The organism is Bradyrhizobium sp. USDA 4454 (genome assembly GCF_054822705.1).
In genome coordinates this window covers 3231193-3284790 of sequence record NZ_JBTRCN010000001.1, presented here as the reverse complement: position 1 = coordinate 3284790, position 53598 = coordinate 3231193, and the positions used below count along the sequence as shown (strand labels likewise).

The 53598-nt window shown below is 65.7% G+C and carries 59 protein-coding genes, 1 tRNA gene and 1 pseudogene (2 of these 61 cut by a window edge); 26 read left to right on the top strand and 35 right to left on the bottom strand.

Annotated elements, in window-relative coordinates:
- Positions 1 to 302, bottom strand: the beginning of a protein-coding gene (locus ACVIW0_RS15185; protein WP_461353068.1) for a HoxN/HupN/NixA family nickel/cobalt transporter. The gene continues 394 nt to the left of window position 1, outside the view; 302 of the gene's 696 nt are visible here — the first part of the coding sequence; its start codon is at positions 300 to 302; its stop codon lies beyond the left edge, outside the window.
- Between the two features lie 70 nt (positions 303 to 372).
- A complete protein-coding gene (locus ACVIW0_RS15180; protein WP_461353067.1) occupies positions 373 to 1089 on the bottom strand; it encodes a dienelactone hydrolase family protein in 717 nt (238 codons plus the stop codon).
- Positions 1090 to 1296: 207 nt separating this feature from the next.
- On the opposite strand from ACVIW0_RS15180, the gene ACVIW0_RS15175 reads away from it, so the two are divergent.
- The 4 genes from ACVIW0_RS15175 (at position 1297) to ACVIW0_RS15160 (ending at position 2739) form a co-directional block, all read left to right on the top strand.
- Positions 1297 to 1719: a hypothetical protein gene (locus ACVIW0_RS15175; RefSeq protein ID WP_461353066.1), complete on the top strand. Its 423-nt coding sequence runs from the start codon at positions 1297 to 1299 to the stop codon at positions 1717 to 1719.
- Positions 1720 to 1883: 164 nt separating this feature from the next.
- Positions 1884 to 1958, top strand: a tRNA-Thr gene (locus tag ACVIW0_RS15170).
- A 117-nt stretch (positions 1959 to 2075) separates the two neighbouring features.
- Positions 2076 to 2390, top strand: a complete 315-nt coding sequence (locus ACVIW0_RS15165) for a DUF5658 family protein (protein WP_461353065.1) — start codon at positions 2076 to 2078, stop codon at positions 2388 to 2390.
- A 166-nt stretch (positions 2391 to 2556) separates the two neighbouring features.
- Complete coding sequence (locus ACVIW0_RS15160; RefSeq protein WP_461353064.1) at positions 2557 to 2739, top strand: hypothetical protein; 183 nt, start codon at positions 2557 to 2559, stop codon at positions 2737 to 2739.
- 17 nt (positions 2740 to 2756) lie between these two features.
- Here the strand turns inward: ACVIW0_RS15160 and ACVIW0_RS15155 are convergent, their stop codons facing one another.
- On the bottom strand, positions 2757 to 3008 hold the full coding sequence (locus ACVIW0_RS15155; RefSeq protein WP_461353063.1) for a hypothetical protein: 252 nt from the start codon (positions 3006 to 3008) through the stop codon (positions 2757 to 2759).
- A 356-nt stretch (positions 3009 to 3364) separates the two neighbouring features.
- On the opposite strand from ACVIW0_RS15155, the gene ACVIW0_RS15150 reads away from it, so the two are divergent.
- The 5 genes from ACVIW0_RS15150 (at position 3365) to ACVIW0_RS15130 (ending at position 5084) form a co-directional block, all read left to right on the top strand.
- Positions 3365 to 3550, top strand: coding sequence for a hypothetical protein (locus ACVIW0_RS15150; RefSeq protein ID WP_456754109.1), 186 nt, complete (start codon positions 3365 to 3367; stop codon positions 3548 to 3550).
- Between the two features lie 60 nt (positions 3551 to 3610).
- Positions 3611 to 3793: a hypothetical protein gene (locus tag ACVIW0_RS15145; protein WP_461353062.1), complete on the top strand. Its 183-nt coding sequence runs from the start codon at positions 3611 to 3613 to the stop codon at positions 3791 to 3793.
- Positions 3794 to 3846: 53 nt separating this feature from the next.
- Entirely contained in the window at positions 3847 to 4044 is a 198-nt protein-coding gene (locus ACVIW0_RS15140; protein ID WP_461353061.1) for a hypothetical protein, read from the top strand.
- Positions 4045 to 4174: 130 nt separating this feature from the next.
- On the top strand, positions 4175 to 4393 hold the full coding sequence (locus ACVIW0_RS15135) for a hypothetical protein (protein WP_461353060.1): 219 nt from the start codon (positions 4175 to 4177) through the stop codon (positions 4391 to 4393).
- Between the two features lie 136 nt (positions 4394 to 4529).
- Positions 4530 to 5084, top strand: a complete 555-nt coding sequence (locus tag ACVIW0_RS15130; RefSeq protein ID WP_461353059.1) for a hypothetical protein — start codon at positions 4530 to 4532, stop codon at positions 5082 to 5084.
- 22 nt (positions 5085 to 5106) lie between these two features.
- On the opposite strand, the gene ACVIW0_RS15125 is transcribed toward ACVIW0_RS15130, so the two are convergent.
- The 3 genes from ACVIW0_RS15125 to ACVIW0_RS15115 form a co-directional block, all read right to left on the bottom strand.
- The gene (locus ACVIW0_RS15125) at positions 5107 to 6264 is read right to left on the bottom strand and encodes a DUF2652 domain-containing protein (RefSeq protein WP_461353058.1); all 1158 of its coding nucleotides are present in this window, start codon (positions 6262 to 6264) and stop codon (positions 5107 to 5109) included.
- A gap of 73 nt (positions 6265 to 6337) precedes the next feature.
- Entirely contained in the window at positions 6338 to 7186 is an 849-nt protein-coding gene (locus ACVIW0_RS15120) for an alpha/beta fold hydrolase (RefSeq protein WP_461353057.1), read from the bottom strand.
- The gene (locus ACVIW0_RS15115) at positions 7183 to 7551 is read right to left on the bottom strand and encodes a hypothetical protein (RefSeq protein WP_461353056.1); all 369 of its coding nucleotides are present in this window, start codon (positions 7549 to 7551) and stop codon (positions 7183 to 7185) included. The genes ACVIW0_RS15120 and ACVIW0_RS15115 overlap by 4 nt, the downstream gene beginning before the upstream one ends.
- A gap of 495 nt (positions 7552 to 8046) precedes the next feature.
- Here ACVIW0_RS15115 and ACVIW0_RS15110 point away from each other — a divergent pair, with 495 nt between their 5' ends.
- On the top strand, positions 8047 to 8298 hold the full coding sequence (locus ACVIW0_RS15110; RefSeq protein ID WP_461353055.1) for a hypothetical protein: 252 nt from the start codon (positions 8047 to 8049) through the stop codon (positions 8296 to 8298).
- 65 nt (positions 8299 to 8363) lie between these two features.
- Here ACVIW0_RS15110 and ACVIW0_RS15105 read toward each other — a convergent pair whose 3' ends face one another.
- The 3 genes from ACVIW0_RS15105 to ACVIW0_RS15095 all read right to left on the bottom strand — a co-directional run bounded on the left by ACVIW0_RS15105 (position 8364) and on the right by ACVIW0_RS15095 (position 10204).
- Entirely contained in the window at positions 8364 to 8603 is a 240-nt protein-coding gene (locus ACVIW0_RS15105) for a hypothetical protein (protein ID WP_461353054.1), read from the bottom strand.
- 206 nt (positions 8604 to 8809) lie between these two features.
- Entirely contained in the window at positions 8810 to 9526 is a 717-nt protein-coding gene (locus tag ACVIW0_RS15100) for an outer membrane protein (RefSeq protein ID WP_461353053.1), read from the bottom strand.
- A 279-nt stretch (positions 9527 to 9805) separates the two neighbouring features.
- Positions 9806 to 10204, bottom strand: a complete 399-nt coding sequence (locus ACVIW0_RS15095) for a hypothetical protein (RefSeq protein ID WP_461357338.1) — start codon at positions 10202 to 10204, stop codon at positions 9806 to 9808.
- A 248-nt stretch (positions 10205 to 10452) separates the two neighbouring features.
- Between ACVIW0_RS15095 and ACVIW0_RS15090 the strand changes: the two genes are divergently transcribed.
- The 5 genes from ACVIW0_RS15090 (at position 10453) to ACVIW0_RS15070 (ending at position 14689) form a co-directional block, all read left to right on the top strand.
- Positions 10453 to 11019, top strand: coding sequence for a TetR/AcrR family transcriptional regulator (locus tag ACVIW0_RS15090; RefSeq protein WP_461353052.1), 567 nt, complete (start codon positions 10453 to 10455; stop codon positions 11017 to 11019).
- A 66-nt stretch (positions 11020 to 11085) separates the two neighbouring features.
- Positions 11086 to 12204, top strand: a complete 1119-nt coding sequence (locus tag ACVIW0_RS15085) for an alkene reductase (protein WP_461353051.1) — start codon at positions 11086 to 11088, stop codon at positions 12202 to 12204.
- Between the two features lie 29 nt (positions 12205 to 12233).
- Positions 12234 to 13208 (top strand): zinc-dependent alcohol dehydrogenase family protein, encoded by a 975-nt coding sequence (locus ACVIW0_RS15080; RefSeq protein ID WP_461353050.1) that lies wholly within the window; start codon positions 12234 to 12236, stop codon positions 13206 to 13208.
- A gap of 15 nt (positions 13209 to 13223) precedes the next feature.
- Positions 13224 to 14243, top strand: a complete 1020-nt coding sequence (locus tag ACVIW0_RS15075) for an NADP-dependent oxidoreductase (protein ID WP_461353049.1) — start codon at positions 13224 to 13226, stop codon at positions 14241 to 14243.
- Positions 14240 to 14689: a DUF3237 domain-containing protein gene (locus tag ACVIW0_RS15070; protein ID WP_461353048.1), complete on the top strand. Its 450-nt coding sequence runs from the start codon at positions 14240 to 14242 to the stop codon at positions 14687 to 14689. Before ACVIW0_RS15075 ends, ACVIW0_RS15070 begins: the two co-directional genes overlap by 4 nt.
- A 221-nt stretch (positions 14690 to 14910) precedes the next feature.
- Here ACVIW0_RS15070 and ACVIW0_RS15065 read toward each other — a convergent pair whose 3' ends face one another.
- The gene (locus ACVIW0_RS15065) at positions 14911 to 15246 is read right to left on the bottom strand and encodes a His-rich protein BRANT (RefSeq protein ID WP_461353047.1); all 336 of its coding nucleotides are present in this window, start codon (positions 15244 to 15246) and stop codon (positions 14911 to 14913) included.
- A 282-nt stretch (positions 15247 to 15528) separates the two neighbouring features.
- On the opposite strand from ACVIW0_RS15065, the gene ACVIW0_RS15060 reads away from it, so the two are divergent.
- On the top strand, positions 15529 to 16074 hold the full coding sequence (locus ACVIW0_RS15060) for a tetratricopeptide repeat protein (RefSeq protein WP_461353046.1): 546 nt from the start codon (positions 15529 to 15531) through the stop codon (positions 16072 to 16074).
- Positions 16075 to 16277: 203 nt separating this feature from the next.
- On the opposite strand, the gene ACVIW0_RS15055 is transcribed toward ACVIW0_RS15060, so the two are convergent.
- From ACVIW0_RS15055 to ACVIW0_RS14985, 15 genes are all read right to left on the bottom strand, one after another.
- A complete protein-coding gene (locus tag ACVIW0_RS15055; RefSeq protein WP_461353045.1) occupies positions 16278 to 17192 on the bottom strand; it encodes an NAD(P)-dependent oxidoreductase in 915 nt (304 codons plus the stop codon).
- Positions 17193 to 17343: 151 nt separating this feature from the next.
- Positions 17344 to 18537, bottom strand: coding sequence for an MFS transporter (locus ACVIW0_RS15050; protein ID WP_461353044.1), 1194 nt, complete (start codon positions 18535 to 18537; stop codon positions 17344 to 17346).
- A gap of 195 nt (positions 18538 to 18732) precedes the next feature.
- Positions 18733 to 19002, bottom strand: coding sequence for a hypothetical protein (locus ACVIW0_RS15045; RefSeq protein ID WP_461353043.1), 270 nt, complete (start codon positions 19000 to 19002; stop codon positions 18733 to 18735).
- Positions 19003 to 19145: 143 nt separating this feature from the next.
- Positions 19146 to 19448 (bottom strand): copper-binding protein, encoded by a 303-nt coding sequence (locus ACVIW0_RS15040; protein ID WP_461353042.1) that lies wholly within the window; start codon positions 19446 to 19448, stop codon positions 19146 to 19148.
- A gap of 26 nt (positions 19449 to 19474) precedes the next feature.
- Positions 19475 to 19951, bottom strand: a complete 477-nt coding sequence (locus tag ACVIW0_RS15035; protein ID WP_461353041.1) for a cupredoxin domain-containing protein — start codon at positions 19949 to 19951, stop codon at positions 19475 to 19477.
- 73 nt (positions 19952 to 20024) lie between these two features.
- The gene (locus ACVIW0_RS15030) at positions 20025 to 21362 is read right to left on the bottom strand and encodes a multicopper oxidase family protein (RefSeq protein ID WP_461353040.1); all 1338 of its coding nucleotides are present in this window, start codon (positions 21360 to 21362) and stop codon (positions 20025 to 20027) included.
- A gap of 14 nt (positions 21363 to 21376) precedes the next feature.
- Positions 21377 to 22795: a TolC family protein gene (locus ACVIW0_RS15025; RefSeq protein ID WP_461353039.1), complete on the bottom strand. Its 1419-nt coding sequence runs from the start codon at positions 22793 to 22795 to the stop codon at positions 21377 to 21379.
- Positions 22796 to 22801: 6 nt separating this feature from the next.
- Positions 22802 to 23113 carry a hypothetical protein gene (locus tag ACVIW0_RS15020; protein WP_461353038.1) on the bottom strand — a complete coding sequence of 104 codons (312 nt, stop codon included), beginning with the start codon at positions 23111 to 23113 and terminating at the stop codon, positions 22802 to 22804.
- Positions 23114 to 23190: 77 nt separating this feature from the next.
- Complete coding sequence (locus ACVIW0_RS15015; RefSeq protein ID WP_461353037.1) at positions 23191 to 23664, bottom strand: hypothetical protein; 474 nt, start codon at positions 23662 to 23664, stop codon at positions 23191 to 23193.
- 92 nt (positions 23665 to 23756) lie between these two features.
- Entirely contained in the window at positions 23757 to 26924 is a 3168-nt protein-coding gene (locus ACVIW0_RS15010; protein ID WP_461353036.1) for an efflux RND transporter permease subunit, read from the bottom strand.
- Positions 26921 to 28369 carry an efflux RND transporter periplasmic adaptor subunit gene (locus ACVIW0_RS15005; RefSeq protein WP_461353035.1) on the bottom strand — a complete coding sequence of 483 codons (1449 nt, stop codon included), beginning with the start codon at positions 28367 to 28369 and terminating at the stop codon, positions 26921 to 26923. The genes ACVIW0_RS15010 and ACVIW0_RS15005 overlap by 4 nt, the downstream gene beginning before the upstream one ends.
- The gene (locus ACVIW0_RS15000) at positions 28366 to 28767 is read right to left on the bottom strand and encodes a FixH family protein (RefSeq protein WP_461353034.1); all 402 of its coding nucleotides are present in this window, start codon (positions 28765 to 28767) and stop codon (positions 28366 to 28368) included. The genes ACVIW0_RS15005 and ACVIW0_RS15000 overlap by 4 nt, the downstream gene beginning before the upstream one ends.
- Before the next feature lie 100 nt (positions 28768 to 28867).
- Entirely contained in the window at positions 28868 to 29260 is a 393-nt protein-coding gene (locus ACVIW0_RS14995) for a hypothetical protein (RefSeq protein ID WP_461353033.1), read from the bottom strand.
- Positions 29261 to 29330: 70 nt separating this feature from the next.
- Entirely contained in the window at positions 29331 to 31508 is a 2178-nt protein-coding gene (locus tag ACVIW0_RS14990) for a xanthine dehydrogenase family protein molybdopterin-binding subunit (RefSeq protein WP_461353032.1), read from the bottom strand.
- A gap of 3 nt (positions 31509 to 31511) precedes the next feature.
- Entirely contained in the window at positions 31512 to 31973 is a 462-nt protein-coding gene (locus ACVIW0_RS14985; RefSeq protein ID WP_461353031.1) for a (2Fe-2S)-binding protein, read from the bottom strand.
- 184 nt (positions 31974 to 32157) lie between these two features.
- Here ACVIW0_RS14985 and ACVIW0_RS14980 point away from each other — a divergent pair, with 184 nt between their 5' ends.
- On the top strand, positions 32158 to 33039 hold the full coding sequence (locus tag ACVIW0_RS14980) for a LysR substrate-binding domain-containing protein (protein ID WP_461353030.1): 882 nt from the start codon (positions 32158 to 32160) through the stop codon (positions 33037 to 33039).
- 200 nt (positions 33040 to 33239) lie between these two features.
- On the opposite strand, the gene ACVIW0_RS14975 is transcribed toward ACVIW0_RS14980, so the two are convergent.
- Positions 33240 to 34844: a S10 family peptidase gene (locus ACVIW0_RS14975; protein ID WP_461353029.1), complete on the bottom strand. Its 1605-nt coding sequence runs from the start codon at positions 34842 to 34844 to the stop codon at positions 33240 to 33242.
- Between the two features lie 161 nt (positions 34845 to 35005).
- Between ACVIW0_RS14975 and ACVIW0_RS14970 the strand changes: the two genes are divergently transcribed.
- The 3 genes from ACVIW0_RS14970 to ACVIW0_RS14960 all read left to right on the top strand — a co-directional run bounded on the left by ACVIW0_RS14970 (position 35006) and on the right by ACVIW0_RS14960 (position 37035).
- A complete protein-coding gene (locus ACVIW0_RS14970; RefSeq protein WP_461348615.1) occupies positions 35006 to 35785 on the top strand; it encodes an NAD kinase in 780 nt (259 codons plus the stop codon).
- Between the two features lie 116 nt (positions 35786 to 35901).
- Complete coding sequence (locus ACVIW0_RS14965) at positions 35902 to 36447, top strand: response regulator (protein WP_279709728.1); 546 nt, start codon at positions 35902 to 35904, stop codon at positions 36445 to 36447.
- A 9-nt stretch (positions 36448 to 36456) separates the two neighbouring features.
- Complete coding sequence (locus tag ACVIW0_RS14960) at positions 36457 to 37035, top strand: Hpt domain-containing protein (protein WP_461353028.1); 579 nt, start codon at positions 36457 to 36459, stop codon at positions 37033 to 37035.
- 69 nt (positions 37036 to 37104) lie between these two features.
- Here ACVIW0_RS14960 and ACVIW0_RS14955 read toward each other — a convergent pair whose 3' ends face one another.
- The 4 genes from ACVIW0_RS14955 to folE all read right to left on the bottom strand — a co-directional run bounded on the left by ACVIW0_RS14955 (position 37105) and on the right by folE (position 40842).
- On the bottom strand, positions 37105 to 38286 hold the full coding sequence (locus tag ACVIW0_RS14955; RefSeq protein ID WP_461353027.1) for a DUF2336 domain-containing protein: 1182 nt from the start codon (positions 38284 to 38286) through the stop codon (positions 37105 to 37107).
- Between the two features lie 315 nt (positions 38287 to 38601).
- Positions 38602 to 39606, bottom strand: coding sequence for a transglycosylase SLT domain-containing protein (locus tag ACVIW0_RS14950; protein WP_461353026.1), 1005 nt, complete (start codon positions 39604 to 39606; stop codon positions 38602 to 38604).
- Positions 39607 to 39695: 89 nt separating this feature from the next.
- Positions 39696 to 40133 (bottom strand): phosphoribosyl-AMP cyclohydrolase, encoded by a 438-nt coding sequence (hisI, locus tag ACVIW0_RS14945; RefSeq protein ID WP_461353025.1) that lies wholly within the window; start codon positions 40131 to 40133, stop codon positions 39696 to 39698.
- 28 nt (positions 40134 to 40161) lie between these two features.
- A complete protein-coding gene (gene folE / locus ACVIW0_RS14940; RefSeq protein WP_461353024.1) occupies positions 40162 to 40842 on the bottom strand; it encodes a GTP cyclohydrolase I FolE in 681 nt (226 codons plus the stop codon).
- Between the two features lie 241 nt (positions 40843 to 41083).
- Here folE and ACVIW0_RS14935 point away from each other — a divergent pair, with 241 nt between their 5' ends.
- On the top strand, positions 41084 to 41530 hold the full coding sequence (locus tag ACVIW0_RS14935; RefSeq protein ID WP_212015155.1) for an iron-sulfur cluster assembly scaffold protein: 447 nt from the start codon (positions 41084 to 41086) through the stop codon (positions 41528 to 41530).
- Positions 41531 to 41542: 12 nt separating this feature from the next.
- Here the strand turns inward: ACVIW0_RS14935 and ACVIW0_RS14930 are convergent, their stop codons facing one another.
- The gene (locus tag ACVIW0_RS14930) at positions 41543 to 42466 is read right to left on the bottom strand and encodes a COG3904 family protein (protein WP_461353023.1); all 924 of its coding nucleotides are present in this window, start codon (positions 42464 to 42466) and stop codon (positions 41543 to 41545) included.
- Between the two features lie 240 nt (positions 42467 to 42706).
- Here ACVIW0_RS14930 and yidD point away from each other — a divergent pair, with 240 nt between their 5' ends.
- Both yidD and ACVIW0_RS14920 read left to right on the top strand, forming a co-directional pair.
- Positions 42707 to 43060 (top strand): membrane protein insertion efficiency factor YidD, encoded by a 354-nt coding sequence (yidD, locus tag ACVIW0_RS14925; RefSeq protein WP_461353022.1) that lies wholly within the window; start codon positions 42707 to 42709, stop codon positions 43058 to 43060.
- Positions 43061 to 43185: 125 nt separating this feature from the next.
- Positions 43186 to 43353 (top strand): hypothetical protein, encoded by a 168-nt coding sequence (locus ACVIW0_RS14920; RefSeq protein WP_461353021.1) that lies wholly within the window; start codon positions 43186 to 43188, stop codon positions 43351 to 43353.
- 9 nt (positions 43354 to 43362) lie between these two features.
- Here ACVIW0_RS14920 and ACVIW0_RS14915 read toward each other — a convergent pair whose 3' ends face one another.
- A complete protein-coding gene (locus tag ACVIW0_RS14915; protein ID WP_461357337.1) occupies positions 43363 to 44490 on the bottom strand; it encodes an MFS transporter in 1128 nt (375 codons plus the stop codon).
- Positions 44491 to 44596: 106 nt separating this feature from the next.
- Positions 44597 to 45889 (bottom strand): COG3904 family protein, encoded by a 1293-nt coding sequence (locus ACVIW0_RS14910; RefSeq protein ID WP_461353020.1) that lies wholly within the window; start codon positions 45887 to 45889, stop codon positions 44597 to 44599.
- Positions 45890 to 46116: 227 nt separating this feature from the next.
- Between ACVIW0_RS14910 and thrS the strand changes: the two genes are divergently transcribed.
- On the top strand, positions 46117 to 48165 hold the full coding sequence (thrS, locus tag ACVIW0_RS14905) for a threonine--tRNA ligase (protein ID WP_461353019.1): 2049 nt from the start codon (positions 46117 to 46119) through the stop codon (positions 48163 to 48165).
- 84 nt (positions 48166 to 48249) lie between these two features.
- The gene (locus tag ACVIW0_RS14900) at positions 48250 to 48813 is read left to right on the top strand and encodes a nitroreductase family protein (protein ID WP_461353018.1); all 564 of its coding nucleotides are present in this window, start codon (positions 48250 to 48252) and stop codon (positions 48811 to 48813) included.
- Between the two features lie 67 nt (positions 48814 to 48880).
- On the opposite strand, the gene ACVIW0_RS14895 is transcribed toward ACVIW0_RS14900, so the two are convergent.
- Together ACVIW0_RS14895 and ACVIW0_RS14890 are read right to left on the bottom strand one after the other, a co-directional pair.
- Positions 48881 to 51361, bottom strand: coding sequence for a putative bifunctional diguanylate cyclase/phosphodiesterase (locus ACVIW0_RS14895; protein ID WP_461353017.1), 2481 nt, complete (start codon positions 51359 to 51361; stop codon positions 48881 to 48883).
- A 266-nt stretch (positions 51362 to 51627) separates the two neighbouring features.
- Entirely contained in the window at positions 51628 to 52698 is a 1071-nt protein-coding gene (locus ACVIW0_RS14890) for a hypothetical protein (RefSeq protein ID WP_461353016.1), read from the bottom strand.
- 286 nt (positions 52699 to 52984) lie between these two features.
- Here ACVIW0_RS14890 and ACVIW0_RS14885 point away from each other — a divergent pair.
- Positions 52985 to 53598 (top strand): annotated as a pseudogene (locus ACVIW0_RS14885) (patatin-like phospholipase family protein); it runs 429 nt beyond the window's last position.

The following is a 53598-nucleotide window of genomic DNA, read 5'->3' as shown; positions in this document are numbered from 1 at the left end:
AAGTGCACGCGGTCGCGCCACAGCCGCCACCAGACATGGGCGCCGAGGCCGACCAGCATGATACCGACGGCGGTCTCAATCGGCGCCGAGACCGTCTCCGGGATCGCGCGCCCGAGCAGGATCGCCGCACCGGCAAAGATGAACAGCGTGAGCGTGTGCCCGAGGCCCCAGGTCAGGCCGTGCTTGACGATGTCGCCGACCTGGGTGCGACGCGCCGCGATGCTCGAAACGGCTGCGATGTGATCCGGCTCCAGCGCATGCTGCATGCCGAGCAGAAAACCAAGACTCAAGATTGCGAACATCAACCCTCCGCCCCGGCGCGTGACGACAGATCAAACACCAGATCGCTGATCTTGTCAGGCCAGCGCATCCTCAGACAAGCACCTCGTCAAACAAACCTCGCATCGCCGCCCAGGAGCGGCGGTCGGCCCGCGCGTCGTAAAGCGCCGACTTCATGATCGAGCCGTCGGCGGTCGGATTGGTGAAGCCATGCAGCGTGTTGCCGTAGCTGATCACCTGCCAGTCGGCAACCTTGCCGGCGCGCATCTCGTCCTCGAACGCCGTAACCTGATCGGGCGGCGCCAGCGGATCGTCGGCGCCGGTCAACACCAGCACGCTCGCCTTCACCGCACCTTCCGCCGCAGGCTGCGTGGTCGACAGCACGCCGTGGAAGCTGGCGACGGCCTTCAGCTCAGCGCCGTCGCGCGCCAGCTCGAGCGCAACCGTGCCGCCGAAGCAGAAGCCGATCGCCGCGCATCGCGTGGCATCGACCTCCGGCAGCGCGGCGAGTGTCGCAAGCGCGGCGCGCGCCCGGGCGCGGAGTTTCGCCGAATCGGTGCGCAGCTCGCCGATCAGCGCCATCGCCTGCGGCAGATCGGCAGCCTGCCGCCGATCGCCGAACATGTCGGCCGCGAACGCGACGTAGCCGTGCTCGGCAAGCCTGCGCGCCCGCTCCATCGCGAAATCGCCGAGCCCGAGTCCCTCGTGGAACACCAGCACGCCTGGCCGTCTTGCACCGCGGTCCTTGACTGCGAGATAGCCGCGCAGATTGGCGTCGCCGCCGGTGTAGTCGATGTCAGCTGTGTGCATGCAATTCTCGTCAAAGGCAGCATGATCCGGAAAAGTGGGCCGGTTTTCCGATACGGATCATGATCAAACAAAAATCGACGGTGATCCGGAACGCATCATGCGCGCGCGACCGGAACTTCACACTGGTTTGAACGCAGGGCAAGGCTGCGCCGGAACAGGCGTGGCACAGCGAGATTAGCTCACCTCTACGACGAGAGGAGACCTTGCATGACACAACTCAAAATACTTGGTGCGGCGGCCCTGCTCGCGACAGCCATGGGCGGCCCCGCGATGGCGCAACAGACCATCGGCACCGCCGTGCGCTGCTCCAATGCCACGCCGGACGCCCGATGCCAGACGATGGCGCCGGGCACCACCGCGACCGCCTATCATCACCGCGCCGACCGGCGCGATCGCGACTGGCAGGGCAGCTACAATCGTTATGATCCCGGCCCGGCCGGCGTCGCCGCCGGCGTGGTCGGCGGCGTGGTCGGCACGGCGGCTGCGATCGCCACCGCCCCGTTCGGCGGCCCCGACTATTATCGCCCCGCCCCGATGGGCGGCGAGGAATATGCGCGGCAGAACGGCCTTGTCTGCACCCCCGGCACCTGGTTCCGCGGGAGCGACGGCCTCCGGCACCCCTGCCAGTAGCTCAGGCGAAACGTTCAGCGACGCAAAAGGCGGCCTTCAGGCCGCCTTTTTGCTTGCCCGGCCAGGCCAGGCGAAACGCCCTGGCCGCGCCCAGCGGGGTCCCGCCTTGGTTCTGGCTCTGCCGCACCAAGTCTGCTATGCGAGCGCGCAAATCACGCCATTTCGCCGGCTTAGCTCAGCGGTAGAGCAGCAGTTTTGTAAACTGAAGGTCGGGGGTTCAATCCCCTCAGCCGGCACCAGCTTTCAACGCTGCCCGCCATCGCGTTCGATCCCCAAGGTTTGAGGCTTGCACTCACCGAAAAGGTTCCGCAAGATTGCGGAACCGGGAGCGACAAACAGATTCGGGCGAACACCTGATGACCGAACAGCAGCTGCGGGCAGGGACGTCTTCGCTGAAGGCAATGCTGTTGGTCTGCGCCCTGCTGATGGGCTACTCGGATCTCATCACCACCAATGCGATATTGCAGCGCGGAATGGGTGAGCTCAATCCGTTCATGCGGTTCACCCAGGAATGGATGGGCGAATGGTGGCTGATCGCCAAGCTGGGCTTGACCTATCTCGTGATGTGGATGCTGTGGCGCGGCAAGAGCGAACGCCAGATGGCCTATGTGGTCGCCTTCATCGCGGCGCCGGTCTACAACAACCTGATCATCCTCGCGGGCGCCCATTGAGCTGATCCCTGCGCTGACCAGCGCCGCATTGTTGTCACATCCCATTGATGTTTCGAAACAATGTTCGGCGGGCGTGGCCGAGGATGGTGTTGGACAAGGCGCCGCAAGCCGCCCTAAGCTTGCTTGATCCCGGCAACGAGGCCGCCAAGGCACGGTTCTGACGACGATGGACTGGTCCTACTATCTCGTGGGTGGTGCTGTTGCCCTGCTCCTGCTCGCCTATCGCCTGCATGGCGGGCTGTTCAGGAAGGATACGCTGCACGACGAGCGGCTGAATCGATTGATCGACGAACGCGTCGCGCGCATGGACTTCAAGCGCGAGAAGAAGCACGAGCCGTCCCAGCCATAAGACCGGCGGATTTTCAGTCAGCCGAGATCGACCGCCGGCCGCGGCAGCCGCGCCAGCTCGCAGGCGAATACGGCAACTCCGGATCCGTCGAAGCGTGCTTTGACGCCGGCGCGACGGCCGGCGCCCGATTCTTCGATGCCGCCGCCGACGCAGTCCGCTGCTGCAAATCCCCTGATAATCCCGTGAACGCCGACCGCCCTGCGGCCGATGTTGCCTTCAAACCGAAGTGCCTGGGCATCGAGTCCTCCATTCAGATTCTTTTTGCGCACGTCGTGTGTCGTCCCCCAGGTTCAATCCGAACACGTCGTTGCGATTCAATCAAAGCGCTTCGCTTGATTGCCCACAAGGACAGAGTGAGCCGTATTATTCCGGTCTTCAGCAGACGCTTCACATCATCGATCGCGCGGCCGCACTGCATGCTGTGCCATGTCGAGCGCGCCATCGATCGCGGTCTGCGCCATGGTGAATTGTTCCATTGCGCATCCTCTGGTCCAGGGTCGCGCCCCGCCGCCCTCCCTTGGCAGAAATCGTGGGATCCTTCCCGTAGCATCACCCATGGCGCGCCTTGCTACTGTTCTTGCGGCCCGAAACGGGGTATGCAGAATGTCGGATGGGACATCAGCCAATGACCTATTTGATCCTTGCCCGGGACGGCACCAGCCAGATCGTGCTGAAGCGCGACAGCGAAGACGCGGCCGAGAAGAAGGCACGCGAGCTGAAAGAGATGGGGTGGTTCGAAGTCGAGGTCCGCGAGGACCGGGCGGGCGCGGTAGGCGCCACGCCGACCGATCGGTCCCAGACCCTGCAATGAACCGTTTCCCCTGGTGAACCTTTTGCCGGACGGCCCTTACACATGTGTGAGGAGCCCACGATGTCCGACACAGCTCATTACCGCTTCCAGTCCGACCAGGCGCGACGGCTGGCCCGTCAGGTCACCGACGCCGCGGTGCGCGAGAAGCTTTTGGAAATGGCCGAGGAGTATGGCCGCTACGCCGACTTGATCGAGGCGCGCAGCGCCCCGCCGGTCCCTGCGCAGGCGGCGGCAGCTCACTAAGGCAGCCCGCTCCGCTCCCGCCGCGCGCGGGTGCTCAGTCGCAAGGAATGCCCTTGGAAGCTCTCGACGGCCTCCTTTTCCTGTTCGGATCGATCCTGGGCTTGCCGTTGCGTTGGATCGGCCGATGGCTGGATCGGCAGCCGCACCGTGACCCGTCGCAGATTTCAACACTTCATAAGATCGGCCGCCTCGCGCTTGGCTGCGCCATCACCGTCGCGATCCTGGTCCCGCTGAGCTGGCTCGTCTTCTGATCAGCACACGCCCTCTGATCAGCACCCGCCTGGGGCTCCCCCGACTACTCCTGATGCACTGCCTTAGGCGCCGCGAAAACGGCTGAGGATTTGTTCGGAACATTATGCCCCCTCACGCGATTTTCTCCGCATGAGGGTACGCGAGACCAACCGCAATCTGCTGCTTCTGGGCAGCTTCACGCTGCTCAGCGTGGCCGCGGCCGGGATCGTCGCCCGGCTCGATCCGGCGCCCGCGCCGGCAAACGCAGCATTACGGCCGGCAGCGAATCAGGCATCAGCCAGCGGTCAGACAGCGGTCCGGATCGTCGGTACCCCGTTCGTCCCGAACACCAATCCCCGCCAGCGCTGACGGCCCGACGCTCCCCCGTGATTGTTACAATTATGTCACCGCACCTGTAAAACAGGCGTCTTCGTCAACCATCATGATGCCGAGTGCTTGATTCCGCGCGGTTGCTTTGCTGGAATCCGCGCGCTCAGGGTGCGCCATGAAGTGGATGAAGGAACGCGATCTCCTGATCGCGCAGACAATGGCTTTCGTACAGTCGGTGAAGGGCAAGCTGCCCGACGCCGAGCTGCCGACGCCTGCCCCACGGACGGCCGCGCCAATGACGCCTGCCCCGCTGCCCGTCGCCCCGGCGGCAACGGCCGAGGCCAAGCCCAGCTTGGATAGCAAGCCGGCCCTGGACGAAACGCCCCTCCTGGAGACGACGGCCGCCCTGGAGATTAAGCCGGTGGCCGAGTCGCGGATCGTGATGCCGCCCCCGCTTTCGGTGCCGACCGTGCCCGAGGGCCTGCCCGCGGCGCCGCCACCTTTGGCGGTGACGGTCGTCGAGGTCCCGCCGCCCCCGGCGCAGCCGCCGCAATTCGCAAAGCTCGACATCAACGGCGACTTCGGATCCGAGGTGCGGGAGCGGGTTGCGAATTTCCGCGCCCAGCAGCAGCGTTTCCTCAGGGAGCGCGAGGAATATTGCACCGCGACCATGGCCAAGGTCCGCGCCGCAATCCGCGACAACAGCGAGCTGCCGCGTCCCGGCAAGTAATCGGCGGACCGTCTGCCGAACGTCAGCCCCGCGCGCCCGATCTCACCGGCTCGGTCAGGAAGCGTCCGCTCGAGCGCGTCAGCGCCGGCTCCTCCATGGCGTCGCCGGCCGGCTGCCTGTCTTCCGCCATCGATCGCAGGTTGGCCATCGCCTGGGTCATGCGTTCGGCGAATTTGGCGGCGGCGCCGTCGAGGAACGCCTTGTCCTTCGGCTTCGGCTTGGCGATCCGCAGCTCGAAACGCGACGTCCCGTCCGGGCCTTCCAGAACGGCCCGGGTCATGATGATGCGCGGCGCACCGGGCACCGGCAGTGTGATGCCGACCGTGAAGTAATCGACCGGACGCCAGTCGAGCGTTTCCTCGACATTGGTATGGTTGCCGTGCGCGCAATGATTTTTGGTGCCGACCCCACGACGTCCCTTGCCCGACTCCTCGACGATGTCGTCGGCGTCCCACCATTTCTGCCACTGCCCGGGCACGGTGATGAACTCCCACACCGTCTGCCGGGGCGCGGCGATGTCGAATTCCAGGATCGCGTAGGCGTCTTCGCGCGTCACCTCCATTCGGACCTGCGCATCGTCCTGCTGCCACGCCGCTTCGAGATCGCGCGCCCATAGCGTCACATCGCCGATGATGTCGATGGTTTCCTGATGCGGGATCAGACCCTGCGCCACCGGATCGACGCCCATGGCGCGGATCGCCGCGTCGCTGTAGAGCGCGTAGGCGCGGCCGCCGAGCTTTTCGCCAACGCTGTTCTTGAGCAGCCGATGCACCAGAATGACGTCGCGCCCGGCGAGTTCCTCCCGGCCGCCCATCTTCTGCTTCACCATCTCGCCGTGATGGATCACGAATTTGAAATCGAGATCGCCCATCGCGACGCAGGCCTTGCACTCGCATGTCGAGGCCTGCCGGACGTCACGCAGGCGCCGGCGGAATTTGAAGTAGGCGCCCTCGATCGCGTCCTGCAGCAGCGAGCCGTCGACGGTCCCGGTCGAGTAGACGAATGCGGCGTCGCCCTCGAACTTGGCGAGCCGGAATGGCGGGCGCAGCGCCTTCACCACCACGTCCATGAAATCGGCGATGATATCCTGCGCGTGGTCGAGCTCGACCGCCGCCAGGAAGCTGGTGTAGCCGGAGATGTCGGCAATCGCGAAATATGCAGCTTCAGCTTTCGGAAGCATCGAGACCTCCCGCGCAATCGTTTCGTGACGATACGCAGTCTGTCATACCGGAGCGCCCGAGGTCGAGGGCGGTTTAGCGCCCGCTGATCTTCTCCAGCACCGGCAGCAGGTGCTTCAAGAACTCGCCCGGGTTTTCGCTCATCGGGAAATGGCCGAGGCCTTTCATGATGGTGGCCTCGGCTCCGGCGATGCTGTTCGCGACCGCCAGCGTTTCCTCCGGCGTGCAGGAATAATCGTATTCGCCTGACAGCAGGAACAGCGGGCAGCGTTTGGTGTCGATCTCGGCCACGCGGGCGCGGATGTCGCCGTCGATTTTGTAGAAATAGAGGTCGCCCTTGAACACGCCGGGCCCGCTTTGCATGTAGTGCCACAGCGTCTCCCACCTCTCGCCGTCGGGCGCGTCGGGCCCGACCAGGCCAGAGACGATGGCGGCAGCCACCTCGCCGCCATGGACGTCCGGCCGGTGCAGGAAGTTCAGGTCGTAATAGGGATCGACATGCGCGCCGGCCTGCAGGCCGATGATGGCGCGGAAGCGCTCGGGATGCTCGAGCGCGAGATGCAGCGCGATCCGGCCGCCGATCGAGCAGCCGATCACGATCGGCCTGTCGAGCGCGAGCGCGTCGATCACGGCGAGAATCATCGCGGTGTATTGCGACGAGGTCAGCTGGTACTCCTCGTCGTGCCAGCCTTGCGGCGGCGACGACTTGCCGTGCCAGGGCATGTCGAAGGCGATGACGCGATGGTTGCGGGTGACCCGCTGATCGTTCATCAGGCCGCGATATTGCCGCCCGTCGGCACCCGCGGTGTGCAGGCAGAGCAGCGGCGTGCCCTCGCCCGCCTCCTCGACATAGACGCGGTGCGCCCGGCCGAACAGCTCGAGCTGCATGTAGCGGCCGACGATCGGCTCGAATTTGGCGCTCATGCGGCCACTCCCTCGCGGCGCAGCTTGCCGAGCGCCTCCTTGAAGTAACGCAGGTTCGCCATGAAGATCTGCAGCTCGCCCTCGGCCTTCAGCACCCGGCGCTTGATCAGCGCCATCAGGTCGTTGGAGCCCGGCGGTGGCCGCGTCTCGCAGAACTTGCCCCACTCCTCCTCCGAGGTGCGCAGCGCGAAGAACGACGACGGCATCACAAACGGCCCCTTGGTCACCGCGACGATGCGGCCCTCATGGATCGCGATCAGCCAGGCGGTGTTGCCGATCTCGAGCAGGAATGTCGTCGTGAGGAAGCGGCCGCGCCGCACCAGGCCGGCGTCGCTGTTGACCCGTTGCTTCAGCGTTTCGATCATGTTTGCTCCACCCCGACGGCCCGTCCGCAGCGGGCACTTGTTCCGCCGGCAATGATGGAATGAATGCGGGGGCCGTCAATCGGCGCCGGCGTCGCGCCGCCACGGCGTTTTCGCGCGGACCGCTACATACGGATTTTGGCTGGAGCCGGGAAATCGAGAGTCAGAGCCAGGACCAGACCAGAGCGACGTTGGCGGCGCAGGCCGCAAGCAGCGCAACCGCAAGCGCGAGCTGCACGCGTTCGTAGGGGGGCTGGTGAATCGCTCTCATGGAAGGAAGCATCCGGCGATTCTACCCGGAGAGTCCCGGGGATTCTTTTTGCCGGGATTTACCACCCGTTAAAGACTCAAGGGTCATTCGCGAAAGGGCCGAAATGACTCGTATTTTCAGATGCTTGCTTGGGACCCTCAGTCACGGTTCCGTGATCGGAACGGCGAATTCCGAGGAAACCCGGGACCGCCGGTGGCGTTGTCGTGGGTTGTTTGGGGAAACGACGAATGCCGTATGCGCTGTTCTATCAAGACGCCAAGCTAAGCAAGGCGTATCCGACCGAGGCCGACGTCTGGAAGCTCGCCAAGAAATCTGGACTGGTGGTGGATACGGTCTCGGAAGAGGAAAAGTCCTCGCCCCGCCCGGTGCTGGACAACGATTACGAGATCCGGGCCTGCCAGCTCGAGCCGAACGAGGATCCGGTCAAGAACAAGGCCGATGCCGATCGGGAGGCACGGCTGGAGCCGCGGTTGAACTAGCGACGCCGGTCCGTCCGGCCCCGCATGGCGGGCCGGATGCCGATATCATGCCGTCCGCCCTGTGGTTACGGCGTCGCGGTCGCCAGCGAGGCCTGTTCGGCGGCGAGCGGCACGCAAATCTTCCGCCGATGCAGACCCCGGATCGCACCCGTCACCTTGAGCACCTTGCCCCCCGTGCAGGACGCATCCTGCACCAGCACGACCTCATAGGGCGCGAGCGACAAGGGTTCGGATTTAAGGACGGTCTGGGCAACGCACGGTGCAGCGACCGCAGAGATCATCAGCCCTAACGCAAAACTACGCATGTTTGTTTGTCCACCAGCCCCGGCGGTCCCATAATAACGCATCACGATGAAAGTTCCGTGCAATGCAGGAATTATTTTTTGCATTGCACGATCGGGCGTGAATAGCGGCTGAACAAGCAAACGCCAGGCCAAAGAAAAACCTCAGGCCGAACGAAAAGGCCGACCCGAAGGCCGGCCTTTCGATCGCGATCGCGATGGGACGACTGTTAGTAGCGGGAGCCCACCGGGCCGCCCCAGCCGAAGCGGTAGTTGACCCCGAGCTTGACGGTATGTTCGTCGTTCCGGAAGCTCGCGCCGACGATGTCGGCCGGACCGCTAGTGAAGGTGGTCTTGCCGAAATTGTAATACTGGTACTCGGCCTTCGCCGACCAGTTCGGGGCGAACATGTATTCCAGGCCGGCGCCGACGGTGTAACCGTCCTTGTGGCCGCCGTCGGTGGTGAAGGCTGTCGGCACGCCGCCGACCGAGGCGGTGATGTTGTTATTGTCGCGCCAGGCGTAACCGCCCTTGGCGTAGAGCAGCGCCGGACCCCAAGTGTAACCGAGCCGGCCGGTCACCGAACCGAGCTGGTCGGTATTGCCGGTCACGACGGTTCCGCCGGGGAAGGTCAGGCCGTTGTTCGAGGAGCTCGGCAGCCAGGAGTACTGCGCCTCGATACCCATCACCCAGTTGGGGGCGAACTGATAGTCGAAACCGCCCTGCACGCCGCCCATGAAGCGCGCGTCGCTGCCCATCAGATTGTTGCCGTCGGTGAACGCGCCGCCAACATGGCCGCCGATGTAGAAACCGGTCCAATTGTAGACCACCGCCGGTGCGGTATAGGGCGGCGGTGCCTTGGTATAGGTGCGGGCTGGAATATCGGCCGCCAACGCCGGGCTCGCAAAAGCGGCCAGCGCGACCACGCCGAGCAAAAACTTCTTCATCTCTGATCCCCGTTACGAACGCTGCGCTGTTAAGCCAAACAACGTGACGCCAATTAGGTTGCTTTGGGGCAATGCCGGACCCGTGATGTTTCCAAGCTGTGACGGGGTCGCAACAACGCCCGTGTTTGTTCCCTGGCACAGAAGGTTTTTTCACCGGTTAAGCAGCCGCATTTCGGCTGCATGTAAGTCGCAAACGGCTAAGTGGAAGTTCAATGCTCCGCGAAAAGTGATCGGAGTTGGCTAACGATCCGGTCAGGCTTGCGACAAGCAGCCGCGGCACTACCGCGCCATCTTTTCCAGTTCCGGAAATGCCGCGTAGGACGCGCCGGCGCATTGTTCGACGGCATTGTCGAGGATGCGGTCGAGCCGGCCGTCGACGAACATGACGCCGCGCTCCCGGGCCGGCCGGTAATTGCCGTCGCTATCCTTCGCGCTGTAGCGCAGGCACACCACGTAGCGCAGCCGGCCGCCGACCGTGCGCTGCGCCGGGTCGGCAATGCCGGCCTCGCGGACCCCCACCGGGTTGTTCAGATAGGTCCGCATGAAGGCGACGATCTGGTCGCGGTACCGGCCCGGGAACGGCTGGTCGGCGACGCCGCGATCGTCGGTGAAGCTGGTCGGCCCGCCGCCGTCCTCGCTGGTCAGGCAGCCGGCCAGCGGAAGCGACAGCAGCAGCATCGCCGCCAGTTTCGATGCAATCCCCGGCTGAACTTTCACGTGTCGCAGATCCTTGATCCCCGGTTGCGCTTCTTACAGCGTTTTCGCGCGACGTGAAGAGCGGTTCGCGCGACGACGGCGTCAATCCGCCGCTTCGGTTCTGACTTTGATCGGAGCCGAAGCGCCAGAGCCTGCTCCGGCGAGTTCACTGGAAGGTGTTGACGCTCTTAAGACGATCGGTCATATTGAAGGCCATGGCGAGACCGAGCATGAAAGAGAATATCGTCGCGGCAGCGCTTGATACCTTGCACCGGCAGGGTTTCAACGCCACCGGCGTGCAGGACATCACCGACGCGGCGGGGGTGCCGAAGGGTTCGTTCTACAATCATTTCGAGAGCAAGGAAGAGCTCGGGATCGAGGTCATCGAGCGCTATTGGCAGCGCGCGCTGGCCCATCTGGGCATGCTGAACGACGCGAATGTCGCTCCCATCGTCCGGCTCAAATCATATTTCCGGTCCCTCGACGAAATCTCCCGCAAGAACAAGTACCATCGCGGCTGCCTGATCGGCAACATGGCGACCGAGATGTCGGACCAGAGCCGCCCGATCCGCGAACGACTGGCGATCGTGATGGCGGCATGGGCCCGCGGCATCGAATCCTGCGTCCGCGAAGCCCAGGCCGACGGCTCCATGCGCCACGACATCGACGCCAAAACGATCGCCTCGTTCCTTCTGAACGCCTGGGAAGGCACGGTCATGCGCGCCAAGGTCGACAAGGACCGCAGCGCGCTGGAGGCGTTCGAGAAGGTGGTGTTCACCAGCCTCACCACGCGATGACAAGCCAAACCCGCAACACTTCGTTTTGACCGGCTTCAATATGACTGGTCGTCTTAGGAGCATCCGATGCGTCAAATACTGCACTCTCCCGTCAAGATCGGTCGTCATCAGCTTGCGCACCGGGTGGTGATGGCGCCGCTGACGCGGATGCGCGCCTCCGAGCCCGGCGCGGCGCCTGGCGCGCTCAACGCCCAATATTACGGGCAGCGCGCCAGCCAAGGCGGCCTCATCATCTCGGAAGCCTCGCAGATTTCCTGGCAGGGCAAGGGCTATCCGCGCACGCCGGGCATCCACTCCGACGAGCAGATCGCCGGCTGGAAGGCCGTGGTGGACGCGGTCCACGCCAAGGGCGGCGTGATCTTCATGCAGCTCTGGCACACCGGCCGCATCTCGCATTCGAGCCATCGCAGCGATCGCTCCCTCCCCGTCTCCGCCTCAGCGATCGCGCCGGCCGGACAGGCGTTCGGCGCCACGTTCGAGCGTCTGCCCTACGAGACGCCGCGCGCGCTGGAGGCCGGCGAGCTCGCTGATATCGTCGCGGACTACCGGCGCGCGGCGCGCAACGCGCTGGCGGCCGGGTTCGACGGCGTCGAGCTGCACGGCGCCAACGGCTATCTGATCGACCAATTTCTGCAGGACCGCACCAACCGGCGGACCGATCGCTATGGCGGGCCAATCGAAAATCGCGTGCGCCTGCTGCTGGAGGCGACCGAGGGCCTGATCGAGGTCTGCGGCGCCGACCGGGTCGGCGTCCGGCTGTCGCCGTTCGGCGCTGTCGGCGACATCGCCGATTCCGATCCGGCCGCGTTGTTTGGCCATGCCATCGAGGCGCTGTCGGCGCGGCAGATCGCCTATCTGCATCTGATCGAACCGCGGGCGAACGCAGGCATCCGCGACGGGCTCAACCTCGCGGCGCCCGCCTCCGTCACCGCGCTGTTCCGCAAGCTGTTCAACGGCCCCCTGATCGCCTCGGGCGGCTTCACGAAGCAGTCCGCGGAAGCCGAGCTGATAGGCGGCAATGCGGATGCGATCGCGTTCGGCCGCGCCTTCATCGCCAATCCGGACCTGCCGCATCGCTTCGCGATCGGCGCGCCGCTTAATACGCCCGACGCCGGAACCTTCTATGGCGGCGGCGAGCGCGGATACACCGACTATCCGACCCTCGTCGCCGACGCCGTCGCCTGATTTCGAACAACCGCATCTGGAGGAAGCGCATGTTTGCCGTGCAGGTCGTCGATTACGGAAAGCCGTGGGAGGTCGTCAGGACCGTGGAGGCGAGCGAGCCGCCGTCGCCTCCCGCAGGACAGCTCAAGGTCAAGCTGCTCGCCTCACCCATCCATCCGGCGGATCTGCTGTTGATGCGCGGTCTCTACGGCAAGCGCCCGCCGCTGCCGACGGGTATGGGCGGCGAGGGTGTCGCCTCCGTCGTCGACGCCGGCGCGGCGACCGACTTCAAGCGCGGCGACCGCGTCATCATTCCCTACGGACACGATACCTGGGCCGACTATCTGACGATCTCCGCGAACCGCGCGGTCAAGGTCCCCGCCGGCATCGACGACGCGCAGGCGTCGATGGCGCTGATCAATCCGTTCACCGCGCGCCTGATGCTGACCGACTTCGTCGATCTCGCGCCCGGCGAGTTCGTGATCCAGAACGCCGCCAATTCCGGTGTCGGTCGCGCGGTGATCGCGATCGCCAAGGCGCGCGGATTGCGGACCGTCAATGTGGTGCGCCGGCCGGAGCTGGTCGATGAGCTGAAAGCCGCCGGCGGCGATGTGGTGCTGCTGGATGGCCCCGACCTGCCGAAGCGTGTGGCGGAGGCAACCGGCAAGGCGCCGATCCGGCTCGGCCTCGAAGGCGTGGCCGGCGAGGCGATGCGTTCCCTCACCGGCGCGGTCGCTGAAGGCGGCACGCTCGTGGTCTATGCCGGCATGAGCGGGCAGCCTGCGGTGGCGTTTCCGCCGCATCTGATCTTCCGCGACCTCACCATCCGCGGCTTCTGGCTGATCAAATGGTTCAGATCGGCGGATCCCAATTTGGTCGCCAACATCCTCAACGAGGTGCTGCCGCTGCTCGCGGACGGTTCGATCAAGGTGCCCGTCGAACACAGCTACCCGCTGTCGTCGCCGCGCGAGGCGATCAGCCACGCCGCGCGCGCCAAGGGCAAGATCCTCTTCACCGCGTCCTGACCTCCGGAGTTCACGATGCCTGCAAATCAAATGATCCTGCTGAAGCGCCGCCCGGTGGGCATGCCGACGGAGGCCGATTTCGAATTGTCGGAGCGCCGCACCGCCGAGCTCACCGACGGCGAGGCGCTGGTGAAGACGCTCTATCTTTCGCTGGATCCCTATATGCGCGGGATCATGGACGAGAAGGATTCCTACATCCCCCCGGTCAAGCTCGGCGAGGCGATGCGGGGCCACGTCGTCGGAATCGTGGTCGAGTCGCGGTCGGCGACGCTCGCGCCCGGCGACCATGTTCACGGCATGGGCGGCTGGCAGCACTACAACGTCGCCACCGCGGCGAGCACCTGGAGGAAGATCGATCCGGCGCTGGCGCCCTTGCCGGCGTGGCTCGGACCTCTCGGCCTGCCCGGCTGGACCGCCTATATCTGCCTGATGGACCTCGCCGCGCCGAAGCCGGGCGAGACGGTGGTGGTGTCGTCGGCGGCTGGCGCCGTCGGCACGGTGGCGGGCCAGTTGGCCAGGATCGCCGGCTGCCGCGTCGTCGGCATCGCCGGCGGCCCGGACAAATGCCGCTATGTCGTCGACGAGGTCGGCTTCGACGCCTGCGTCGACTACAAGGCCGGCAATCTGATCCGCGATCTGGCCAAGGCCACGCCCGACGGCATCGACATCAATTTCGAGAATGTCGGCGGCGCGGTGCTCGATGCAGTGTGGCCGCGGATGAACCGGCACTCCCGCGTCGTGGTGTCGGGCCTGATCGCGCAATACAACCAGACCGCCCCCTCGCCCGGACCGGACTGGAGCACGCTCTTGCGCAATCGCATCAATGTGCGCGGCTTCATCATCTCCGACCACATCGCAGAGATCCCGAACGCGGTCCAGCAGGTCGCGAGGCTGTTGCGCGAAGGCAAGATCAGGACGCGCGACGATATCGTCGACGGCCTCGACAAGGCACCATCGGCCTTCATCGGCATGCTCAACGGCAAGAATTTCGGCAAGCTGATGGTGCGCCTGGCCGCCGCGGAGCAACGGCAATGACCTCCGCTGATGGCCTGCCGCCGCCGGCCCTGACGCCGATCTGCGAGGTCCTCGCCGACATGGGCGAGCGCTTCGCGTTGCCAGGCACGCCGCTCGGCGAGCGGGCGGTGGCGGAGGTCGGCACGCTCCGGATCAGCGGCCGGCGCCTGAACGCCTCGCTGGCGGGCAAGGCCGCGGCCGACTGGCTCATCGTGGCGCCGGATCGTTCCTTTGCCATGCTGGACGTGCGCTTCACCGTGCGGACCGACGACGACGCGCTGATCTTCGTCCAGTACAATGGCCGCCTGCGCTTCTCGGCGACGGGACCGCACCGGGCCGTCGTCGCGCCCCGCTTCGAGACCGGCGATCCCCGCTATGGCTGGCTCAACAGCATCCAGGCGATCGGCACCGGCCTGTTTGATCCGGCGACGCGGCAGCTCCGCTACGCCTTCTACGAGGTCGCCTGACCTCTTGCGATGGCCGGGGTCAACGACGGTCTCTGACATTCCACCCGGGAGCCGGAAGCAATACCTCCCCGGACGCATTCCGGCCCGCCGCCATTGGGGAAGCAATGGACGGACGGGCCGGTTCTGATCCCCGCGCAAAGGTTTTGCCTTTGTCGCTGAGGGCGCAGCGGGGCAATGTGGATCGAACTACGCCCCCCGGATCAGGGTTCTGCCGGGCTTGATCAGCCGCGCTTGGCCGGCACGACGTGCTTGGTCGCGACCTTCGAGTGGACGTGCTTGGTCGCATGCTTCGGCGACTTCACCTTCAGCATGCCCACGTGCTTGTGGTGGTGGTGATGGCGATAGTGCTTGTGGTGCATCTTGGCGTTTGCGTTACGCACCTTCGAGGGCAGCTGCTCACTCTTGATCACCGGGGCGGCCTTGGTCGCGGGCGCAGCCGTCGACGGAGCGGTCGTGGTCGCCGGCGCGGGCGTTGCGGTCTTGCCGGTCTCGGCGGCGAGCGCGGGCGCTGCGATCACGGACACGGCGAGCAGCGCGGCGGAAATCGTCTTCAGCATGGTGGTCCTCCTCTTCGGGATCGAGAGGTCTCCGGCCGGATGGTCGGCCTCACCGATCAATGCACGTGACCCTAGGGGCCGCGCACTGAACCCGTTCTGAAGGGCACGGACGGAATTCATTCATGTGAATGACATCTTGGTCATGTTGCCCGCCGGGATGGATCGCAGGATCACGCAATCGTGGGATCGGCCGGGAATGTTCCGCACCCCTGGGTGTTCAAGTCATCAGGCTTCGGTGTAGGATTACCGAGCACGATCAGGAACGATCAGGAGCAACCAGGAATGAGCAGGAAGACGAAGTTTTTGGGCCTTGCAGTGCTCTCGATGACGCTCGCCGCCGGGCCGGTCATCTCGGCCTACGCCGCGGGCAGCGACAATCCCTCGCCACCGGCTTCCGACAGCGGCAACAAGGGCAAGAAGGCGAAGAAGGACAAGAGCTCCGCGATCGACGATCAGAAGTTCCTGGCCGGCTATCGCGCCGCCTATACCACGATCTACGACCAGCATGATTACACCGCCGCGATCGAGCAGCTGAAGGCGCTCGGCCAGGACGACCGTGCCGACGTCGCCAATCTGATCGGCTACTCCTATCGCAAGCTCGGCGACTACAAGGTCTCGCAGATCTGGTACGAGCGCGCGCTGAAGGCCGACCCGGCCCACGTCCGCACCTGGCAGTATTACGGCCTCTGGCAGGTCGAACAGGGCAACCGCGACCAGGCGCAGTATCACCTGAACCGCATCGCCCAGCTCGCCGGCACCAACAGCGAAGAATACCGCTCGCTCGCCGCGGCGCTGGAGAAGCCCCCGGGCACCGGCCTGGTTTACTGAGCGGCCGACCGTCTCCCCAGTCAAGCCGGCGTGGTCACAACGACCACGCCGGCTTTTTTGTTGGCTGTATTCTATCCGGACTGCAGGTCTTCGCTTCGCCTTCCCCCCGAAAGGGGCAAGGTCGGGATGCCGCAAGCTCCACCGCGCGTGGATAGATCAGATCCCCACCCGCTTTGCTCTGCGAGCAAAGCGACCTCCCCTTTTCAAGGGGAGGTCGGCATCATGTTGGCCACTCTCGCAGCATAGGCATCGAGCACGTCGTCGGCGCTGTAAGACGGACGCGCTGCGAAATCATCGCGCAGGCCGAGCCGTGCCGATGTCCTGAGCCGCGTGGCGGTCGCTTCGGTCATGATGGGCTTCAGGCCGATTTCCCGCAGCCCCTCCGCGACGCCGTCCATCTCCACGGCACGGCGCTCGGCGTGCAGCACATCGGTGCGCACGCACATGTCGACGAATTTGCTGTAGCGCGTCGCGTCCATCGGCTCGCAAATGCCACGCAGCGCTTCGCTGCGAACCCCCGCGAGCGAGGCTGCGGTCAGCGCTTCCACGATCAGCGCCTCCATGCCTTTCGTCACGACGCTGCGCAGCATCTTCACTGCTGCCGCGGTGCCGGCCTCCGGGCCGGCGAGCTCGATCGTAAAGCCCAGCGGCGCGAACGCCTCGGCAAACCGCGCGGCGCCATCGCCCGAGCAGTACAGCGGCACTGCCGCGCCGTAGATGCTGACCGCGCCCATCAGATTGGCATCGACATAGGCACCACCGTTCGCCGCCACGGCCTCGCCGACGGATCGCTTGGTCCTGGGCGTGGACGCGTTGACGTCGACCACCAGCATGTCAGGCCGAACCAGGCTGGCGATGGCTTGGCCGACAAGCGCGGCGGTCGCCACCACGACTGCGGAGAACACGATGTCGGCGCGCGCCATCAGCGTCGACAGGCTATCGACCAGTTCGACCCCGCAGGCGGACGCCATGTCCCGGAACGCATCCGAATATGGCGGACGATTGGTCTTGCCCTCGCAAAACACCAACGGCGCCGGACCGCTTTTGCTTGCGAGATGGGCGGCGAAGCACTGCGCTGCCTCGCCGAAGCCGACAAAGCCGATCACTTGCTGGGTCATGCCAATACCTCGTGTCCGATTGTGAGCGCGTGCGATCGCGCTCAACGCCCCGTTCGTTGCCGGAGCCGCATCACCACCAAAAGAAAGCAAAAGCCGTGCCCGGCTTCACGATGGATTGTACGGAGCGGACAGAAGACGGATCATCGCGACGTCACGGCGTGGCGGCGATCCCCACATCGCGCCGCCGGCGGCCGAGAATGGCGAGCATCACCAGCGCGCCGACCGAACAGGCGAAGGCGAGTTCCAGCACGGCGTTGCTGCCGAACCGGGTCAGCAGATAGGCGAGCGCCGGCGGCGAGGCCGCCGAGATCAGGTTGAGCGGCAGCGCGATATGCGACGTCGCCTTGGCGAACGCACTCTTGTCGTAGAACACCAGCGGGATCGTCGCCCGCGCCACCGCAAGCGCGCCGCTGCCGAGGCCGTAGATCAGGATGAAGGCCGCGATCGCCGCGTAGCTGCCGTGGCCGATGATCAGGATCAGCATCGCGACCGGCAGCAGCGTGCCGGCGACGAGCCCGGTCGTGATGCCATCCCAGCGGCCACCGCCGAGGAAGTCGATTGCGCGCGCCGACACCTGCACGATGCCGAGCGTCGAGCCGAACGCGACCGCCTCGGCCGCCGACAACCCCTGCGCCTTCAACAGCTCGACCAGCACCGCGCTGAAGCCGAAGCTGACAAAGGCGTTGAGCGCGATCGCCGCGACCACCAGAACGAACGTGCCCCTGCCCGCCGCCGGCGGCGCCGCCGCGCTGTCCGACCCCGATGCCGTATCGGCCTCATGGACCACACGGCGCGGCAGCCCGAACGTATAGAGCGGCAGGCAGACCAGCAGCATCGCCGCCGCATAGACCAGACAGGTCCCGCGCCAGCCCAGGGCCTCGGCGAGGAACGCGGTGGCCGGCCAGAAGATGCTGCTGGACAGCCCGGTGACCAGCATCAGCGCACCGATCGCGCCCTTCGCGTTCCGCCCGGCCACCTCGTTCAGCATGATGTAGGCGGCCGTGCTCAGCGCCGCGCTTCCGGCCATCCCGAGCATCGTCCAGGCGATGAAGTAACCCGCCGCGTCATGCGCGCAGGCGAGAGCGATGAACCCGAGCGCGGCAACCGCGCTGCCGGTCACCATCACCCGCCGCGCGCCGACCCGCCGGAACGGTTCCGCCAGCAGCGGGCCGCACAGGCCCATGGTCACGTAGAGCGTCGAGGTACCGCCGAACACCATCGGCAGCGAAAGGTGGAGGTCGGACGCAATCCGGTGGCCGGCAATCGCCGGCAGGCCGAGGGTGCCCCAGCCGACGAGCTGCGCAACCGCAAGGACGACCAGCACGCCGCCGATCTGCCGATCCATCCCAAGGAGCTGTCCAAGAACCTGCCCAAGAAACTGCGCCCGGCTCGTCCCGGCCATGACCTGCCCATCGCATTCAACCAGAACGCTGGGCTAACCGACCTGGCATGACAGGATCATGACAATGGCGCGTCGCACCGCCACGGGAGCTGTTAGATCCCCAAGAATAAATCCAAGAATCCGAACAGTTGCGGCTAGTTACGGGTAGTGCTCGAGGCGCCGGTCGGGCTTCTGCGGACGGCTGGTGCCGACCGTGCCGCCATCGGCGGTGTCCCCCGGCTTTGCCGGGCGCACGGCCCGCTCGATCGGCGGCCCGCCTTCGCCCGTCTTCGTCGTGTCGTTCAGCGCCTGGCCGATGGTGGTCAGTTTGGCGGCCTGGCCGGTCCCGGCCGAAGGACCGGAGCTCTGCGCCAACACGGTTCCCGACAGCACCAATGCCATCATCAGTATTGCCGCGTTGACTGTCATGGAGGGGGCCTTCTGCACATCAATGATGCACAGCAACGCGCCGCTGCCACGGACGTTCCCGCGGCGCCATCATTTAAGGTGAACGCGTGGCCAATGCCGCCTGGCCTGGCCACACGCCTGCCGATCCCACGCCGGTCATCGCCTCACTTCGCCTTCTGGATCGCCGTGACGGTATAACCGCCGTCGCCCTCCTGGGCTTCGAACTTGACCTTGTCGCCGACCTTCACCTGCTTGAGCAGCGCCGGATCCCTGACCCGGTAGACCATGGTCATCGGCTCATCCATGCCGAGGCTCTTGGCCGGGCCGTGCTTGAGCGTGATCTTGCCCGCGCCCTCGTCGATCTTCTTGACCTCGCCGTTGATCGCTGCGGCCTGCGCGAACGTCCCGCCGAGTGTCAGCGCCAGGCCGACGGCGGTAGCGCCTGCAATCCGGATCATCCTGTTCATCATTGTCGTCCTTCTCGTTGCTGGTTTCATTTCACGATGACGCGGCCGGTCATCCCGTACTCGCGGTGATCGGGGATCAGGCAGGCATATTCGAACGTCCCGGCCCTGGTGAACTTCCAGACGATCTCCGCGCTCTTCTTCGGCGCGATGCGCACGCCGTTCGGATCGTCGTGCTCCATATGCGGATGCTTCTTCATGACTTCGGCGTGCTTCAAATTCTCCGCGGTGGTGGCGAGCAGGAATTCGTGATCCTCGGTGCCGGCATTCCTGATCACGAAGCGGATCTGCTCACCGCGCTTGACCTCGATGCGGAACGGCGTGAACTCCATCTCCTTCATCTCGATCTCGACCGTGCGCGACGGCTTGCCGGGATCGCCGGGCTCGCCAGCCGAATAGGATTCGTGGCCATGGGATTCGTGACCATGTTTTTCGTGACCGCGCGACGGCGCGGCGGTGACCGACAGCGCAAGGAGCGCGATGCCGATCGTCATGCGGTGGTTCATTGGATTCTCCATTTGGTGTTTGCGACTGGCTTCTCGTCGGATGGCCCGTTGATCCGCTACATCTTCATTCCCTTCATCGATGGCTTGGCTTTGCGTTCAGGCGCGGCCGGCGGCTGCCGCGCGGGCTCGGCGCCGGCGCGTCGACCTCGTAGGCGACGGTGCCCGGCGGATAGGTGTAGGGACCGGGATCGCTGTAGTCGTCGCGGCCGAGCCCCTCGCGGATCTTCATCACCGTGAACATGCCGCCCATCTCGACCGGCCCGAATTGTCCGGTTCCGGTCATCATCGGCAGCGTGTTGTCGGGCGCGGGCATCTCCATGTTGCCCATCGCCATGCCGGTCGATCCCATCACCATGGCGTCGGGCGCGAGCCTGCCGACCGCCTTGGCCAGATCCTGCCGCGACACGCCGATGAAGTTGCGCATGTCGTGACCCATCGCGTTCATGGTGTGGTGCGACTTGTGGCAGTGGAACGCCCAGTCGCCGGGATTGTCGGCCAGCATGTCGAACGCCCTGACCGCGCCGACCGGCACGTCGGTCGTGGTTTCCGGATATTGCGCACTCTCCGGCACCCAGCCGCCGTCGGTGCAGGTCACCTTGAAATTGTGTCCGTGCACATGGATCGGATGGTTGGTCATGGTCAGGTTGCCGATCCGCACGCGGATCCTGTCGCCGAGCCGGATCGGCATCGGATCGATGCCGGGATAGACCCGGCTGTTCCAGGTCCACATGTTGAAGTCGGTCATCTCATTGACCTTCGGCAGATAGGTGCCGGGGTCGATCAGGTAGCTGCTCATGATGAAGACGAAGTCGCGGTCGACGGGACGGAACGCCGGATCGCGCGGGTGCACGATGAACATGCCCATCATGCCCATCGCCATTTGCACCATCTCGTCGGAATGCGGGTGATACATGAAGGTCCCGCTGTGCTTGAGCTCGAACTCGTAGACGAAGGTCTTGCCCGGCTTGATGTGCGGCTGGTTGAGGCCGCCGACACCGTCCATGCCCGATGGCACGATCATGCCGTGCCAGTGCACCGTGGTATGCTCCGGCAATTTGTTGGTGACGAAGATGCGGACCTTGTCGCCTTCGACCGCCTCGATGGTCGGGCCCGGCGCCTGGCCGTTGTAGCCCCAGAGATTGGCCTTCATGCCGTCGGCGAATTCGCGCACCACGGGCTCGGCGACGAGATGGAATTCCTTCCAATCGCCGTTCATCCGCCACGGCAGCGTCCAGCCGTTGAGCGTGACGACCGGCCGGTAGTCGGGCCCGCTGGTCGGATGCAGCGGCGGCTGCATCACCGCTTTGTCCATGGTCGGTGCTTCCGGGATGGCAGCGGCCTGCACCCGGCCACTGACTGCGCTTGCGGTGACCAGGGCCGCACTGCCGAGAAATCCACGCCGAGAGAACATCGTGTTGTCTCCATTCAATGATCGCCGGCCGCGGGTGCGGCCGAAGCGACGGACGATGGTGTCGATGCCGCGGCTGCCGAGCCGCCGCCGTTGATCGCGGTCTGCAAATCGGATTGCGCCAGCCAGAAGTCGCGCCTGGCATCGATCGCCGCGCGCAGCGAGCCGAGCCGCTGCCGCGCTTCGGTGAGCAGCGCGAACACGTCGACCTGCATGCTGGAGAAGCGCAGCTGCATCTCCTCGGTGATGATCTGCCGCAGCGGCAGCACCTCGCGCTGATAGTGGCTGGCGATGTCGTAGGTCGAGCGGTAGACGCGGTAGGCGTCGCGCGCCTCGGAGCGGACGTTGATCGCCTTCTCGGTCAGGCGGTTGATCGCCTGCCGGTAGGTCTCGGCCGCCTGCCGGACGCGCACCTCGCCGCCGTCGAAGATCGGGATCTGGAACTGGACGTCGAAGCCGCGTTCCTTGAATGCCGGCGCTTCGGGATCGTGGGTCCGCTTGTCGATACCGGCGACGTCGAGCAGCGTGACGAAGCGGGTCGCCTCGGTGAGATCGAGCGCCTTGGCGAGGGCTATGATCTCCATCCGCGCGATCTGCAGATCGACGCGGTGGCCGACCGCGGCGACCTCGATCGACGGCTGTTGCAGTGGCCGCTTCGGCAGCACCGGCAGCCGGTCCGGAATCCGGAAGCCGAGATCGCCGTCCCACAATCCGAGCAGGCGCGCCAGCCGCTCGCGCGAGCTCGCCGCATTCTGCCGCGCGCTGGCGAGCTCGGCGGTGATCTCGGCGTAGAACACCTGCTCGCGCGCCTGGTCGAGCTTGTTCATGCCGCCGGTTTCGCCGAGCTTTTTTGCAAGCTGCGCGGTCGATTCAGCGGTCGCCTTCGCATCGGTCAGCAGCGCGACCGTCTCGTTGGCGGCGACCGCCGCAACGTGGCTGCGCCGCACCTCGGCAGCGAGCCGCAGGGTGGCGAGCGCGGCCTTGAGCTGCGCCTGCCGGAATCGCTCGCGCGCGATCTCGGAGCGGACCGGCAGCGTCGCCAGCGCGAGGATGTCGCCGACCACCTGCCGCTCGACCTCGCTGGCGCCGTTGCCGGTGATGCGCGAGACCGAGAAGGTCGGGTTCGGCGGCAGGCTGTCGGCGACCAGATCGGTCTCCGCCAGCGCCAGTTCGTTATAGGCGGCCTGCAAGCCCTTGTTGTTCAAGAGCGCGACCTGCACGGCGGCATCCGCCGTCAGATTACGCGCCAATAGCCGCTTCCCCGCGGCGTCGGCGGTCGCGGCCTCGTCCGCTGAGCGAACGAAGGCGACGTCCTTGCCGATCGCCTTCTCCGTCACCTCGGACACGACGCCCATGCCGGTGTCGGACGAGAACGACGCGCAGCCCGCGAGCGCGGATGTCACGAGCAGGATCGGCGCGATGGCCAGATGTCGCATGGCGCTCTACCGATCCGGTTTCGCCGGCGGCGTCACGCCGTCATTGCGCTCGCGCCAGGGCAGCGGCGTCGCCGGACGCAGGCTTTCGTAGGGCGCGATGGTCGAGCGGTAGCCGACACCGGCCGTGGGCGCTGACGGATTTGCGGGATCGCCCCCGACGGCGACCGGCCGTGCATCAGTCATGCAGCCGGCGAGCGGCACGGCCGCGAGCATGGCGGCGCCGATCCGCGACACGAATGTGGGTGGCGCGCGCCGGCCAAGCCTGTTGCCAAGCCTGGCGGCCACGGCGGCGAGCCTCGCCCCGAGATGCGAAAACATGGGTCTGTCCCGATCACTGGATGAATCTCAGGCATGCGCACGCAAACGCGCGGCACAGCCACGATGTCAGCTCAGGATCAGGCGATGGGGGGACGGTAGAGCCGCGCCGGCGCCTCGCTGCGCAGGCTCCGAATGGCCTCGGCAAGACGGGTCGCGATCGGGTGCAAGGGACCGTCGACCAAGGGAAGATCGGCCGGCAGCGCCGACACGCACATCAACGCGCAGCACGGCCCCGGCGAGGCCTTGCCGTCGTGGCCGTGCTTTGCGGGTTGTGCACCATCGTCCGCGTGATGCATGTGCATGCCACCATGATCGTGGGAGGCATGATCATGCGCGACATGCTCGGCATGCGCCATCGGCATCGCGGCATCATGCATCTGCACCGCGACGGCCGGCTGGACCTCGTCGGTCAGGCACGGAAACGGCGCCCCGAATGCCAGCGCGAAAGACGGCGCGAGCACGCAGAACAGATAGGCCAGGATGATGGAACATCCCGCCCGCACCCGCCCTCGCCTGTTCAACCGCACCAACACCCGCCCGATCGCTCCCATTCATCCGCGCCGCAAGCCAACAGCAAATCAGTTTATACCCCCGCAGGGTATCGTTCATCCAGCCCCAATCGCAAGCAGGCTCCGTGTTCCGCTCACAACCGTGCTTGCTGTCGCGCGGCGGCCACAGCGGCATCTCGTTCAGGAAGCCGCGCCCGAAGCTCGATGCCCTTCACGACGGCGAAGATCGCGGGAATCACGATCAGCGTCAGCAAGGTCGACGAGATCATGCCGCCGATCACAGGCACCGCGATGCGCTGCATGATCTCGGAACCGGTGCCGGTGCTCCACATGATCGGCAACAGCCCGGCCATGATGGCGACCACCGTCATCATCTTCGGCCGCACCCGCTCGACCGCGCCTTCGATGATCGCGCGATTGAGATCGTCGCGATCGACTTGCCGTCCCTCGGCGGCGCGATGCGCGGTGATCTCGGCCAGCGCGTGATTGAGGTAGATCAGCATCACCACGCCGGTCTCGGTCGCAACGCCGGCGAGCGCAATGAAGCCGACCGCGACCGCGACCGACAGGTTGAAACCGAGCGCCCACATCAGCCAGAGCCCGCCGACCAGCGCGAACGGCAGCGACAGCATCACGATCATGGTCTCCGCCACCGAACGGAAGTTGAGATAGAGCAACAGGAAGATGATCAGAAGCGTCACCGGCACCACGATCCTGAGCCGCGCGGTGGCGCGTTCGAGATATTCGTACTGCCCGCTCCAGACCAGATAGGTGCCGGGCGGAAACTGCACGCCGGCCTGCACCGCGCGTTGTGCATCCGCGACATAGCCGCCGAGATCGCGATCGCGGATGTCGACATAGATGTAGGTCGCGAGCTGCCCGTTCTCGGTCCGGATCGTGGTCGGCCCGCGGCCGGGCTTGATATCGGCGACCTCGCCGAGCGGCACCGCCCCGCCCGCCGGCATCGGCACCAGGATGTCGCTTGCGATCGCACCGGGATTGTCGCGCAGATCGCGCGGATAGCGCATGTTGACGGTGAAGCGCTGGCGTCCCTCCACCGTCGTGGTCACGCTCTGGCCGCCGAGCGCGGTCGCGATCGTGTCCTGCACGTCCTGCACCGCGATGCCGTAGCGCGACAACGCCTCGCGGTTCGGCGTGATCTCGAGATAGTAACCGCCGAGACTGCGCTCGGCATAGGCCGACGAGGTGCCGGGCACGCCCTTCACGACCTGCTCGACCTGGCGGGCGAGCTTGTCGATCACGGTGAGATCGGGACCGATCACCTTGACGCCGACCGGGGTGCGTATCCCGGTCGACAGCATGTCGATGCGCGCCTTGATCGGCATGGTCCAGGCGTTGGAGACGCCGGGGAATTGCAGCGCCTTGTCCATCTCGGCGATCAAGCCGTCGAGCGTGAGGCCCTTGCGCCACTGCTGCTTCGGCTTGAGGTTGACGACGGTCTCGAACATCTCCGACGGCGCCGGATCGGTCGCAGTCGCCGCGCGGCCGGCCTTGCCGTAGACCGACACGATCTCCGGAAAGCTCCGGATGATCCGGTCCTGCATCTGCAACAGCTCGGCCGCCTTGGTCACCGAAATGCCCGGCAGCGTGGTCGGCATATAGAGCAGCGTGCCCTCGTTGAGGTCGGGCATGAACTCGGTGCCGAGTTGCCGCGCCGGCCAGATCGAGACGGCGACGGCGCCGAGCGCGAGCATGATCACCAGCGCTTTCGCCCGCAGCACGCCGTTGATGACCGGACGGTAGATCCAGATCAGGAAGCGGTTGATCGGATTGCTGTGCTCGGGAATGATCCTGCCGCGGACGAAGATCACCATCAGCGCCGGCACCAGCGTCACCGACAACAGCGCCGCCGCCGCCATCGCGAACGTCTTGGTGAAGGCGAGCGGCGAGAACAGCCGCCCCTCCTGAGATTCCAGCGTAAAAATCGGCATGAACGACACGGTGATGATCAGCAGGCTGAAGAACAGCGCCGGTCCGACTTCCGCCGCAGCGTCGATCAGGATCGCGACCCGCGACCGGTCGGGCTCCGCCCGCTCCAGGTGCTTGTGCGCGTTCTCGATCATCACGATCGCCGCGTCGATCATGGCGCCGATCGCGATCGCGATGCCGCCGAGGCTCATGATGTTGGAGCCGATGCCGAAAAACTTCATCGCGCCGAACGCCATCAGCACGCCGACCGGCAGCATCAAGATCGCGACCAGCGCGCTGCGGACATGCAGCAGGAACACGATGCAGACCAGCGCGACCACGATGCTCTCCTCGAGCAGCGTGCGCTTCAGCGTCTCGATCGCCGCATAGATCAAATTGGAGCGGTCATAGACCGGCACGATCTCGACCGATGTCGGCAGGCTGGTTGCGATCTCGTTGAAGCGCTTCTTGACGTTCTCGATCACGTCGAGCGCATTGACGCCGAAGCGTTGCAGCACGATGCCGCTTGCGACCTCGCCCTCGCCGTTGAGCTCGGCGATGCCGCGCCGCTCGTCGGGGCCGAGCTCGACCCGGGCGACGTCACGCAGCAATACCGGCGTGCCGTTGTCGATCTTCAGCACGACGTTGCCGAGATCGTTGATGTCCTTCAAATAGCCCTTGCCGCGGATGACATATTCGAACTCGGAGAGCTCGACGGTGCGGCCGCCGACATCGGCATTGCTGGCGCGGATCGCATCACGCATCCGCTGCATGGTGATGCCGCGGTCGCGCATTCGCTGCGGATCGAGGATCACGTTGTACTGCTTGACGAAGCCGCCGACGCTCGCGACCTCGGCGACGCCTTCCGCCCTGGCCAGCGCGAATTTCAGGTTCCAGTCCTGGATGGTGCGGGTATCGGCCAGATTGAGCTGCTTCGACATGACAGCATATTGGTAGACCCAGCCGACCCCGGTCGCATCAGGGCCGATGGTCGGCGACACGCCGGCCGGCAGCCGCGCCGCGGCACCGTTGAGGAATTCGAGCACGCGCGAGCGCGCCCAGTAGATATCCGTGCCGTCCTCAAAGATGACATAGACGAAGGAGACGCCGAAGAACGAGAAGCCGCGCACGACCTTCGACTTCGGCACCGTCAGCATCGCCGTGGTCAGGGGATAGGTGACCTGGTCCTCGATCACCTGCGGCGCCTGGCCGGGATATTCGGTGTAGACGATGACCTGGGTGTCGGAGAGATCGGGGATCGCATCGAGCGGCAAATGCATGAGCGCATAGAGGCCGGCGGCCGCCGCAAGGCCGGTGCCGAACAGCACCAGCAGCAGATTGCGTGCCGACCAGACGATGACGCGGGCAATCATGGCTTGCCTCCATCCGCCATCCCGCTCTCGCCCGCCGCCCGCTTCGTGCCGGCTTCGGCAAAGCCCTTGATCGCAGCTTTCAAATTGCTTTCGGCATCGATCAGGAAGGTCGCCGACGTGACCACCGCGTCTCCTTCCGCGAGGCCGTCGCGGATTTCGACATGGCCCTCGCCGCGCCGTCCGAGCTTCACCTCGCGCGGCTCGAACCTGCCGTTGCCGCGGTCGAGCAGCACGGTCTGCCGGCTGCCGGTGTCGAGGATGGCGTTGTCGGCCACGGTGAGCACCGGCGCGGCGCTGCCGGTGTCGATCTCGGCGTCGACATACATGTCGGGAAGCAGCGCGAGATCGGCATTCTGCAATTCAATCCGCCCCCGCGCGGTGCGCGTCTCCTTGTTGACCTGCGGATAGATCACGCTGATCCGGCCGGTGAAGCTGCGGCCCGGATAGCTCCGCGCGCGGACCGTGACCTGCTGCCCGACCACGATGCTGCCGAGATCGCGCTCGGCGACATCGACCAGCGCCCACACCACCGACACATCTGCGATCCGGAACAGCACGTCACCGGGCTGCGCCCGCATGCCCTCGATCGCGGCACGCTGCAACACGATGCCGTCGCGCGGCGACAGCCACTGGATCGCGATCGGAACCGTGCGGCTCTTCTCCATCTCGGCGATGACGGGCTCAGGCACGTCGAGATTGGTCAGCCGCTGTTTTGAGCCGCGCCCATAGGGCTCGATCCCGGCGGTCGCCTTCGAGGAGATGGTCGCGACATATTCGGCCGCAGCGGACGAGATCGCCGGGCTGTAGATCTCCATCAGCGGCTGGCCTTTGGTCACCCGGCTGCCGGTCGTGACGTCGGCAACGCCCTGCACATAACTCTCGGCGCGCATCGCGATGACGGAGACACGGCGTTCGTCCAGCTGGATCGTGCCGGGCGCCCGCACCAGCGTGCGGATGCGGCGCATCTGCGCGGCTTCCGACCTGACGCCGGTGCGCTGGATCTTGCCCGGCGACAGCGTGATCGAGACATCGTCGCTGTCCTCGCCGTCGTAGACGGGGATGTAATCCATCCCCATGGAATCCTTCTTCGGCACCGGCGAAGTATCGGGGAGGCCCATCGGGTTGCGATAATATTTGACCTTGCGCTCGCCCTTCGCGGCCGCGGCCTTCATCTCCGCCGGCTGCGCAGGCTTAGCGGACTCGCTGTCGGCATCCGGATAAACCGGCAGATAATCACGCCCATCGGACGTCTGTTTTGGCGTCGCGGAATAAAGCGGTTTGCCGTCGGGATCGCGGTAATAGCTCGGCGCGGCGCTCTCCGCCGCATGCGCTACGGAGACGATGGCAGCGGTCGCCGGTCGCGGCGGCAGGCCGCGGCCGATCCATGCGAGGCCTGCCGCTGCGGCGATCGCAGCGGCAGCGCCGGCCCAGATGAGGCGGGTCATTTCTCGGCCGTGACGACGAGCTTGTTTTCGACCGAGCCGGTCTCACCCTGCACTTTCGCGCCGAGCGACAATTGCCAGCGGCCGGCCATGCCGAAGGTCGCCTTGAACCGGTAGGTGCCAGGCTCAGTGCCCGGCATCGGCGTCACCTTGGTGGCCATCTCCTGCATGCCGTCGGGCGCCATGTCGAGCCGGGTCGAGAAGATGACCGCGTCGGGCACGGCCTTTCCGGTGGTCTTGTCGACCAGCCGCACCGTCACGATGCGATCGGCACCGGCCTTGACGGTCGGCTGCACGAGCTGGAATTCGTAGTTCTTGATCTCGGCGTGGACGGGTGCGCCGGCCAGGGCAACGCCGATCAGCGCGGCCGCAGCGGCGCGCGCGAGATGGAAAGACTTCATTGGTTGTGATCCTCGATAGGTCTAATGAACCGCTCAGCGGCGTGCAAAGGCACGCGCGCCGTCTGGCGCACGCGTCAGCGATCAGGCGCTTGCGCGCCCGTCAGACCAGGGTTCGAGGTGGATGATCGGGAGGCTTGGCGCCGAGATCGTCGAGCAAACGATCGTCACGCGCGGCGAACCGGCTCAGCCGCGGATCACGCTTGACCAGCGACGCCGTGCCGGCTGGAACCGGCAGCGAAACGCTCAGCATGCAGAGTGCGAGGAAAGGACAGTCTTCGCAGCCCTTGCTCTTGGTCTGGTCCGGACAGCACGGCATGTCGTCGGCCATCGCCAGCCCGGAGATGTCATGATCTGACATGGCATGATCGGCCGGCATCGCGGCGGCTGATGCATCCGGCATCATCCGGGCAAACGCCGGCGCCACGGGCGCGAGCAACAGCCCGGCCGCGACCAGCAACAGAATCCAGAGGTTGGCGAGCCGCCTCAGATGCATGCCCGGTTGTCGCACGGATCAGCGGAACCTGCAAATCCGTGCGACTTCACGATCGCGCCAGTGCCGCGCGTCAGGCCTGCTTCAACACCGCCGGATCGACCGGCATCTTGCGCAGCCGCTTGCCGGTCGCTGCGAAGATCGCATTGCTGATGGCCGGCACGATGCCCGATGTCCCGGTCTCGCCCATGCCGCCGGGCGGCTCGGTGCTCGGCACGATATGGACCTCGATGGCCGGGGCCTGATCGATGCGCAGCATCTGGTAGCTGTCGAAATTGCTCTGCTCGACGCGACCGTCCTTCAGCGTGATCTCGCCATAGAGCGCGGCGGTGACGCCGAAATTGATGCCGCTCTGCAGCTGCGCCTGCACCGTGTCGGGATTGACCACGGTGCCGCAGTCCATCGCGCAGACGACGCGGTGGACGCGGACCGAACCGTCCTTGGCCACCTCGACCTCGGCAATCTGCGCAAGGTAGCTGCCGAACACGAATTGCAACGACACCCCGCGTCCCCGGCCGGCCGGCAGCTTGCCGCCCCAGCCGGCCTTGGCCGCCGCCAATTCGAGTGCTGCCCTGGCGCGGGGCGACTTGCCGAGCAGCGCCTTGCGGTAATCGACCGGATCCTGCTTGGCGGCCGCGGCCATCTCGTCGATCACGCTCTCGGTGACGAACACGTTGTGCGAGGGCCCGACGCTGCGCCAGAACGCAGTCGGAATGCCGGGTGGTTCGACCCGGACATATTCGACGTGGAAGTTCGGGATGTCGTAGACGAGATCGATCGCGCCTTCCGTCGTGTCGGGATCGAGACCGTTGCGGAACGCCGGCGGCGCCCAGCGCGCCAGCACGGACGAGCCGGCAAAGCGATTGTTCCACGCGACCGGCTTGCCGGATGCATCGAGCCCGACCGAAATCCGGTCACACCAGTACGGCCGGTACATGTCGTGCTGAATGTCCTCCTCGCGGGTCCACACCAGCTTGACCGGCGCATCGACCTGCTTGGCGACCTGCACGGCGCGAATGACGCCATCGACCTCGAGCCTGCGGCCAAAGCCGCCGCCGAGCAGATGATTGTGCACCACCACCTTCTCCGGCGGCAGGTCCAGCATCTTCGCGGCCACCGCCTGCACCCGCGAAAGCGCCTGGTTGCCGACCCAGATTTCGCAGCCATCGGCACGAACATGCACGGTGCAGTTCATCGGCTCCATCGTGGCATGGGCGAGGAACGGCAGCTGATAGGTCGCCTCGACTTTGGTCGCGGCACCTGCCATCGCCTTGTCGGCGTCGCCGATATTTTGCGCGACCGCGCCGGGCTTCGTGGTGGCGGCTTCGAGCTCGCGCGCGATATCCGCCGTGGCGAGCCTGGCGTGGGGTCCCTCGTCCCACTCGACCGTGAGCGCCGCTAGACCTTTCTTCGCCGCGCCCATGTGATCGGCCACCACGGCGACTGCGTCATCGAGCTTCACGATCTGGCGCACGCCGTTGACGGCTTTTGCCGCCGCGTCGTCCACGCGCTTCACCCGCCCGCCGAACACCGGCGACTGTGCCAGCGTCGCGATCTTCACGCCGGGTGGCCGCGCGTCGATGCCGTAGACCGCCGTGCCGTTGATCTTCGAGGGCGTATCAAGCCGCTTGGCCGGCGTGCCGATCAGCCTGAACTCGGCCGGGCGCTTCAGCGTCACATTCTCCGGCACCGGGATCTGCGCCGCATCGGCCGCGAGCTCGCCATAACCCAATTTGCGTCCCGAGGCCGCGTGATGCACCTCGCCGTTCTCGGCGCGGCAGGAGGCGGGCTCGACGTTCCAACGCTTCGCCGCGGCTGCGACCAGCATCGCCTTCGCGGTGGCGCCGGCTTTCCGCATCGGCTGCCAGGCGCCGCGCATCGCATTGGAGTTGCCGGTAGCCTGCACGCCGAGCAGCGGGTTGGCATAGAGCTTGTCGCTCGGCGGCGCGTGCTCGAGCTGAACCTGGTTCAGTCCGATTTCGAGCTCCTCGGCGATCAGCATCGGGATCGAGGTGTAGGTGCCCTGCCCCATCTCGACATAGGGCATGGTCAGCACGACCTTGCCGTCGCCGCCGATCCGGATGAAGGCGTTCGGTGCGAAGCCGTCGGCGGCCGCGGCCTCGCTCTCGCGGCCCGCGAACGGCAGGCTCACGCTGAGCAGCAGTCCGCCGCCTGCGATCGCGCCGGCGCGGAGGAAGTTGCGCCGCGACAGGTCGGCGGCGCGCTCAGACAGATTGTCGATTAGCGTCATGGCTCAACCTCCCGACTGTGCGGCTTGCTTGATGGCTTCGCGAATGCGCACATAGGTGCCGCAGCGGCAGATGTTGCCCGACATCGCGTCGTCGATATCCGCGTCGCTCGGCTTCGGCTTGCCGGCGAGCAAGGCAGCCGCCGACATGATCTGCCCGGACTGGCAGTAACCGCATTGCGGCACCTCATGGGCGAGCCAGGCGTCCTGGATCTTCCTGCCGGCTGGCGTCCCGCCGACCGCCTCGATGGTCGTGATCTTGGAGTCGCCGATGCTGTCGATCGTCGTGATGCAGGAGCGCACCGCGGCGTCATCGAGATGCACCGTGCAGGCACCGCACAGCGCCATGCCGCAGCCGAATTTGGTGCCGGTCATGCCGAGCACGTCGCGCAGCACCCACAGCAGCGGCGTGTCGCCGTCGGCATCGACCTGATGACTGGTCCCGTTGATCGTGATCTGGAAAGGCATCCTGACACTCCTGTCCTGGTTCGAGCCCTCGCGCGGGATCGCGTCCCTCGGGGCGAATTCGGCGGTATTTCGAAGCAATCGAATGCATTATCGCGCCGATTGCTCACTCATGGTAATAAATAGAAATCTTGCGCCTCATAAGCGGCGCTTTGATCCGCAGTGAAATTACCATTGGTTTATAATCATGGATCGACTGACCAGCATGTCCGTGTTCGCCCGCGTCGCGGATCTCGGCTCCTTCACCGCGGCCGCCAAGGAATTGCGGATGTCGCCGACCATGATTGGCAAGCATATCCGTTTTCTCGAGGACCGGCTCGGTTCGCAATTGATCAACCGGTCGACGCGACGACAGGGCCTCACCGAGCTCGGCCGCAGCTATCTCGATCATTGCAAGCAGCTGCTGGAGCAGGCCGAGGCCGGCGATGCGCTGGTCGAGGAGGCTCTGGGTGCGCCGCGCGGCAAGCTGCGCGTGGCGACCTCGGTCGCCTTCGGATCGTACAGCCTGGCGCCCGCGCTGGTCCGCTTCATGAAGCAATATCCGGAAGTCTCGGTCGACCTCATCCTCAGCGACAGGATGGTCGACCTGCTCGAGGAAGGGCTCGATGCCGCGATCCGCGTCGGCACACTGACCGACTCCAGCATGATGTCGCGCTCGCTGTCGCCCTACACGGCCGTGGTGTGCGCCGCGCCCGGCTATCTCGCCGAACGCGGCACGCCGACCCATCCGGCCGACCTCGCTCACCATGAATGCCTGCGTTATCCCGGGTGGTCCGACGGGCAGCGATGGAGCTTCCTCGGACCGCAGGGCGAAGTGCATGTCGATGTCACGAGCCGCCTGTTCATCAACAGCGCGTTCGGCATCCGCTACGCGGCGCTCGCCGGCGCCGGTATCGTGCTGATGCGCGACGAGCTGCTGGCCGACGACATCGCCGCGGGCCGGCTCCAGGTGCTGCTGCCGAACTACACGACACACGCCCGCGCGCGCCAGATCCTGTGGCCGAAGCACCGCAAGATGACGCCAAAGCTGCGGGCGCTGATCGACTTCATCGTGGAGACCTATGGCTAGTCATGTCGCGAGAACGCGAAGCTGCGTCCTCGTCTTCAGCTGTCATCGCCCGGATCGAAGGCGGGCGATCCAGTACGCCGCGGCCCCTCGGCTCAAGCACGACCGTCTCTGGGATACTGGATCCCGCTTTCGCGGTTGATGACACCGGCGGTGGTGGCCATGCAATCGAGAACCATCCTCGCTAACTCGCCAGACACCCCTCACCGCATCAGCGCCTCGACCTCCTTGCGGAATGCCTGGCGGGAGGCGTCGCGGGAGTAGAACATGTGGCCGCCGGGATAGACCACGAGCCTGGTGCGGCTCGGACCCGCGAAGGCGGGCAATTGATCGAGGATGATCTTCGAGGCGAAGTACGGTGTCGCGAGATCGAACAGGCCGTGGCCGATCAAGAGTTTCAGCTTCGGATCGAGCGCCAGCATCTGGCGCAGCTGGGTCACCGACTCCGCCGGATTGATGCCGTGACCGAATTCCCAGGCCTTGTTCACGCTTTCGCTGAGCAGCTGATAGGAGCCGTCCGGCCGCCAGTTCAGCCTGCGCGTGGTGAGGTCGACCGCGGCGCTGGTCAGCGGCGCCATCAGAGGATCGCCGGACGGGTCGTTGAAATGGAAGTAGCTCGAATCCGGATAGGGATCGAAGCCCTCGACCGAGGCGTCGTAGCGACCGGTCACCTTGCCGTTCTTGCGATCGAACTCGCGGCGGAACTCGCCGATGTCGAAACGGCCGGCGAGCCGGCGGCTCACCGCCTGATCGATGCCGGTCAGGCTTGCGACCTTGTCGGCGAGCCGCGTGGTCGCCTCGGTGTCGGCCTGCCCCTTGATGAGATCGAGCAGGAAATCGCTTCGCGCATAGCGCTCGACGTCGGCGAGATCGTCGCGTGTCACCGGCCCCTTCGCCTGCCGCGCGACCGCCGTCATGGTCGGCAGGCTCGCGACATACTGCAGGATGCTTGATCCGGTGTATTCGCGGAAATCCAGCACTGGCGAGATCAGCACCAGGCCGCGCACCCCGACGCCCTGCTGCATTTGCAGATTGCGCACCACCTTGGGCCCGCGAATGCCGCCATAGCTTTCGCCGGTGACGTATTTCGGCGAGGTCAGCCGGTCGTATTTCTCCAGCCAGCGGCGGATCACCAGCGCGACCGCATTGGCGTCGCCATCGACACTGAAGAAGCGTTTGCGCGCATCCTCGGACGTGGTGACGAAGCGGCTGTAGCCGGTGCCGACCGGATCGATGAACACCAGATCGGTGAAATCGAGCCAGGTGTCGGCGTTGGGTTGCAGATCGGGCGAAGCCGAAGACACCACGCCGTCGCCATCGAACGACAGCCGCCACGGCCCGACATTGCCGAATTGCAGCCAGGCCGACGCCGAGCCCGGCCCGCCGTTGAACAGGAACGTCACGGGCCGGTTCGCCTTGTCGGCGCCGTCGAGCTGGTAAGAGGTATATGCGATGTCGGCAAGCGGCTCGCCCTTGTCGTCGAACACGCGGATCGAGCCCGCGGTCGCGCTGAAGTTCAGCGTGCGGCCGGGCAGCGCCACCGATTGCTTCGTGGTGGAATCCGGCGGCAGGCGATGCTGCTCGGCGGTCGACGTATTGGCCGGCGCGTTGGCGCCAGCGCCCGTCTCGCCGCGCCCGGGCCGCCCCTTCTGGGCGCCTGGGTTCTGGCTGCTCGGGTTCTGACTGCCTGGCACCTGCGCGCTCGGCGACGGCGATGGCTGCGGGGCTTCGTCCTCGGCCCGCACCGCGGTTGCGAGGCAGGCCACCAGCAACGCCGCGGTGAGCCGTGTCGCAAAACTGTTAGCCATGCCGTTCACTCCCTGGGCTGATGTTTACGCATTCCACCCTTAAACTGCGCTAGCTTGGCGACACCGGTATGGCATGGGTTCGTTCCCGGGCCATCTCGACAAGGTCGCCCGGGATGTATAGACGAGCGCGGCGTATTCCGGGCCAAACGAGTTCGTGAGCAATGGCTAGCCCCAAGCGGTATGACAAGATCGCCTTTGTCGCCAGTGCGAGCGCGGAAGCGCAGACCGCGCTCGTTGAGCTGACCGCGATATACGGCAATCATCTACCTGCCGATGCTGATGTCGTTGTTGCGCTCGGCGGCGACGGATTGATGCTGCAAACGCTGCACGCCAACATGCGCAGCAACAAGCCGATCTACGGCATGCACCGCGGCACCGTCGGCTTCCTGATGAACGAATATTCGACACATGATCTGCGCACCCGGCTTGCCGCCGCGCGGGAGTCACTGATCAATCCGCTCCTGATGCGCGCCACCGACATCCACGGCGCCGTGCATCTGCATCACGCCATCAACGAGGTGGCGCTGTTCCGGCAGACCTACCAGGTCGCCAAGCTGCGCATCCTGATCGACGAGCACGAGCGGATGCCCGAGCTGATGGCCGACGGCATCCTGGTGGCGACGCCCGCCGGCTCGACCGCCTACAACCTCTCGGCCCAGGGTCCGATCCTGCCGATCAACGCGGCGCTGCTGGCGATGACCCCGATCAGCGCGTTCCGGCCGCGGCGCTGGCGGGGCGCGCTGCTGCCGAACTCCGCCTTCGTGGTGATCGAGGTGATCGAGGGAGAGAAGCGCCCGGTCGCCGCGGTCGCCGACCATGACGAGGTCCGCGACGTCCGCCGGGTCGAGATCCTCTCCGACAAGACCATCGCCATGCGGATGCTGTTCGATCCCGGTCATTCGCTGGAAGAGCGCATCCTGCGCGAGCAGTTCGGCTACTGACGGCGCCGCGCATCCGCTGCGCCGCTTGCCGGCAACCAATCATTAACCCGGGGCGGGATATGGTTAACGTCGGGTAATACCGCGTTTGGCCCGGTATGCCCCTTCGGGACCGGACCATGTATCGCATCGATTTCAACAAGCTGCGGTTCTTGATTTGCGACGACAATCCGCACATGCGCCGCATCCTGCGGACGCTCCTGCATTCGTTCGGCGCGCGCGAAGTCTATGAGGCCGAGGACGGCGCCACCGCGCTCGAGATGTACACGCACTATGTGCCCGACATCGTCATCACCGACTGGTCGATGCCGATCTTCGACGGGCTCGAACTTGCGCAGATGATCCGGCAGCCGGAATCCAAGGGCAATCCCTACGCCCCGATCATCATGCTGACCGGCCATTCCGAGAAGCGCCGCGTCACCGTGGCGCGAGATGCCGGCGTAACCGAATTCTTGGCCAAGCCGATCTCGGCCAAGGGCCTCTACCAGCGCATCATGAACGTTGTCGCCAACCCGCGCCCGTTCATCAAGACCAAGACCTATTTCGGCCCCGACCGCCGCCGCAATACCACCAACACTTACATTGGCCCCGAGCGCCGCGGCAGTGGCGAGGTCGAGGTGCTGCAACAGCCGTCGCTGCTCGAAAAGGCGCGCTCGTCGATTTAGGATATCGCCATGGCGAAAGACAAACCTGGGACGATCGAGGTCAAGAGCTTCGGCACGCATCACGTGATCACGCAGCCGAATCCGCTGCGCAAGATGCTGCTGCGCGTCCCCGAGAGCGATCTCGACGATCCCGTGGGCCGCGCCGAAAAGGCGCTCGCCGGGCTGTCGGGCGAGTTCAAGCAATGGATGACGATCGAGGCCGACCGCCTCTCCGCCGCGCACGCCACCGTGCTGCGTGACGGCTTCAACGACAAGAGCCGCGACGAGCTGTTCCGCGCCGCGCACGACATCAAGGGCGATGCCGCGACATTCGGCTATCCGTCGGCGGCAGCCGCCGCCGAAAGCCTGTGCCGCATCATCGAGCACGCGCCGGATCTTGCCGCCGTGCCGCCGCAGCTGATTGCCCACCACATCAATGCCGTGCAGGCGATCGTGCGCAACCGCACCAAGCTCGACACCGCGGTTGTCGCCGGCGTGCTGAGCAAGCAGCTCCGCGGCATCGCCGATGAATTCCTGACCCACGCCAACCGCGACCGGCCCGAGCATCTCGAGGCCATCCTCGCGCCGAGCATCGTGCCCGGCGAATAGCACTGCTGCCGGCGGTCCGCGTTGCGGCAGCCTCTCAAGCATCCATCATTTGCTGGAAACGCGGCCCTCTCAGGCCGCGATGAGATCGTCGTCGTAGGGCAGCACCGCGATCGCGTCTTCGGCGGCGAGCTCCTCGCAGAACATCCGTGCATCCTCGCGCGCCGACTCGGTCGCGAAGCGGCGCAGCAGAATCAACAGCGGCTCGGCCGCCGAATGATCGGTCTCGCAATGGGTGAGCACGCGCTCGACCATGCGGCGATGCAGCCGCGCCGCGCCGTCGCCGCTGTCGACGTAGCCGACCTCATGGCTGGCCTCGAGCGCGACGCGGAACGCAGCGTAAGTGGATTCCGGCAGGCCGGCGCGGCGCAGCAGCGCCTGCAGGCCGTTGCCGCCGCGGTCGTTCAGCAGCGCGGAGACGCGGCCATAGGGCAGCCCCGACAGTTCGGCGAGCGCGGCGCCGAACAGATCGAGATTGCCCGACAGCAGCGCACGCAGGATCAGCCCGGCGGTCAGTTGCCCGGTGGCGCGCAGATGGGTGATCAGGTTCTGCATGTCGTAGCCGACGGCGCGCGCGGCGATGTTCACCGTCGAGCGTTCCTTGGCCTCGCCGGCGATGCGGTCGGCACGGTCGGCGCCGAGCCAGTTCCGCGCCACGACGAACTGCGCCAGCGTGTCGGACAGCTTTGCGACCAGCGCCAGCCGCGTCGCCGATGGCAGATCGTCCAGCGCCAGCATCGATTCCCTGATGGCCGCGAGATGGCCGTGGCGTTCGACGATGCGGTCCCAGGAGAACGGCGCCAGGCCGGCATCGGGATTCTCTATCAGCTCGAGCGCGGCTGCGGCCGAACCGACCTCGGCGATCGCCGCTGCAACCGAGGCCGGTAGATTGACCCGGCGCGCGATGGCGCATTGCATCTCGTCGGAGCCGGTCGCGACGATGTCGACCAGGTCGGCGTCGACCAACAGCGGTGAATGCTCCAGCACCGGCAGGGCGATCGCCGGCTGGTCGGCCGACAGCGCCTGCACGATCGCAGCCGGCGCCTCCGTGCTGTGGGCGAACACCTCGGCCATCGCCTGGCGAACCAGCGGCGATGGGTCGTCGAGCAGCATCAGCAGCGCGCCTTCGGCCGCGATGCGGTCGTCCTCGGAGAGATCTGAAATGAGCCAGGCCCGGGCCAACGCCCGCGTCGCCTCTGCCCGCTCGCCTGCCGGAGCGGTCCTAATCCAACTAATGAACTGCCGAACGATCATGGTCCTGCCGGCTTACGCAACGAAACGGCATCGACATACGACGCCACTACAAGGAAAAATAAACCATGACGCTTAACAAAGGGTTCACCATAAACGTTTGGGATTATTGACGTTTCGTTAACACGGCTCGGCTCGCCTCGGGGCTCGGCGCCAAGGGCGGGACGTTTGCACAATTTCGGAATAATGGAAGTATGACGCTGATTTGCCCGACATGTCAAGTCGTCATTCGGCCGCCCGCGGCCACCGCCAGCTCCTTTGCATGGGGTTGTTCCTCGGTATTTTGGAATCGGTTGATAGCGGGGCTGATCCGATCAGCTAGCTGTTGCTGTAGGTGCCGTTGGGATCGCTGAACAGATCGAGCCGCCCGGGCGCGCGGACCTTTGGCGTCGCCGACGCCGTCAGCGAGCCGGAATTGCCCCACAGTTCCTGCACGGCGGGAGAGATCGGCTCCGAGCGGTCACCGACCTGGTAGAGCGAGCGGAAGGCCGGCGCCGACGGCGTCGATGCGGCAGGCGCGCCCGCACCGGGCGGCGTGACTGCGCGGGCGTTCGGGAAGCTCGAGAGAAACGCGGTGTCGGTGGCCGGCGCCGATATCGGCGCCGCGCTTGCGATCGCGTACGGGCTCATGGTGTCGCCGCCGCCCGCCGCGGCGTAGGCGGTGCGGGTGTCGGTCGAATTCGCCGCCGCGGCGTAGCGCGTGGTCAGCACCGAATAGACCTGGCTGACGCTGCGCGCGCTGCCCGACTTGTCGTAGAAGATCGACTGGTTCGCGGCCGCCGCCTTCGGGAACATCGTCGCCGCATTGGCGCTCGGGCTGTCCTCGGCACTCGAGATCAGCTTGCCGGCACCGCCGACTCCCATGAAATGCGCCATGTACAATTCCGCATCGGTCGGACGACGGCCGAGCGTGCCGGTGAGCTTGAAGCTGTTGGATTGCGTCAGCACCGCCGCCATCGACGACGCCGCATCCGGATCGTCGCGCAGCTTCATCACCGCGCTCCGGGCGGAGGGATCGCTGACCGAATAGCTGCCGTCGGAATTCCTGGTGATGGCGTCGGCATATTGGCCGTAGCCGAGCTGGGTCCCGGCTTCCTTGACGGTGCCGAGCCAGGTCTGGTCGATGAACTGATAAAGTCCATGCGCCGACGAGGTGGTGGCGCCGGCGCGCGGATTGAAATTGGATTCCATCTTCGCGGTGGTGAGCAGGTATTCGAAGCTCGTGCCGGTGGTCGCAGCCGCCTGCTTGATCGAGCTCGCGACCTTCAGGCGCGACGGATCGACACCTGCCGAAGCCGTCGCAATGGAGAGGTCGACTGCCATCTGTCCGGGTGCCTTGCGGGGTGCCGGCAATCGGCACCCATGTCCGGTCAACCTGCCGCAATTATGGTTAACGCAGCGTTAAGACCTGGTCATCCCGGCAAGTCGCGATAGACCTGCGCCGGATCGAACAGCCGCTCGGCATCGACAAAGGACAGCCTGATCTCGCCGCCCTCGCCCTTCACCGCGCGATAGAAGCAGGAGTGCCGTCCGGTGTGGCAGGCGGCGCCGATCTGCTCGACCTTGATCCACACCGCATCCTGATCGCAATCCATCCGGATCTCGACCACGCGCTGGGTCTGGCCCGAGCTCTCGCCCTTGCGCCACAGCGCATTGCGCGAGCGACTGAAGTACCAGCCTTCGCCGGTCGCGATGGTCTTGCGCAGCGCCTCATCGTTCATGTGCGCGACCATCAGCACGTCGCCGGTCGCGGCATCGGTCGCGACGCAGGTCACAAGACCTGTCGCGTCGAATTTGGGCTGGAACGCCAGCCCCTCTTCGCGGTCGTGATCGTGGGTCGATGCCGACACGGAAAACCTCGCTCAGGACAATGCGAGGTTACCGGTTCGGTCCTCGCACCAGGGACAGGAAACGCTGCTGCTCGGCCGGATTGTCGCGGAACATGCCGGTGAAGCGGCTGGTGAAGGTCGACGCGCCATGCTTGGCGACGCCGCGCACCGACATGCAGGTATGCTCCGCCTCGATCAGCACCGCAACGCCGCGCGGCTTCAGCACCTCGTCGATCGCCGCCGCAACCTGTGCGGTGAGATGCTCCTGGGTCTGCAGGCGACGCGCGAAGATATCGGTCAGCCGCGCCAGCTTGGAGAGACCCACGACGCGCTCCACCGGCGTATAGGCGATATGCGCCTTGCCGTAGAACGGCATCATGTGATGCTCGCATTGCGAGGTGAATTCGATGTCGCGCACCAGCACGAAATCGTCGTAACCGGCGGTCTCGCCGAAGGTGCGGTTGAGCACCTCGGCCGGGCACTGATGGTAGCCCTGATAGAGCTCGTCATAGGCCTCGACGACGCGCCGGGGCGTGTCGAGCAGGCCCTCGCGGCTGGTGTTCTCGCCGATATAGGCGAGCAACGTCTTGACGGCGTCCTCGGCTTCGGCCCGCGACGGGCGCGGCTGGTCGGCACGGACGGCCGCCGCCAGGAATTCTGAGGGGTCGAGCTCGCTGGACTTCACATCCGCTGGCTTGTTGGGGCGAATCGGTTTGATCAAGGCGTCCATGTCTTCTCCGTTCGACCGGCCCTGGCATCTGCCGCAGGTCCGGATGTGTCACCGGGCAGACGGGGCGGATTATCGAACCCGCCGGGCGCCTGAGTCCCATTCTTGTAGCACCATCGTGGCGTATGTGGGCCGCGCTGGCCGCATGGCCGGGCTATGCTTCCGGCGATGCCGTCCATATATAGGACGGTGAAACCCAGCCGCCAAGAGCGCCCGGCTCGGCCGGAACCAGGCTTCTGTCCCCATGCTGAACGACATTTACAACAAGCGGATCATCGAGTTGGCCGGCAATATTCCGCGTCTCGGACGGCTCGCCGATCCCGACGCAAGCGCCACCGCGCACTCGAAATTGTGCGGTTCGACGGTCAAGGTCGACCTCAAGATGGACGGTCCCGTGGTGACCGACTTCGCCCATGACGTGAAGGCCTGCGCGCTCGGCCAGGCCTCCTCCTCGATCATGGCGAGCCACGTGGTCGGCTCCACCGCCGACGAACTGCGCGACCTGCGCGAGACCGTCCGCAAGATGCTGAAGGAAAACGGCCAGCCCCCGCAAGGCGGCAAATGGGCCGACATCGCGCTGCTCGAGCCGGTGCGCGACTACAAGGCCCGCCACGCCTCGACGCTGCTGACCTTCGATGCCGTGGTCGATGCGATCGGCCAGATCGAGGCCAAGGCCAAGCAGCCGGCGTAAGCCAGCCTGACCTTACTGCGCCGGCTGGACCGCCGCCGGCGCGGGCGCTGCGGTGCCGCCGGTCGGCACCACGGCCTCCGCCGTCTTGGTCGACTTCGCGGCCTGCGGCAACGCCTCACCCTCCATCGCGCTGCTCACGAAGCGATCGTTGTTCTTCGGCTTCGCTTCGGCGACGGGGATTGCATTGTCCTGCCGCGGCAGGACGTCGGCGACCGCATCCGTGGTGACGAGATTGGTCAGCCGCAATTCGGCCGCCGACAATTCGTGCAGGTCTTCCCACGGCGGCACGCTGAGCGCGAGCGATAGCAGCTCGCCTGCTCCGCCCATGTCGAAAGTGTATTTGGCAAGGCGGCCGATATCGCGCTCGACGATCATCAGATCCTGCGCGGTGTAGCTCGCGGCCTTGGCGTCGTCGGCGCGGTCCCCCATCCAGATCTGATGCACGCGGACATGGGCGGCCGGTGGCACGTAGCGGGTCTTGCCGGACAACAGCAGGAACACGCACATCGATTCGCAATAGGCATCGGGCCGCACGCTGGCGCGATCGCCCTGCGCGCCCTGACCGACGACACTGGTGCCGACGGTGGTCTGCGCGCCGAGACCGCGGAAGCGGCGGCCAAGCGCGATCGCGTCATTGACCGAACCGCCGCTGGAGTCGAGCACTATGGTGGCGCCGTTGAGCTGGCGGCTGCGCGCGAACTCGTCGAATTCCTTGGGGCTGTCGGCGGTGATGATGCCGACCGCCGATACCCAGCCCCGGCAATTCGGCTGGCACGCGACCCAGCTGAACTTCATCGGCAGCTTGCGTTCTTCGAGGGTGGAGTTCGCCCGTGCGGAACTTCCCGCCGTCGTGGCGGTGCCGGACACTGCAAAGCAAAGAGCAACGGCGCCGGTGAGCGCCCAACTGCGCAACGAGAGCGACTTGACGAGCCTCAATTTGGTTCCTTCCCCCAAGCCCTTGGTGATGCGAGCGGTGGCAATGGCCCCATGGCACTGCGCCACGATTCCGTCATCGGCGCGTTATGGGAACGGTAGCGTTGCTGACCTGGACCGTCCATAGGACCCTTGCTGCAGCGCCATTTGCGCTGTGCAATAATCGCGAACTGTGGCGTAAATATCTGCAATTGAACAGTTCCTTCGCTTGGAACCCCCGCAAGACTACGTACATACTTGCGTATGCCGTCGACAGATCATTCAACTTCCCACCATCCGCGATGCATGGACTGTGCCACTAGCGCGCGCCGCTTGCCGCGCAATTTCGGCCGCGCCCTGATCTGGATCTACCGGCACACGCTGTCGCCGCTGGTCGGGTACAACTGCCGGCATCTGCCGACCTGCTCGGTCTATGCCGACGAGGCGATCGAGCGCTTCGGATTGTGGGGCGGCGGATGGATGACGCTGGCGCGGCTGCTGCGCTGCCAGCCCTGGGGCACGTCGGGGATCGACAACGTGCCGGCGGCAAAGCCGCCGGGCGCGCAGTGGTACCTGCCATGGCGCTACGGCCGCTGGCGCGGCGTCAACGACGCCTGATCGATTGCTGCGACGCTTCCAAGCGCGGCGCGCCTTGCTGGTCGGGCGGAACTGTGGCGATAGCTTGCGCATTGTGGCTCTGCCCCCTTGGCCCTCTTGGGGTCCCCTTCGGGGAGGAAACAACAATGCGCTGGAAAATCAGCCACAATGGTCACGATCCCCGGCAGATCGATTTGCTGGCCGTGCTTGCCCTGCTCGTCGTGATCGTCGCTGCCTACGGCTATTTCACCCATAATTCGAGCAAACCGAGCACGACGGCGTTCATCGTGCCGAGCCAGAGCGTGAAGTGGTGAGGCGCATACTCACTCGGCTGCGCGCATCGGGCGCGGCCGCGTGATCAGCACGACCGCAAGGGCTGCCGCGACGAAGGCGGTGGCCACGTAGCCCGCGCTATACAGCCACTCGCGCGCGAACAGCAATCCGCCGATCGCGGAGCCGATGGCCTGGCCGATATACAGCACCGAGGTGTTGAGCGAGACCGACGCCGAGGCGAGCGACGGCGCCGCACCGACCAGACGCACCTGCTGCATCGAATTGGTCGACGCAAAGCCGAGCCCCCACACCGCAACCGAGGCCGCCATCAGTGCATAGGCGCCGGCGCTGAGCGCCCAGCCGGCGACGCCGGCGAGCAGCATCGCGGTGAACAGCACCGACGTCTTCCACGCACCCCAGGAATCCACGATGCGGGTTGCGATCGCGATGCCGACGAAGCCGAAGATGCCGTAGAGTGCGAACACGATGCCGATGGCGTCCGCGTTGGCGCCGGTCAGCTTGGCGAGCAGCGGCCCCATGAAGGTAAACACCACGAACTGGCCGGACATCTGTAGCGTCGTGACCGACAGCAGCAGGATGACGGTCGGATTGCGGCCGAGCTCGGCCCAGGTCCTCAAGTCGACCGGCGCGCCATGCAACTTGCCGGGCAGCCGCCACCACAGCAGCACCGAGCTCAGGAGTCCGGTCAATGCGATCGCGCCATAGGTCGTGCGAAAACCGTAACGGCTGGCAATGAAGGTGATGAACGGCAGCCCGATCGCAGCCGCAAGCGACCAGCCGAGAAAGATGTAGGCGATCGTGCTGCCGCGCTTCTCCACCGGCACGATCAGCGCCGCAGTGCCCGCCGCCTGCGGCGTGTAGAGCACACCGACCGCTAGCATAACCAGGCGAATGATCAGCAGACTGTCGTAGTCCGGCGCGAGGGCCGATGCCGCATTGGTCAGCGTCAGCACCAGAAGCGTCGCCGTCAGCAGGGCGCGCCGTTCGAACCGGCTGGTCAGCCACGCCGTCACCGGCGAGCCGACGCACAGCACGATGGCGCCGAAGGTGATCAGAAGACCCGCGGTGTGGATCGTGACGCCGAGCCCATTGGACAGCTCCGCCAGCATGCCTGCCGGCGCCAGCACCGAGCAGCCGGTGACGATGTTGCCGAGCATCAATGCGGTGGGAGCGAAGCGTTTCACGCCGTGCTGTTAGCAGACCACGAGATCAATGCAACTGCATCTAAATGCATGGCACGTGATCGCCCGGCGCCTGTTGCGCCTATGGCGCGGGCGACGCGGCCGGCGCCGCGCTGACGCTCGGCGAAATAACAACCGACGGAAACGGGCCGGCAGGCTTCGAGCCTACGGCCGCAGCCGGACACGACGCCAGCAGCTGCGTCCATCCCTGCTCCAGCCCGGTGGTGTCGATATCGAATTTCGCGAAACTCGGCTTCGGTTCGGACTTGGCATCCGACTTGGCATCCGACACCAGCGTGCTTTCGCCGACCTGCAGATGCGGGGCCACCAGCATCGCCTTGACAGCGTCCGACGACACCGGATCGCTCCAGACTTCATATTTGCCGAACCGCGCCGGCAATCTGCCGAATGCGACGGTCTTGGCGGCGCCGGCCATCATCACCACCGTGCTCTTGCCGGCGGCACCCTCGTCGAACTCGCGGACGAACATCAGCCGCCCGCGATCCCCGTTCTCGCAGAACAGCCGCCACTCCATCATGCGAAATGCGCTGCCGTCGCCTTTCTTCTCCTGCGCAATCTTGCGAACGTAGGGCCGAGTTTCCTTCTCCACTGCCCAAAGTGTTTCCGGCAACGGTCGCTTGTCGATGCCAAATCGATAGAGCTCCGGCCGTGTCAGCACGTGCAGGTTCTCGAACTTCACGCTCCGGATCAGCTCGCTGAGCTCATGGCTGATCCCCATCGCGGCCAGGAACTGATCACGATCGCGATCGGCGCTCACCATCTCGCGCCGCCTGAAGTCCGCGACGACCTGCGCGGATGGATGCCCGTGGACGACGAACATCAGCTTGGAATTGTGGACACCGACCACCGAATCGGGCGCCACCTCGCGGTTGGTCGCTCCCAGGAACAGGTAGGCGCAGGCCGAAACGCACATCGCGTTGCGCGTGGTGAGTTCGGCCTCGACCTCGCCCTTCGCAGCCTTGATCTTCAGGCAGGCGGCATCGACCTGCGTGCCCTTGGAACAGGCCGGCACGGTGGTCCGGCCGATTCGGGCGATCGCGTTGTGTGCGCGCAGAAACCGCGCGATCCCATAGGACTGCTCGACGTTTCCGCCCGGCGAATGCAGATAGATCGGAAGCTGCCTGTCCTTGATGGGAAAAAGGAAGGTGCGAATCCGCTGCGCGGCCTCGCGATCGATCTCGCCTTCGATCGCGATCCAGCGGTCGCAACCGGCGCCACAAGCATTCGGCGGTCCCTTGGCGAGATAGATGGTCAGCTTCTTCGCAAATCCGGCCTTCTCGACCGGTGTGTCTTCCGCCCGCAAGATGCCCGGGATCAGAAGCAACGCCACGAAAAACAGGAGACGGGAAGACATGAACCTTGCGGATCGTGCGATGGCGGAAAATGGACGCCGGACGTTAGACGATGATCGGCAGCGTCGCAACGCTCGGTGGCCTCGGATGCAGGCGAGCCTGCCTCGATTCCGCGCGGCCGGCGGCCCATTTTCTTGATATTGCCGGATTGCGGGCGTCAAATCCCCTGCTATACCGCTGCTTTCCGCTTACCTGCGCTCGTTCGCAGGAGTGAGCTACAGGAGACATCATGGCCGATACGCCACCCAAATCCGAATCCGGATTCCAATACAGCCTCTCGAACCTCAAGCCCGCAGAACCTGTGAACAAGATCGCGCTCACCTTCCCTGATGGAGCGAGGCGCGATTTCCCGAAAGGGACCACCGGCCTCGACATCGCCAAGGGCATTTCGCCCTCGCTCGCCAAGCGCACCGTCGCGATGGCACTCGACGGCACGCTCGCCGACCTCAACGACCCGATCGAAGCCGACGCCAAAATCGAGCTGATCGGCCGCGAAGACCCGCGCGCGCTGGAACTGATCCGGCACGATGCCGCGCATGTGCTGGCGGAGGCGGTGCAGTCGCTGTGGCCGGGCACCCAGGTCACGATCGGCCCGGTGATCGAGAACGGCTTCTATTACGACTTCTTCCGCAACGAGCCGTTCACCCCGGAAGATTTTGCCGCGATCGAGAAGCGGATGCGCGAGATCATCGCGCGCGACAAGCCCTTTACGAAAGAGGTTTGGGATCGCGAAAAAACAAAACAGGTATTCCGCGACAAGGGCGAGGCCTTCAAGGTCGAGCTGGTCGACGCTATTCCCGGCAACGAGCCGATCAAGATCTACTTCCAGGGCGACTGGTTCGATCTGTGCCGCGGCCCGCACATGACCTCGACCGGCAAGGTCGGCAACGCCTTCAAGCTGATGAAGGTGGCGGGAGCCTACTGGCGCGGCGATTCCAACAATCCGATGCTGACCCGCATCTACGGCACGGCGTTCGCCAAGCAGGAAGACCTCGACGCCTATCTCAGGCAGATCGAGGAGGCCGAGAAGCGCGACCACCGCAAGCTCGGCCGCGAGCTCGACCTGTTCCACTTCCAGGAGGAAGGCCCTGGCGTGGTGTTCTGGCACCCGAAGGGCTGGACCATCTTCCAGCAGCTGATCGCCTATATGCGGCGCCGGCTGCTCGGCGATTACAACGAGGTCAACGCCCCGCAGATACTCGACAAGGTGTTGTGGGAGACCTCGGGCCACTGGGACTGGTACCGCGAGAACATGTTCGCGGCGCAATCCGCCGGCGACGAGGCCGAGGACAAGCGCTGGTTCGCGCTGAAGCCGATGAACTGCCCGGGTCATGTGCAGATCTTCAAGCACGGGCTGAAGAGCTACCGCGACCTGCCGCTGCGGCTGGCCGAGTTCGGCGTCGTGCATCGCTACGAACCGTCGGGCGCGATGCACGGCCTGATGCGGGTGCGCGGCTTCACCCAGGACGACGCCCATGTGTTCTGCACCGAACAGCAGCTCGCCGAGGAATGTCTCAAGATCAACGATCTGATCCTGTCGACCTACGCCGATTTCGGCTTCGACGGCGAGCTCACGGTCAAGCTCTCGACCCGGCCGGAGAAGCGGGTCGGCACCGACGAAATGTGGGATCACGCCGAACGCGTGATGGCCACCGTGCTGTCCGAGATCAAGGCCAAGGGCAGCAACCGGATCCGCACCGAGATCAATCCCGGTGAAGGCGCGTTCTACGGGCCGAAATTCGAATACGTGCTGCGCGACGCCATCGGCCGCGACTGGCAGTGCGGCACCACCCAGGTCGACTTCAACCTGCCGGAACGGTTCGGCGCGTTCTACATCGATCACGACGGCTCGAAGAAGGCGCCGGTCATGGTGCACCGCGCGATCTGCGGCTCGATGGAGCGCTTCATCGGCATCCTGATCGAGCACTATGCCGGCAACTTCCCGCTCTGGCTGGCGCCGACGCAGCTCGTGGTCACGACCATTACCTCCGAGGGCGACGAGTACGCCAAGGTGGTGGCGGCGGCGGCGCGCCGCGCTGGCCTCCGCGTCGAGATCGACCTGCGCAACGAGAAGATCAACTACAAGGTCCGCGAGCATTCGCTGGCCAAGATCCCCGCCCTGCTGGTCGTCGGCAAGAAGGAAGCCGAGACCCATTCGGTCTCGGTTCGCCGCCTCGGCAGCGAGCGCCAGACCGTGATGCCGACCAGTGAGGCGATCGCCGCGCTGGTGGATGAAGCGACGCCGCCCGACATGAAGCAGGCGCGATCCGTCGCCTGATCTTCACAATCGGTCTAAACTGGCTTTCGCAGGCTTGGTCGTGCCCCCATCTTGGGGGCACGACTCCCCTTGAAGGACATTTCCGTGCCCGATGCTATTGAACTCCTGAAGACACGCCGCTCGATGAAACCGCGCGAGATGACCGGCCCGGGCCCGTCCGCGGCCGAGCTCGAGACCATCCTGACGATCGGCGCACGCGTGCCCGATCACGGCAAGCTGGCGCCCTGGCGTTTCATCGTGTTCGAGGGCGATGCCCGCGCGCGCGCCGGCGACGTGATCGCAAAAGTCTTCGCCCGCAAGAATCCGGGCGCGCCGGCCTCCGACATCGAGGTCGAGAAGAGGCGCCTGACCGACGCGCCGCTGGTGATCGGCGTGGTCTCCTTCACCAAGCCGCATCCGAAGGTGCCGCCGTGGGAGCAGGAATTGTCGGCCGGCGCGAGCGCGATGAACATCGTCACCGCAGCGACCGCGCTCGGCTACGGCGCCTGCTGGCTGACCGGCTGGTTCGCGTTCGACCGTGACGTGCTCGACGGCCTCGGCCTCAAACCGGACGAGAAGCTCGCCGGGCTCATTCACATCGGGACCCCGACCAAGCCGAGCGAAGACCGCCCGCGCCCGGCGCTGTCGGATATCGTGACGCGGTTCTAGTTATGCAGGACCACTGGTCCCCGGGTGTCGCTTCGCTCACCCGGGCTATGAAGTCGTCATCGCGCAGCTAGGCCGCCTTCGACGCCCACTCCGCAAATCGAGTCAACAACGCCGCAATCTCACTCCCGGGCCTCGCCGCGCTGAACAGGAATCCCTGTACCTCGCTGCAGCCTTCGGCGCGCAGCCAGTCGAGCTGATCCGTGGTCTCGACGCCTTCTGCGGTCGTGGTGATCTTGAGGCTGCGGCCGAGGCCGGAGATCGCGCGCACGATCGCGACGCAGTCGGAGCGCAGCGCCAGGTCCTTGACGAAGGAACGGTCGATCTTGATCTTGTCGAACGGGAAGCTGCGCAGATAGCTCAACGAGGAATAGCCGGTGCCGAAATCGTCCATCGAGATGCTGACGCCGAGCTCGCGCAGCTGATGCAGGATCGCGAGGTTGGCCTCGGTTTCTGCGAGAAACACCGACTCGGTGATCTCGAGCTCGAGACGCCGTGCCGGCAGTCCGGAATGCGCCAGCGCCGAGATCACGGCCTGCACCAGATTGCGGCTGCGAAACTGGACCGGCGACAGATTGACGGCGACCTTGACGTCGGCCGGCCACTTCATCGCCTCGGCGCAGGCTTCGCGCAGCACCCACTCGCCGAGCGCCACGATAAGGCCGATGTCTTCGGCAACCGGGATGAACTCCGCGGGCGAGACCATGCCCTTCTGCGGATGCCGCCAGCGCAGCAGCGACTCGAAGCCCGAGATACGGTCGGCCGCGATGTCCACCAGCGGCTGGTAGTGCAGCTCGAACTCGCCGTTGTTGAAAGCCGCGCGCAGGTCGCGCTCCATGTCGCGGCGCTTCTGCGCCTGCTGATCCATCTCCGGCTCGAAGAAGTGGTGCACGCCGCCGCCCTCGGCCTTGGCGCGGTACAGCGCCATATCGGCGTTGCGCATCAATTGTTCCGAGCTCGTGCCGTCGCCCGGCGACAGTGCGATCCCGATGCTGGCGCCGACCACGACTTCGAGCCCATCGATGTTGTAGGGTGCGCTCAAGGCATCGATCAGCCGTTCGGCGAAGGTGCTGGCCTCGTTCGGCGAAACGTCGGCGGCGAGCACGATCGCGAACTCGTCGCCGCCGAGCCGCGCCGCCACATTGTCGTCGCGAACCGCCTCGCGCAGCCGCTCCGCCACCAGCTTGAGCAGCCGGTCGCCCATGGGATGCCCGAAGGCGTCGTTGACGTTCTTGAACAGGTCGAGGTCGACGCACATCACAGCGACGCGCTTGTTGCCGGAGCGGCCGCGCTCCAGCGCCTCGCGGAGGCGCTGCTGGTAGAAGTCGCGGTTCGGCAAATTGGTGAGGCCGTCATGGTGCGCCATATGCGCGATCCGCGCTTCGGCGGCGCGGCGCTCGGTGATGTCGACCACCGCGACCAGATAGCCGTCGCGACCCTCGAACGCCACCCTGCGTCCGAAGGTCAGCACATGGATCTCGGTGCCGTCGGCCCTGATGTGCCGCCAGTCGCGGCTCGATTGATAGACGTCGCCGATCTCGCGCAAGGCGGCGCTGTGTACGTTCCACTCGTCCACCGGCCAGATCTCGCGCAATGTCATGCCGAGAAATCTCTCCCGGCTGTACCCGTAGTGCTGAACGGCCGCATCGTTGACGCTAAGGAATTCCATCGTACGGGCGTCGAACACCCACATCGGCATCGGGTTGTTCTCGAACAGCAGGCGGAACGACACCTCGCGCTGCTTCAGCGCGGTGACGTCGGAGACCGTTAGCGACAGCATGTCGCCGAACGCCGTGACGCCGAGGCGCAGGCAGCGATCGCCGCTGTCGATCTCGAACTGCCCGCCGGGGCCGCTGCCGACGAATCCGCGCAGACGGTTCATCACCGCCGGCGCCGCCAGCGGATTGCCGCCGGCACTGAGCCGGCGCCACAGCAATTCGGTCGCGGGCTGCATCAGCAACCTTGCGGCGCCCTGGTTGAGATGCACGACCTGGAAGTCGGCCGGCTGGCCCTGCGCGTCGCGGATCGCGGCAAGGGACAGTACGCCCTCGTCGGTGGCCGAGAAGATCGTGTCGAGAAGATTGTACTGCGCATCGCGCTCGTTGACGTAGACGCCGATCAGGATACCGCCCCAGCGCGACCGCGTCGGCAGCGCCAGCACGTCGAAGGTCCGCACCAGGCCATCGCGCACGCAATGCGCCGACGCGAGATAGGGCCGGCAGTTCGCGCGCGCGTTGGCGGCGGCTTCGGTCAGCGCGGTGGCGCAGTCCGGCGGCAGCGCACTGAGCGGAATGTCCCAGCGCTCGTCGTTCAGCCAGGTCTGGACGTAGCGGCCGGTATGGGACGCGCACAGCACGCCATCGACGTCGCGCAGCAACACGATGTGATCCGCGAGCCGGCCGAGGCTGCCGAGCATCACGTCCTCATAGTGCGGCAGCTTCTCGCCGGGACGAACCGCGGCCTGCCACTTGCGTTGCAGCACCGGAACGTCGGCGAACATCTCTGAATTGAACTTGCCCGATACCTTTGATGTCTTGTTGGCCATGACCATGGCACGCCCCACGCAAACACCAGGCATGATCCGGAAAAGTGCGAAGCGGTTTTCCGAACAGATCATGCCCGAACAAAAAGCTTAAGCGCGATGATGTTTCTCCGCGCTTATGTCCCCGTGGCATCCAAGTCATGCCGCGGCTTAATGCCGTGTAAAAATAGTGAGCCCGCGCATCATCGCGAGCGATTATGACGGCTCAACTTTGCGCGATGGTTAGTTGGCGTTAGAAACTATGACAGTTGCATGAAATGCAACCCAGCCGGACCTCAGCGCGCCACGACCTCGACTTCGCCGTCCACGCCGTTGACGACGTTGAAGGGACGTTCGAACACCTTGCCCTCGTTCTTGGCGATCGCGCGATACTCGCCTTCGGACAGCACGACGCGCGGGAACGCGCCGATCGATTCCTTGATCACGTCGCCGCCCGGCGTGATCACCGACCAGGCGGTGTTGGCGAGCGCCTCGCCGCCCTTCTCGCTGACCAGCTTGAGCGTGATGACCGCCGCGCGATGCGTGACGGTGACGTCGGTCAACTTGCCCGCTGCGACGCGGATGTCGGAGCGCACCACCGAGTTGGCATCGCCATAGTTGGAGACGATGTAGTAGGTGCCCTCCGGCAGCAGCGCGACGTCGCCGGCGGACACGTTGGGCACCAGGGGGCCGCGGTCCGAGCCGTCGAACTGGCTGCCCTTGTAGATCGCGAACGAAATCTGGTTGGCCGGGATCTTGCTCGAGCCGACCCGCCCCTCGATCCGCAGGCCTCCGGCCGGCAGCACAAAGGACTCGCGATCGGTCTCCGACTTCAGGCTGACCGCGCGCACCGCGCTGACGAGGCCGAGCGCGACATGGACCACGTAGTTGCCGGGCGGCAGCACGAGATTGGGCGTCGCCGCGCGCTCCTCGCGGATCAGCTTGTAGGTGCCGTTGTCGTCAGGCTTGTCGGCGAACACCCGCCAGACCAGCCCGGCATTGATGACCGGCAGGTCCTTGCCGTACCGCGCCGTCAGCGCCAGCACCGCCTGCCCGGCGGTCGGCGATCCGGCCGGCGGGGTCACCGGGGGCACGGTCGCAATCGAGGGCTGGACGATGGTCGGCTGGCTCAGCGGACCGGGCAAAACCGGCCCCGAACCGGCCCCGGACGGCGGTGCCAGATTGAGCGCCGGGCCGGTCGGTACCTCCGGCACCGACGCGGGCGGGATCGGCGGCGGCCGGTCGCTGAAGAACTGCGCCGACCCGGATGCAGGGATCAGGGCAAGCAAAAATGCCGCAAGCGCCAATAGCGGACGAAGCCGCATGCCCCGCCCGCATCCGCCGATGCCGTTGCCCCTCGAAGTCATCACCATGCTTTTCAACGAAAACGCGGCAAATTCAAGCCGTCGTCCGAGGGGCGTCCAAGGGTTTGTCACGGTCCCGCCGCGCAATCCCCGGTTTGGAACCGCTCGATCAAGCCGATGTTAGCCGATGTAGGCCTTGGGTGAGCCCAGGCGCCGCCGTCCAGTCACATTCCCTGCCTACCGCGGACCACCGGGCATGAATCATGCCTCTGGGGAATAACCATGAAGATGGACGACGCTGGCGCAGCCAAGCCGCGCCGCCTAGTCTTGCGCTGGCAGGAGATTTGTCGTGTTGGATAGCTGGATGGGCCGAGGCCACAAGAGCTCCGACGGCCCCGACAAGGTCGGACTGGGAGCCGTTCGCCGGCCGGTGATCGGGCTCGCGCTCGGCGGTGGCGCCGCGCGCGGCTTTGCCCATATCGGTATCATCAAGACCCTGCTCGCCCATGGCATCGTCCCCAATGTCGTCGTCGGCACCTCGATCGGCTCGGTGGTCGGCGGCGCCTATGCGGCCGGCCATATCGAAACGCTGGAGAAATGGGCCCGCGGCCTGCAGCCGCGCAGCGTGCTCGGCTATCTCGACATCCGCCTCAACGGCTCCGGCCTGATCGGCGCGGCACCAAGCTGGCCGCCGAGATCGAGGCGGCGCTGGGAAAATCCGTGATCGAGGATCTCCCGGTCAAGTTCGCGAGCGTCGCGACCGAGGTGCGCACGGGCCACGAGATCTGGCTGACGCAAGGCCCCCTGGTCGATGCCATGCGCGCCTCCTACGCCCTGCCCGGCATCTTCGCGCCGGTGCTAATCGGCGACCGCTGGCTGGTCGATGGTGCGCTGGTCAACCCGGTGCCGGTGTCGGCCGCACGCGCGCTCGGCGCCGAGATCGTCATTGCGGCAAACCTCTCC

What these genes read in the sequence shown, in the direction of transcription:
- ACVIW0_RS15180 (WP_461353067.1), bottom strand. Translation starts at nt 1,089, where the DNA reads ATGCACACAGCTGACATCGACTACACCGGCGGCGACGCCAATCTGCGC.
- ACVIW0_RS15175 (WP_461353066.1), top strand. Translation starts at nt 1,297, where the DNA reads ATGACACAACTCAAAATACTTGGTGCGGCGGCCCTGCTCGCGACAGCC.
- ACVIW0_RS15165 (WP_461353065.1), top strand. Translation starts at nt 2,076, where the DNA reads ATGACCGAACAGCAGCTGCGGGCAGGGACGTCTTCGCTGAAGGCAATG.
- ACVIW0_RS15160 (WP_461353064.1), top strand. Translation starts at nt 2,557, where the DNA reads ATGGACTGGTCCTACTATCTCGTGGGTGGTGCTGTTGCCCTGCTCCTG.
- ACVIW0_RS15150 (WP_456754109.1), top strand. Translation starts at nt 3,365, where the DNA reads ATGACCTATTTGATCCTTGCCCGGGACGGCACCAGCCAGATCGTGCTG.
- ACVIW0_RS15145 (WP_461353062.1), top strand. Translation starts at nt 3,611, where the DNA reads ATGTCCGACACAGCTCATTACCGCTTCCAGTCCGACCAGGCGCGACGG.
- ACVIW0_RS15135 (WP_461353060.1), top strand. Translation starts at nt 4,175, where the DNA reads ATGAGGGTACGCGAGACCAACCGCAATCTGCTGCTTCTGGGCAGCTTC.
- ACVIW0_RS15130 (WP_461353059.1), top strand. Translation starts at nt 4,530, where the DNA reads ATGAAGTGGATGAAGGAACGCGATCTCCTGATCGCGCAGACAATGGCT.
- ACVIW0_RS15125 (WP_461353058.1), bottom strand. Translation starts at nt 6,264, where the DNA reads ATGCTTCCGAAAGCTGAAGCTGCATATTTCGCGATTGCCGACATCTCC.
- ACVIW0_RS15120 (WP_461353057.1), bottom strand. Translation starts at nt 7,186, where the DNA reads ATGAGCGCCAAATTCGAGCCGATCGTCGGCCGCTACATGCAGCTCGAG.
- ACVIW0_RS15115 (WP_461353056.1), bottom strand. Translation starts at nt 7,551, where the DNA reads ATGATCGAAACGCTGAAGCAACGGGTCAACAGCGACGCCGGCCTGGTG.
- ACVIW0_RS15110 (WP_461353055.1), top strand. Translation starts at nt 8,047, where the DNA reads ATGCCGTATGCGCTGTTCTATCAAGACGCCAAGCTAAGCAAGGCGTAT.
- ACVIW0_RS15105 (WP_461353054.1), bottom strand. Translation starts at nt 8,603, where the DNA reads ATGCGTAGTTTTGCGTTAGGGCTGATGATCTCTGCGGTCGCTGCACCG.
- ACVIW0_RS15100 (WP_461353053.1), bottom strand. Translation starts at nt 9,526, where the DNA reads ATGAAGAAGTTTTTGCTCGGCGTGGTCGCGCTGGCCGCTTTTGCGAGC.
- ACVIW0_RS15095 (WP_461357338.1), bottom strand. Translation starts at nt 10,204, where the DNA reads ATGCTGCTGCTGTCGCTTCCGCTGGCCGGCTGCCTGACCAGCGAGGAC.
- ACVIW0_RS15090 (WP_461353052.1), top strand. Translation starts at nt 10,453, where the DNA reads ATGAAAGAGAATATCGTCGCGGCAGCGCTTGATACCTTGCACCGGCAG.
- ACVIW0_RS15085 (WP_461353051.1), top strand. Translation starts at nt 11,086, where the DNA reads ATGCGTCAAATACTGCACTCTCCCGTCAAGATCGGTCGTCATCAGCTT.
- ACVIW0_RS15080 (WP_461353050.1), top strand. Translation starts at nt 12,234, where the DNA reads ATGTTTGCCGTGCAGGTCGTCGATTACGGAAAGCCGTGGGAGGTCGTC.
- ACVIW0_RS15075 (WP_461353049.1), top strand. Translation starts at nt 13,224, where the DNA reads ATGCCTGCAAATCAAATGATCCTGCTGAAGCGCCGCCCGGTGGGCATG.
- ACVIW0_RS15070 (WP_461353048.1), top strand. Translation starts at nt 14,240, where the DNA reads ATGACCTCCGCTGATGGCCTGCCGCCGCCGGCCCTGACGCCGATCTGC.
- ACVIW0_RS15065 (WP_461353047.1), bottom strand. Translation starts at nt 15,246, where the DNA reads ATGCTGAAGACGATTTCCGCCGCGCTGCTCGCCGTGTCCGTGATCGCA.
- ACVIW0_RS15060 (WP_461353046.1), top strand. Translation starts at nt 15,529, where the DNA reads ATGAGCAGGAAGACGAAGTTTTTGGGCCTTGCAGTGCTCTCGATGACG.
- ACVIW0_RS15055 (WP_461353045.1), bottom strand. Translation starts at nt 17,192, where the DNA reads ATGACCCAGCAAGTGATCGGCTTTGTCGGCTTCGGCGAGGCAGCGCAG.
- ACVIW0_RS15050 (WP_461353044.1), bottom strand. Translation starts at nt 18,537, where the DNA reads ATGGATCGGCAGATCGGCGGCGTGCTGGTCGTCCTTGCGGTTGCGCAG.
- ACVIW0_RS15045 (WP_461353043.1), bottom strand. Translation starts at nt 19,002, where the DNA reads ATGACAGTCAACGCGGCAATACTGATGATGGCATTGGTGCTGTCGGGA.
- ACVIW0_RS15040 (WP_461353042.1), bottom strand. Translation starts at nt 19,448, where the DNA reads ATGAACAGGATGATCCGGATTGCAGGCGCTACCGCCGTCGGCCTGGCG.
- ACVIW0_RS15035 (WP_461353041.1), bottom strand. Translation starts at nt 19,951, where the DNA reads ATGAACCACCGCATGACGATCGGCATCGCGCTCCTTGCGCTGTCGGTC.
- ACVIW0_RS15030 (WP_461353040.1), bottom strand. Translation starts at nt 21,362, where the DNA reads ATGTTCTCTCGGCGTGGATTTCTCGGCAGTGCGGCCCTGGTCACCGCA.
- ACVIW0_RS15025 (WP_461353039.1), bottom strand. Translation starts at nt 22,795, where the DNA reads ATGCGACATCTGGCCATCGCGCCGATCCTGCTCGTGACATCCGCGCTC.
- ACVIW0_RS15020 (WP_461353038.1), bottom strand. Translation starts at nt 23,113, where the DNA reads ATGTTTTCGCATCTCGGGGCGAGGCTCGCCGCCGTGGCCGCCAGGCTT.
- ACVIW0_RS15015 (WP_461353037.1), bottom strand. Translation starts at nt 23,664, where the DNA reads ATGGGAGCGATCGGGCGGGTGTTGGTGCGGTTGAACAGGCGAGGGCGG.
- ACVIW0_RS15010 (WP_461353036.1), bottom strand. Translation starts at nt 26,924, where the DNA reads ATGATTGCCCGCGTCATCGTCTGGTCGGCACGCAATCTGCTGCTGGTG.
- ACVIW0_RS15005 (WP_461353035.1), bottom strand. Translation starts at nt 28,369, where the DNA reads ATGACCCGCCTCATCTGGGCCGGCGCTGCCGCTGCGATCGCCGCAGCG.
- ACVIW0_RS15000 (WP_461353034.1), bottom strand. Translation starts at nt 28,767, where the DNA reads ATGAAGTCTTTCCATCTCGCGCGCGCCGCTGCGGCCGCGCTGATCGGC.
- ACVIW0_RS14995 (WP_461353033.1), bottom strand. Translation starts at nt 29,260, where the DNA reads ATGCATCTGAGGCGGCTCGCCAACCTCTGGATTCTGTTGCTGGTCGCG.
- ACVIW0_RS14990 (WP_461353032.1), bottom strand. Translation starts at nt 31,508, where the DNA reads ATGACGCTAATCGACAATCTGTCTGAGCGCGCCGCCGACCTGTCGCGG.
- ACVIW0_RS14985 (WP_461353031.1), bottom strand. Translation starts at nt 31,973, where the DNA reads ATGCCTTTCCAGATCACGATCAACGGGACCAGTCATCAGGTCGATGCC.
- ACVIW0_RS14980 (WP_461353030.1), top strand. Translation starts at nt 32,158, where the DNA reads ATGGATCGACTGACCAGCATGTCCGTGTTCGCCCGCGTCGCGGATCTC.
- ACVIW0_RS14975 (WP_461353029.1), bottom strand. Translation starts at nt 34,844, where the DNA reads ATGGCTAACAGTTTTGCGACACGGCTCACCGCGGCGTTGCTGGTGGCC.
- ACVIW0_RS14970 (WP_461348615.1), top strand. Translation starts at nt 35,006, where the DNA reads ATGGCTAGCCCCAAGCGGTATGACAAGATCGCCTTTGTCGCCAGTGCG.
- ACVIW0_RS14965 (WP_279709728.1), top strand. Translation starts at nt 35,902, where the DNA reads ATGTATCGCATCGATTTCAACAAGCTGCGGTTCTTGATTTGCGACGAC.
- ACVIW0_RS14960 (WP_461353028.1), top strand. Translation starts at nt 36,457, where the DNA reads ATGGCGAAAGACAAACCTGGGACGATCGAGGTCAAGAGCTTCGGCACG.
- ACVIW0_RS14955 (WP_461353027.1), bottom strand. Translation starts at nt 38,286, where the DNA reads ATGATCGTTCGGCAGTTCATTAGTTGGATTAGGACCGCTCCGGCAGGC.
- ACVIW0_RS14950 (WP_461353026.1), bottom strand. Translation starts at nt 39,606, where the DNA reads ATGGCAGTCGACCTCTCCATTGCGACGGCTTCGGCAGGTGTCGATCCG.
- folE (WP_461353024.1), bottom strand. Translation starts at nt 40,842, where the DNA reads ATGGACGCCTTGATCAAACCGATTCGCCCCAACAAGCCAGCGGATGTG.
- ACVIW0_RS14935 (WP_212015155.1), top strand. Translation starts at nt 41,084, where the DNA reads ATGCTGAACGACATTTACAACAAGCGGATCATCGAGTTGGCCGGCAAT.
- yidD (WP_461353022.1), top strand. Translation starts at nt 42,707, where the DNA reads ATGCCGTCGACAGATCATTCAACTTCCCACCATCCGCGATGCATGGAC.
- ACVIW0_RS14920 (WP_461353021.1), top strand. Translation starts at nt 43,186, where the DNA reads ATGCGCTGGAAAATCAGCCACAATGGTCACGATCCCCGGCAGATCGAT.
- ACVIW0_RS14915 (WP_461357337.1), bottom strand. Translation starts at nt 44,490, where the DNA reads ATGCTCGGCAACATCGTCACCGGCTGCTCGGTGCTGGCGCCGGCAGGC.
- ACVIW0_RS14910 (WP_461353020.1), bottom strand. Translation starts at nt 45,889, where the DNA reads ATGTCTTCCCGTCTCCTGTTTTTCGTGGCGTTGCTTCTGATCCCGGGC.
- thrS (WP_461353019.1), top strand. Translation starts at nt 46,117, where the DNA reads ATGGCCGATACGCCACCCAAATCCGAATCCGGATTCCAATACAGCCTC.
- ACVIW0_RS14895 (WP_461353017.1), bottom strand. Translation starts at nt 51,361, where the DNA reads ATGGTCATGGCCAACAAGACATCAAAGGTATCGGGCAAGTTCAATTCA.
- ACVIW0_RS14890 (WP_461353016.1), bottom strand. Translation starts at nt 52,698, where the DNA reads ATGACTTCGAGGGGCAACGGCATCGGCGGATGCGGGCGGGGCATGCGG.